Annotated in this window: 47 protein-coding genes and 1 pseudogene (1 of these 48 running past the window's edge); 26 read left to right on the top strand and 22 right to left on the bottom strand. The window is 41.0% G+C overall.

The window, feature by feature from the left end:
• Window positions 1–1,751, top strand: the 3' portion of a protein-coding gene (locus ACFI4Z_RS10040) for a zinc-dependent metalloprotease (protein ID WP_462670470.1). The gene continues 766 nt to the left of window position 1, outside the view; only the last 1,751 of its 2,517 coding nucleotides appear in the window; its start codon lies off the left edge, out of view; its stop codon occupies window positions 1,749–1,751.
• Between the two features lie 49 nt (window positions 1,752–1,800).
• Here the strand turns inward: ACFI4Z_RS10040 and ACFI4Z_RS10035 are convergent.
• Both ACFI4Z_RS10035 and ACFI4Z_RS10030 read right to left on the bottom strand, forming a co-directional pair.
• Window positions 1,801–2,135: pseudogene (locus ACFI4Z_RS10035) on the bottom strand (PhzF family phenazine biosynthesis protein); the annotation flags it as partial.
• A 253-nt stretch (window positions 2,136–2,388) separates the two neighbouring features.
• The gene (locus ACFI4Z_RS10030; RefSeq protein ID WP_462670469.1) at window positions 2,389–3,003 is read right to left on the bottom strand and encodes a SemiSWEET family transporter; all 615 of its coding nucleotides are present in this window, start codon (window positions 3,001–3,003) and stop codon (window positions 2,389–2,391) included.
• Between the two features lie 303 nt (window positions 3,004–3,306).
• On the opposite strand from ACFI4Z_RS10030, the gene ACFI4Z_RS10025 reads away from it, so the two are divergent.
• Window positions 3,307–4,464, top strand: a complete 1,158-nt coding sequence (locus ACFI4Z_RS10025) for a tetratricopeptide repeat protein (protein ID WP_462670468.1) — start codon at window positions 3,307–3,309, stop codon at window positions 4,462–4,464.
• Window positions 4,465–4,551: 87 nt separating this feature from the next.
• Here the strand turns inward: ACFI4Z_RS10025 and ACFI4Z_RS10020 are convergent, their stop codons facing one another.
• The 4 genes from ACFI4Z_RS10020 to ACFI4Z_RS10005 form a co-directional block, all read right to left on the bottom strand.
• Window positions 4,552–7,389 carry a TolB family protein gene (locus ACFI4Z_RS10020; RefSeq protein ID WP_462670467.1) on the bottom strand — a complete coding sequence of 946 codons (2,838 nt, stop codon included), beginning with the start codon at window positions 7,387–7,389 and terminating at the stop codon, window positions 4,552–4,554.
• A gap of 415 nt (window positions 7,390–7,804) precedes the next feature.
• Complete coding sequence (locus tag ACFI4Z_RS10015) at window positions 7,805–9,334, bottom strand: PH domain-containing protein (protein ID WP_462670466.1); 1,530 nt, start codon at window positions 9,332–9,334, stop codon at window positions 7,805–7,807.
• The gene (locus tag ACFI4Z_RS10010) at window positions 9,327–9,884 is read right to left on the bottom strand and encodes a PH domain-containing protein (protein ID WP_462670465.1); all 558 of its coding nucleotides are present in this window, start codon (window positions 9,882–9,884) and stop codon (window positions 9,327–9,329) included. The genes ACFI4Z_RS10015 and ACFI4Z_RS10010 overlap by 8 nt, the downstream gene beginning before the upstream one ends.
• A gap of 66 nt (window positions 9,885–9,950) precedes the next feature.
• Entirely contained in the window at window positions 9,951–10,802 is an 852-nt protein-coding gene (locus tag ACFI4Z_RS10005; protein ID WP_462670464.1) for a D-hexose-6-phosphate mutarotase, read from the bottom strand.
• Window positions 10,803–11,141: 339 nt separating this feature from the next.
• Between ACFI4Z_RS10005 and ACFI4Z_RS10000 the strand changes: the two genes are divergently transcribed.
• From ACFI4Z_RS10000 to ACFI4Z_RS09950, 11 genes are all read left to right on the top strand, one after another.
• Complete coding sequence (locus ACFI4Z_RS10000; RefSeq protein WP_462670463.1) at window positions 11,142–11,636, top strand: MarR family winged helix-turn-helix transcriptional regulator; 495 nt, start codon at window positions 11,142–11,144, stop codon at window positions 11,634–11,636.
• 121 nt (window positions 11,637–11,757) lie between these two features.
• A complete protein-coding gene (locus ACFI4Z_RS09995) occupies window positions 11,758–13,068 on the top strand; it encodes a porin (RefSeq protein ID WP_462670462.1) in 1,311 nt (436 codons plus the stop codon).
• Window positions 13,069–13,215: 147 nt separating this feature from the next.
• A complete protein-coding gene (locus ACFI4Z_RS09990) occupies window positions 13,216–13,686 on the top strand; it encodes an RNA polymerase sigma factor (protein WP_462670461.1) in 471 nt (156 codons plus the stop codon).
• A gap of 10 nt (window positions 13,687–13,696) precedes the next feature.
• Window positions 13,697–14,665 (top strand): FecR family protein, encoded by a 969-nt coding sequence (locus ACFI4Z_RS09985; RefSeq protein WP_462670460.1) that lies wholly within the window; start codon window positions 13,697–13,699, stop codon window positions 14,663–14,665.
• A gap of 74 nt (window positions 14,666–14,739) precedes the next feature.
• Window positions 14,740–17,457: a TonB-dependent receptor gene (locus tag ACFI4Z_RS09980; RefSeq protein ID WP_462670459.1), complete on the top strand. Its 2,718-nt coding sequence runs from the start codon at window positions 14,740–14,742 to the stop codon at window positions 17,455–17,457.
• A gap of 94 nt (window positions 17,458–17,551) precedes the next feature.
• Window positions 17,552–18,142 carry a biliverdin-producing heme oxygenase gene (locus ACFI4Z_RS09975; RefSeq protein WP_462670458.1) on the top strand — a complete coding sequence of 197 codons (591 nt, stop codon included), beginning with the start codon at window positions 17,552–17,554 and terminating at the stop codon, window positions 18,140–18,142.
• On the top strand, window positions 18,139–18,528 hold the full coding sequence (locus ACFI4Z_RS09970; protein ID WP_462670457.1) for a YbaN family protein: 390 nt from the start codon (window positions 18,139–18,141) through the stop codon (window positions 18,526–18,528). The genes ACFI4Z_RS09975 and ACFI4Z_RS09970 overlap by 4 nt, the downstream gene beginning before the upstream one ends.
• Before the next feature lie 82 nt (window positions 18,529–18,610).
• A complete protein-coding gene (locus ACFI4Z_RS09965; RefSeq protein WP_462670456.1) occupies window positions 18,611–19,243 on the top strand; it encodes a PepSY-associated TM helix domain-containing protein in 633 nt (210 codons plus the stop codon).
• The gene (locus ACFI4Z_RS09960; RefSeq protein WP_462670455.1) at window positions 19,243–19,746 is read left to right on the top strand and encodes a DUF2271 domain-containing protein; all 504 of its coding nucleotides are present in this window, start codon (window positions 19,243–19,245) and stop codon (window positions 19,744–19,746) included. The genes ACFI4Z_RS09965 and ACFI4Z_RS09960 overlap by 1 nt, the downstream gene beginning before the upstream one ends.
• Before the next feature lie 55 nt (window positions 19,747–19,801).
• Window positions 19,802–20,644 carry a DUF4198 domain-containing protein gene (locus ACFI4Z_RS09955; RefSeq protein WP_462670454.1) on the top strand — a complete coding sequence of 281 codons (843 nt, stop codon included), beginning with the start codon at window positions 19,802–19,804 and terminating at the stop codon, window positions 20,642–20,644.
• 190 nt (window positions 20,645–20,834) lie between these two features.
• Window positions 20,835–21,725 (top strand): DUF4097 family beta strand repeat-containing protein, encoded by an 891-nt coding sequence (locus tag ACFI4Z_RS09950; protein ID WP_462670453.1) that lies wholly within the window; start codon window positions 20,835–20,837, stop codon window positions 21,723–21,725.
• Between the two features lie 77 nt (window positions 21,726–21,802).
• Here the strand turns inward: ACFI4Z_RS09950 and ACFI4Z_RS09945 are convergent, their stop codons facing one another.
• From ACFI4Z_RS09945 to ACFI4Z_RS09935, 3 genes are read right to left on the bottom strand one after another with little or no spacing between them, the layout of a single operon-like run.
• Complete coding sequence (locus ACFI4Z_RS09945; RefSeq protein ID WP_462670452.1) at window positions 21,803–22,885, bottom strand: lipocalin-like domain-containing protein; 1,083 nt, start codon at window positions 22,883–22,885, stop codon at window positions 21,803–21,805.
• 7 nt (window positions 22,886–22,892) lie between these two features.
• Complete coding sequence (locus ACFI4Z_RS09940) at window positions 22,893–25,322, bottom strand: FtsX-like permease family protein (RefSeq protein WP_462670451.1); 2,430 nt, start codon at window positions 25,320–25,322, stop codon at window positions 22,893–22,895.
• Entirely contained in the window at window positions 25,315–25,971 is a 657-nt protein-coding gene (locus ACFI4Z_RS09935; protein WP_462670585.1) for an ABC transporter ATP-binding protein, read from the bottom strand. Before ACFI4Z_RS09935 ends, ACFI4Z_RS09940 begins: the two co-directional genes overlap by 8 nt.
• Window positions 25,972–26,522: 551 nt before the next feature.
• Between ACFI4Z_RS09935 and ACFI4Z_RS09930 the strand changes: the two genes are divergently transcribed.
• From ACFI4Z_RS09930 to ACFI4Z_RS09910, 5 genes are all read left to right on the top strand, one after another.
• Window positions 26,523–27,416, top strand: a complete 894-nt coding sequence (locus ACFI4Z_RS09930) for a LysR family transcriptional regulator (protein ID WP_462670450.1) — start codon at window positions 26,523–26,525, stop codon at window positions 27,414–27,416.
• 78 nt (window positions 27,417–27,494) lie between these two features.
• Window positions 27,495–27,938 (top strand): dihydroneopterin triphosphate diphosphatase, encoded by a 444-nt coding sequence (nudB, locus tag ACFI4Z_RS09925; protein WP_462670449.1) that lies wholly within the window; start codon window positions 27,495–27,497, stop codon window positions 27,936–27,938.
• 88 nt (window positions 27,939–28,026) lie between these two features.
• The gene (locus tag ACFI4Z_RS09920; protein WP_462670448.1) at window positions 28,027–28,443 is read left to right on the top strand and encodes a hypothetical protein; all 417 of its coding nucleotides are present in this window, start codon (window positions 28,027–28,029) and stop codon (window positions 28,441–28,443) included.
• 194 nt (window positions 28,444–28,637) lie between these two features.
• A complete protein-coding gene (locus ACFI4Z_RS09915; RefSeq protein WP_462670447.1) occupies window positions 28,638–29,948 on the top strand; it encodes a mechanosensitive ion channel family protein in 1,311 nt (436 codons plus the stop codon).
• 143 nt (window positions 29,949–30,091) lie between these two features.
• Window positions 30,092–30,337 carry a DUF3297 family protein gene (locus tag ACFI4Z_RS09910; protein WP_099295100.1) on the top strand — a complete coding sequence of 82 codons (246 nt, stop codon included), beginning with the start codon at window positions 30,092–30,094 and terminating at the stop codon, window positions 30,335–30,337.
• Window positions 30,338–30,416: 79 nt separating this feature from the next.
• Here ACFI4Z_RS09910 and ACFI4Z_RS09905 read toward each other — a convergent pair whose 3' ends face one another.
• Entirely contained in the window at window positions 30,417–30,818 is a 402-nt protein-coding gene (locus ACFI4Z_RS09905; protein WP_462670446.1) for a MerC domain-containing protein, read from the bottom strand.
• Window positions 30,819–30,829: 11 nt separating this feature from the next.
• Entirely contained in the window at window positions 30,830–31,306 is a 477-nt protein-coding gene (locus tag ACFI4Z_RS09900; RefSeq protein WP_462670445.1) for a Fur family transcriptional regulator, read from the bottom strand.
• 171 nt (window positions 31,307–31,477) lie between these two features.
• Between ACFI4Z_RS09900 and ACFI4Z_RS09895 the strand changes: the two genes are divergently transcribed.
• Entirely contained in the window at window positions 31,478–33,919 is a 2,442-nt protein-coding gene (locus tag ACFI4Z_RS09895) for a TonB-dependent receptor (protein ID WP_462670444.1), read from the top strand.
• Window positions 33,920–33,952: 33 nt separating this feature from the next.
• Window positions 33,953–35,350, top strand: a complete 1,398-nt coding sequence (locus tag ACFI4Z_RS09890; RefSeq protein WP_462670443.1) for a 5-methyltetrahydrofolate--homocysteine methyltransferase — start codon at window positions 33,953–33,955, stop codon at window positions 35,348–35,350.
• 105 nt (window positions 35,351–35,455) lie between these two features.
• Here ACFI4Z_RS09890 and ACFI4Z_RS09885 read toward each other — a convergent pair whose 3' ends face one another.
• The 4 genes from ACFI4Z_RS09885 to ACFI4Z_RS09870 form a co-directional block, all read right to left on the bottom strand.
• A complete protein-coding gene (locus tag ACFI4Z_RS09885; RefSeq protein ID WP_462670442.1) occupies window positions 35,456–36,754 on the bottom strand; it encodes a DEAD/DEAH box helicase in 1,299 nt (432 codons plus the stop codon).
• Between the two features lie 160 nt (window positions 36,755–36,914).
• Window positions 36,915–38,117 carry an alpha/beta hydrolase-fold protein gene (locus ACFI4Z_RS09880; RefSeq protein ID WP_462670441.1) on the bottom strand — a complete coding sequence of 401 codons (1,203 nt, stop codon included), beginning with the start codon at window positions 38,115–38,117 and terminating at the stop codon, window positions 36,915–36,917.
• Window positions 38,118–38,229: 112 nt separating this feature from the next.
• Window positions 38,230–40,050, bottom strand: a complete 1,821-nt coding sequence (glmS, locus tag ACFI4Z_RS09875; RefSeq protein WP_058561001.1) for a glutamine--fructose-6-phosphate transaminase (isomerizing) — start codon at window positions 40,048–40,050, stop codon at window positions 38,230–38,232.
• 112 nt (window positions 40,051–40,162) lie between these two features.
• Complete coding sequence (locus tag ACFI4Z_RS09870) at window positions 40,163–40,921, bottom strand: DeoR/GlpR family DNA-binding transcription regulator (RefSeq protein WP_462670440.1); 759 nt, start codon at window positions 40,919–40,921, stop codon at window positions 40,163–40,165.
• A 156-nt stretch (window positions 40,922–41,077) separates the two neighbouring features.
• Here ACFI4Z_RS09870 and ACFI4Z_RS09865 point away from each other — a divergent pair, with 156 nt between their 5' ends.
• Together ACFI4Z_RS09865 and ACFI4Z_RS09860 are read left to right on the top strand one after the other, a co-directional pair.
• A complete protein-coding gene (locus tag ACFI4Z_RS09865; protein ID WP_462670439.1) occupies window positions 41,078–41,980 on the top strand; it encodes a pepsin/retropepsin-like aspartic protease family protein in 903 nt (300 codons plus the stop codon).
• A complete protein-coding gene (locus tag ACFI4Z_RS09860; protein ID WP_462670438.1) occupies window positions 41,980–42,510 on the top strand; it encodes a sugar O-acetyltransferase in 531 nt (176 codons plus the stop codon). The genes ACFI4Z_RS09865 and ACFI4Z_RS09860 overlap by 1 nt, the downstream gene beginning before the upstream one ends.
• A gap of 92 nt (window positions 42,511–42,602) precedes the next feature.
• Here ACFI4Z_RS09860 and ACFI4Z_RS09855 read toward each other — a convergent pair whose 3' ends face one another.
• Genes ACFI4Z_RS09855 through ACFI4Z_RS09845 form a run of 3 tightly spaced genes read right to left on the bottom strand, consistent with a single transcriptional unit; the run spans window position 42,603 to window position 46,970 of the window.
• Window positions 42,603–44,999, bottom strand: a complete 2,397-nt coding sequence (locus tag ACFI4Z_RS09855) for an ABC transporter permease (RefSeq protein ID WP_462670437.1) — start codon at window positions 44,997–44,999, stop codon at window positions 42,603–42,605.
• A 1-nt stretch (window position 45,000) separates the two neighbouring features.
• The gene (locus ACFI4Z_RS09850; RefSeq protein WP_290211210.1) at window positions 45,001–45,705 is read right to left on the bottom strand and encodes an ABC transporter ATP-binding protein; all 705 of its coding nucleotides are present in this window, start codon (window positions 45,703–45,705) and stop codon (window positions 45,001–45,003) included.
• 11 nt (window positions 45,706–45,716) lie between these two features.
• The gene (locus ACFI4Z_RS09845) at window positions 45,717–46,970 is read right to left on the bottom strand and encodes an efflux RND transporter periplasmic adaptor subunit (protein WP_462670436.1); all 1,254 of its coding nucleotides are present in this window, start codon (window positions 46,968–46,970) and stop codon (window positions 45,717–45,719) included.
• Between the two features lie 224 nt (window positions 46,971–47,194).
• Between ACFI4Z_RS09845 and ACFI4Z_RS09840 the strand changes: the two genes are divergently transcribed.
• Both ACFI4Z_RS09840 and ACFI4Z_RS09835 read left to right on the top strand, forming a co-directional pair.
• On the top strand, window positions 47,195–48,613 hold the full coding sequence (locus ACFI4Z_RS09840; protein ID WP_462670435.1) for a sigma-54-dependent transcriptional regulator: 1,419 nt from the start codon (window positions 47,195–47,197) through the stop codon (window positions 48,611–48,613).
• A 2-nt stretch (window positions 48,614–48,615) separates the two neighbouring features.
• Window positions 48,616–49,932, top strand: a complete 1,317-nt coding sequence (locus ACFI4Z_RS09835; protein ID WP_462670434.1) for a sensor histidine kinase — start codon at window positions 48,616–48,618, stop codon at window positions 49,930–49,932.
• Window positions 49,933–49,974: 42 nt separating this feature from the next.
• Here the strand turns inward: ACFI4Z_RS09835 and ACFI4Z_RS09830 are convergent, their stop codons facing one another.
• Complete coding sequence (locus ACFI4Z_RS09830; protein ID WP_462670433.1) at window positions 49,975–51,255, bottom strand: acyltransferase family protein; 1,281 nt, start codon at window positions 51,253–51,255, stop codon at window positions 49,975–49,977.
• Window positions 51,256–51,437: 182 nt separating this feature from the next.
• Between ACFI4Z_RS09830 and ACFI4Z_RS09825 the strand changes: the two genes are divergently transcribed.
• The gene (locus tag ACFI4Z_RS09825; RefSeq protein WP_462670584.1) at window positions 51,438–52,301 is read left to right on the top strand and encodes a LytR/AlgR family response regulator transcription factor; all 864 of its coding nucleotides are present in this window, start codon (window positions 51,438–51,440) and stop codon (window positions 52,299–52,301) included.
• Window positions 52,302–52,367: 66 nt separating this feature from the next.
• A complete protein-coding gene (locus ACFI4Z_RS09820; protein ID WP_462670432.1) occupies window positions 52,368–53,645 on the top strand; it encodes a LysM peptidoglycan-binding domain-containing protein in 1,278 nt (425 codons plus the stop codon).
• Between the two features lie 44 nt (window positions 53,646–53,689).
• Here ACFI4Z_RS09820 and creD read toward each other — a convergent pair whose 3' ends face one another.
• From creD to ACFI4Z_RS09805, 3 genes are all read right to left on the bottom strand, one after another.
• Complete coding sequence (gene creD, locus ACFI4Z_RS09815; protein ID WP_462670431.1) at window positions 53,690–54,994, bottom strand: cell envelope integrity protein CreD; 1,305 nt, start codon at window positions 54,992–54,994, stop codon at window positions 53,690–53,692.
• A gap of 77 nt (window positions 54,995–55,071) precedes the next feature.
• Window positions 55,072–56,553: a two-component system sensor histidine kinase CreC gene (gene creC, locus ACFI4Z_RS09810; protein ID WP_462670430.1), complete on the bottom strand. Its 1,482-nt coding sequence runs from the start codon at window positions 56,551–56,553 to the stop codon at window positions 55,072–55,074.
• Window positions 56,540–57,220, bottom strand: coding sequence for a response regulator (locus ACFI4Z_RS09805; RefSeq protein ID WP_462670429.1), 681 nt, complete (start codon window positions 57,218–57,220; stop codon window positions 56,540–56,542). Before ACFI4Z_RS09805 ends, creC begins: the two co-directional genes overlap by 14 nt.
• Between the last annotated feature and the right edge of the window lie 451 nt (window positions 57,221–57,671).

Below are 57,671 nucleotides of genomic sequence, written 5' to 3'. Positions count from 1 at the left end.
GTTATTTCACCAATCAATTTGATCAAATGACTTCACCAGACTGGGCACCTTACAAAGATGTCATTAAACGTTGGGACTTGCAAAAGAAAGATCCAAGCGCAGCATTATCAGAGCCTGTAAAACCTATTACGTGGTGGATCGAAAACACCACACCGCTCGAGTGGCGCGATACAATAAAAGAAGCCACATTGGCTTGGAACAGCTCATTTGAAAAAGCGGGCTTTAAAAATGCCATCGAAGTAAAAGTTCAGCCTGATGATGCAGACTGGGATGCCGGTGACATTAATTACAACGTATTACGTTGGACTTCTTCACCTCGCCCTCCATTTGGCGGTTACGGCCCGGCACTTGCCAACCCATTAACCGGTGAAATACTCGGTTCAGATATCATGCTTGAGTTTGTATTCATGAAGAACCGTTGGATTTATGACACACTCTTTACGCAAGGCACCATGAGCCATAGCAATCACCCAGTTAGCACTGGCGAATTAAATTGCTCGTTAGGACATGAAATTCAACAAAACATGATGTTGGCCAATAGCCTTTCAACGGGTGCTAGCATAGAAGACAAAGAAATTCTGCGCCAAGGTTTAACACAGCTTGTGCTTCATGAAGTAGGCCACACCTTAGGCCTAAACCACAATATGAAATCATCTATTTTGTGGGATGAAAAAGAAGTGCATGACAAATCAAAAACGCAAGGTATTGTCACAGGCTCTGTCATGGATTATGCCCCAGCTAATATTGCCCCCATTGGCATGCAGCAAGGTGATATTTTCCAAACTAAACCAGGTCCATATGATGATTGGGCCATTGAATTTGGTTACAGCCCAGCACTTGCTGATGAAGCGGCAGAGCAGCAACGCCTAGAGCAGATTCTTGCACGTTCAACTGAGCACGCACTTACTTTTGGTAATGATGCTGATGACATGCGTGCACCAGGTCGTCACATTGACCCGCGCGTAATGATTGGTGATATGTCATCAAACCCAGCGGCTTACGGCGCAGACAGAATGGCGCTGATCAACAAACTGTTCTCTGAATTAAAAGACACAGCGCGCGTTGAAGGTGAATCTCACCAACAGCTGCTTATTTCTGCAAACAGCCTATTTGGTCAATACCGAGCGCAAGCTAACGTAATTTCACGCCAAATCGGTGGTGTGTATGTCGAGCGTGCCGTCGTTGGTGGTAATGACGATGTAAAACCATTTACCCCTGTACCACTTGAACGCCAACAACAAGCGATGCAAATTTTAGCGAAAAATGTATTTGCACCAGATGTGCTAAGTAGCATGAAACCGCTTTATAACTATATGCAGCAGCAACGTCGTGGTTTTAATCATTACGGTAAAAATGAAGATCCAAAACCACATAAAATGATTTTAGGAATGCAAAAGTCTGTACTTGCACAACTTTTACATCCAGCTGTAATGCAGCGTATTTCAGACACCGCACTGTACGGTAATGAATATAGCTTAAATCAGTTTATGGGCGATTTAACTGCAAGTATTTTTGTTGACAGTAAAGAAGCAAACTCAATTAGCCATAACTTACAAATTCAATATGTTAATCAGCTAATTGCAATTGCGGGTCTGGGTAAAGCGAGTAAGCACGACAACTTAGCAAAAACCGCAGCACTTTATCAGCTGACACAAATTGCAGATAGCAGCACGCCATGGGGTGCCGATACAGCAACTAAAGCACATAAGCAGTATATCGACCGTTTAATTAGCAAAGCGCTCGAGGCATAAGCAGTAATCTAGCCATATTAAGCCGTACTTCAAGTACGGCTTTTTTGTTTCAGTACAAACTGTGTGAGTAAACGAAACGAATAAACCTATAAATAGTGCCTTGCATATAACGCACTGCGTGGCCTGTTAAAGTCACCATATCATCACCTACATTAAATTGACGGCTTGAACCTTGATAAGCACTTAGCGTATTTTTTCCAAGTTGCTGCGCCCAGTAGGGTGCAAGACCGTGTGAATTGAACCCGTAACAAAATCCTCATCACCACCACTGACAGGCCAAAAATACCGCGAGACAAAGTCGTATTGTCTACTTGGTGCTGTGGCTACCACATCTAATGGGTATAAAGCTTTGAAAAATCCAGAGTCTGTTATAAGATTTAATACATTCTACTCGCTATCATAGAAGTAAAATCAATTATTTTTCAACGCCATAATTGGTTGTATAGACAAGATAAAAAGTGAGTCTATGACATATTATGCTTGGCGGCAGGTAAACGCTGTCCCAGACACGTTATTTTCTACGCATATATTTAATGAATAGTTAATTGCATTTAAAGCTCACTGTATGGAGATCTATTTAGGGTAAACCTCCATACACGAGCTAATTGAACATCAAAGCTATTTCACTTTTGGTGGGCTAAGCTGCAACTGGCCGCATTTTGTAATATTGAATACAGCCAAGTTGAGCAGCATTTGTCAGCAGTATCATAACAAACGTTAAGATGTGTGAAGTACTGGGAGTCGCCATTGCAAGCTCGGCAAATAAGCCACATAGGCCCGCTATAAACTGCAAGCTAAAGTAACGAGCACTTAAGTTGCTAATATCACCACTGCGTATCGTTTTATAGGTTTGGGGCATCACACGCACTGAGCTCATGATCAAGCCAACAAACGTCAGCCACGTAAGTACTTGAGCTGCCTCTAACTGAGGGTTTAACATTAATAAAAAAGGAAGTAGTGAAAAGCCTAGCATTGCTGCTAACTGGATTCGCTGTTCACGCTTGGCATTGTAGCGCGCAAAGTAATACAAAATAAGACCACTTAACCCCCCCGTTACGACAAAAGGTAATACCATGTAAAAACGTTCAAAATACACGTTATAGGTAATAAAGTACGTACTTTGCGCTACGCCAAACGTCATCATCAATAATGACAATCCCGATACACTTCGGTTTTTACGGATTTTATTTAATAGCGGTAAAAAACTAAACACTAAAATAAATGATGATAAAATAGGCAAATAATGCGCCAAAGCAAACCTCACTGGTTAAAAATTAGTTAATAAGTTACCGGCCTTTAAATTAAACGAAAACAAAGTGTAAACCACTGATTTTGATTAATTTATATAAGGCGCGGCATTGTATATAACTTATTTTCGCACGCAACTATTGATGAAAAAAAAGACAAGCTTTGTTGGCAAGTTTACATTACAGTATGAATAGTTTTTACACGCGTTTAGCATCAAATTGAGTGAGAAAGAAATGAGTAACTCAGGCTAACTTTCTTTCTTGAATCAAAGTGCGCCTCAGCGTAGCTTAAAATAAGCGGAGGGATTATGAAGTTTTCTTTTATATTTTTTATAGGCTTATTAGCTGGGTGCGCCTCAACAACCACACCCAAAGCCCCTCCAACTCAGGAGGCCCCTTCATTAACACAGCTGATTAATCATTCGCTATTCACACTGGAAGCCGTGCCTTCCGAGCAGCAACTTTTTCAACTCCCACAGCAAGAACAGCAAAAGTTTATGGCTTACGTAAACGCGAACCGCGTGCTAGGCGAATCTGACGAACTCATTTTATATAATTACATTGAAAGCAGTTTAGACGGATTTACCTACCATGGCGATACGTTAACGGCATCACAAACGCTCGAGAAAGCCCATGGCAACTGTATAAGTCTAGCCATTGTGACTCAAGCATATGCCAACGTTATCGGCCTTGAAACGGCATTCCAAGAAATGACCAGTGAGCCTGTTTATGCCAAAGAAGGTAATTTAGTGTTTATCGCAAACCATTTCAGAACAAAGCTGTATAAACCGCTTGAAAAGCAAGAAGGTCAAATTATTTTTATCCGCCCGGGTGTCATCGTTGATTACTTTCCATCAAGAGGGAGCTTTTACTTCGGTAGTGCAGACATAAACGATCTCATTGCAAAATATTACAGCAATCTTGCAGCAGAAGCCTTATTGCAAGAGAACTACAATTTAGCTTACAGCCTATTAACCAAAGCCAATTTGTTCACGCCTGATGATCCTGAGTTGTTTAATTTAGCCGCGATTCTTCACAAGCGTGTGGATGACCAAGCAACAACGCACCGTATTTACCAAAGTGCATTTGACCATCAACTAGAAAGTTTGAACTTATTAAGCAATTACAAAGCACTGGCTGAAGATATTGGTAATGAGATGCTGGTTGAACAGATTAACCGAAAATTAGATCAAACGGAAAAAGATCCTTATCAGCTAATTGTGTTAGGTGAAACAGAGGCATTAAGCGGGCAATATCTGCCTGCTAAAAAATACATCAACGAAGCCATAGATAAAGCCCCTTACTTATCAGAGCCCTATGTCGCATTAGCAAAAGTCCGTTATCAACAAGGTCATTTAGGTGCAACAAAAAGGCTGTTGGAGCAGGCTATGAAGCTTGAGCGAGATGAGACGCAACGCAGTGTATATGCTGCAAAGCTGGCGTCAGTTTTTACTAAAACAAAATGAGCCTAATCCACACAGCTTCAGCAAAGAATATCGGCGGTTTGAAGTCATAGTTACAATGCCTTGAAGTACATCAAGGCACTTGCGTGATTAAAGAGAATAATAAAAGCCTAACCATCCTCTTAGCTCATCCTCGAAGCTATCACCTTCGACTTTTGCTAAGCCAAAATCAACATGAAGGTCGTTGATACCAGCACTTGCTAAACCAAAGCCAATTGAGTCTTGCCATTTAATGCCATAGCTTTGCGCAAAAACTTCACTGTCAATTTGATGCTGCTGATAATAAAGCCACGGCATCCCTTGGGCGAAACTTGCCCCACCGCCGTAGCTCAGGTAACGCTCTGCCGTTGTTGCATGAAAAGGAAGTTCTTTCGCAAACACATAATCTGCATGAGTATTGTTAGCAATTAATGACGAACTATACCCACCAAGCGTCAAACTGGCATTATCACGATGCCGTTGTTGGTAGTTCACATATAAAGGGATGTCATACACTTTACCAAACACATTGGCTGCAAAATCATAACCTTGCCAATCATCTTCATCATTATCTCCCTCATACCATTGAGCAAGAATATTTTGACCAATCGAAAATGATTGACGGTCATGATTCCAGCGCTGTGAAACACTCGCTCTTAACCACTGCTGATTACGTTTACTGCCTAAACTTGTATCTATATCAGTGTAGTTATATGCAATTGAGGGGGTTATTTTTAGTTGGCCGATACTAATTAAGTATTTCGCATCAACATAGCCACCTTGTTTGGCATATTCAGAGCTATTTGTTGCACGTGCTTGCTTTGTGCCATCCATATCAAACATAAAAAACTTGGCGTTATATTCAAGCTGGTTCAATCCGTACTTTACTTCAGCAAATCCCCCTGAAAGCGCCTCATTATCAAGGCTCGCACTGTAGCCTATTTGCCAATCAAGTTGTTTGAGTAAGTCACTGCCTTTTAGGCTTACATTAAGTAATGATGATGAAGCCGAGTTATATTGCGCTCCCAAAGCTGCCGTTGCATTTTGTTGCCACGGATCATAATCAAGCGATTTACCAACTTCTGCAGTGTATACCTGTGCTGCCGGTAGTTGGTGCTTCTCAACTATAAATTGCGGCGCAAGTGTGTTTGTTGCAAGCTCGGTTATAACTTCGCCTTTGTAGGTAGGTGCAAGTTGTTTAAAATCTAACCCTTCATGTGTAATGGATAGATACAAAATAGCGCCATCGCTCATAACCTGAGGATAAGCGACCGCTTCTTGCCCTTGAGTCATTTGGACTAATGTATTTTCAGCTATATCAAAGCGATAAATATCCAGTGCACCGCTTAATCCTGCCACAAAGTATAACGATTCCCCATTAACCCCCCAGCTTGGCTGAGATAAGTATTGGTAACCTTTTGGCATAGGTACTCGATGGCTGATTCCAGCGTCAAAATCTTGTATATACAACTGCCAATTGTGGTTATAGGTTGTTTTTAAGTAAGCTAATTTAGCTTTATTAGGGCTAAGTACTGGGTAATCAAATACATCCTCTAAGCTTTTATCGAATAAAGGCGTAGCTGTGGCCGTTTGAATATCGTATTTCACCAGTTCAGAGTAACCTGAGCGAGAACGCTCAGCGTACAAAGTCTGGCCATTGTCAGCAATGCTAAAGCGACGTAGCCCTGCAAGATCAGTCAGTTGCTTCACTTCACCAGTATTTATATGCCAACTAAAGATATCCGCTACTCGGGTATTCTTTACATCATCATTATGCGTGTACGCACCAAAATATATTTCCTCATCGTTTAGCCACTGAGGGTTTTGAATGCCCGCAAGGTTAATTTGGTTCAATACTTTTTGTTGTTTTCGTTTAAATACCGCAGGTGCTGAATCGGCAATATCGAGCGGATCATCGTTCAAAATTTCCTGCTGAGCTTGTGCAAATTCCTCTGCTGCTTGCGTATTTTGCTCCGTACTGTAAATGACGAGTTGCGTTTTACCATCTTTATCCCTTTCAACAACCGCAACTTTCTGTTTGTTTGGCGATAAAGCAGGGTTACTAGCGTGAAACGCTAAATCGAGCCACGGTGTGCTCTTTGGTTTAATTTCTGTTTGCTCTTTAGCCATGGCTTTATAGGTGTATTCAGCAATAAACCGACGGTAAAGCGACTTAGCAGAATCATTGAATACACCGCTAAATGCCTCATCAAAATCGCGCTTTTTAACCCCTTGCATACGAGTCCACACAGCATCTAATGTATCTTCTGAATGACGCTCTTCTAACCAACGTAAAAAGCGAGCTCCTAACAAGTAAGCCATAGAACCTGCCATATAGCCACCCTCAACATCACTCAACTGGTCATAACTAGGTAATGAACCTTGCTGAGCAAACTCGGTCAAAATCGCTTCACTATAATTATCATATAGCCGGCCACGCCCTGTCATTTTAGACTCTAATAACGTTGCATACCCTTCAGCGGCCCAACGCGGCATAGACTCATAGGTTAAATCGTATATATCCCACACCTCTCTGATGGCTTGGCGCCAGTCACTGCGTGTAGGTTGTGCTAAATGTACCAAGTGAACATATTCATGCAATATGAGTAATTGCTGCCAACCAGCAGTATTTGACACTACAGTGTCAGATTGAGGAGGCGTTGTAAAAAGTGCCATCATAGGATTAGTTGAGGGAGGAATCGCAAACCCATTTGCGCTGTTTAGTGGGTCAAAAACGATAACATCGACTATTTCGTCAAGCGCACGATTTTGCTGCGCTAACACCTTAGCTCGCACTATTTCCAACTCATTTGCAGCGGAACGAGCCCAATCATGAGACTCTTGCGTGTAATGAACATTAAAATGTTCTGTGTGGATAGTTTGCCAGTTTGCTTGCGCATAGAGATTAGTTGCAAGTAGTAAAAATATGGTGGCGAGTACTTTTGTCATCACGATCCCTGATATTTTATTTTCAGATATTATGCGCGTAATCGACAAAAAAAGTGAGTGTTTAAATGTAAAAAAACGTGTTATTCAATCTCTAAAGGTTGCACTAAGCTAACGATCAAACTGACTATAAAAACTGAAACTACAAAGACTAACAATGCCCTCAAGAGCCCAATCCCACCACTATACATAGCCAACGTAATTAAACATCCGACTGTTAACACGCCACAACGAGCGCATAAAAGTGATGCTTTTTTACAGCAGCGAATATGGAGCATTAATACCAATACACAGCAAAGCGCTAATAAACACAATGTTAAAACCATCATATTCCTGATTCTTTAAGAGCTAATATTAATAAGTATAATATGAGTGCGAAAAGAGTCAATGCAATTGATAATTACTTGCATTTATAAATTTACATCCAGCTCCGTTTCTCTGATTCAGCCTGAAACATCGTAAAGTCGATTATACCATTAGCGATGTCCTTTTTAAGATAAGGTAATGAAACCGTGCCTGACGCTAGTTGTATAGACAAGCTTTTCAAACCACTCTTACGCATAAAGTAAGTGCTGATGCTATTAGCACTTTGCGCTTTATATAATTCAAATACGCGATATTGCACACCCAGCATGCCGCTCCTGAAAATACCGTAGTAACGCCCTTCATGCTGATAAAAATAATACCCATACCGTTTATATGACAAAAATACGAACACGCTTAAAACAACAAAGATAAGCGAACAAAATAAGGGATTGATAGCTTCAGTAACATAGCTAAAAGCAGCCAATAACACACTTGGAGTCAGCGCGTAAAAGCAAAGATTTTTAAGCAGCAAAGCTCTCTCAACACCTTTAAAGTTAAGTGCTTTAAAGTCAACGTTATCCCGGTTTAACCAAGGGTAAATCCACAACAATGTTTGATTCACTTGCGCTACATTTAATACAGGCATGACTAAACTCTGCTTACTCTTAGCGCCTGCAGCAAGCCCACTTGTTGCCTGAAAACACTGTATTGTGTAACGATTTAATAAACGCGCAATTAGATTTTGCTTAATAACGATTGACTGTACCTTGTCTAGGCTTACTGATAACTGATGGCGTTCTAATAAACCTGCAATACGCTTAAATTTACCTTCTTTAAAATAGAGCTCATAGTTATAAAATCGAATCAGCGACATAATCACTGACAACAAAACAGCAACCAGTATCACTAAAAACAAAATAGAAAATATAGCTAAAGCGGCTGCATTAACCAATGTACCCACTTCTTGTTCGTAAAATACCTCTAGCCGTTTAATCACAGCATCTTCTAAATAATCAAATATAACATTCATAAATGGCGCTAACGCAGCCAATGCTAAAATGGCCATATTCGACATTAAACCAAATTTAGCAACTTCTTTATTGCTCAACGTTAAGCTGAGCAAAGGGTCGTTGTGTACATGCCGTGAAGAGGGGGTCGTTGGCTCTTTATCTTCAGCCTCTTTGTAAGTAAGCACCTGCTCACGCATACTTTCAGCATAATGGTTAGTCACACCTGGGAGGACAACTTCTTGCGAGACACTGCCCGCAGCATCAAAAATACAATTCACTAAACTTAAAGGCTTAAAGTAAAAAGGTTCGGCTATATTGACGTTTTGTACTCTTAGAAAGTTAAGGGTCAAGCGTTCTTTTTTAAACACCCCTTTATTAAGCAAAATATCGTGTTCATCTGTGATGCAAAATCGAAAGTTAATATAGTAAGCAATCGAGTAGACGAGTAATGCAACCACAGCAACAGCCGCTGCAATTTGCCCCCAAAACAGTTTGTTTTGAACTTGAGTAACGAACACCACAGCGATCGGCAATAAGTTAAAAATGCCGTCTTTGACAAAGCGATAAGCAAAATGCAGTACAAAGTACACTAGCGCCCAAGGCGATACTCTTTGCCAATGTTGTTTATTCATTTATGGACTCATCAGTATTCGCGATGTCTGTTGATTCAGTCTGTGTCAGCGTTGGTTGCGTATAATCTTGTATAAACTGACGAATATCCTTGCAGTCACTATGACTTAATCCACTAATATTTAAATCTGCACTCATTCCTCCAGCACTGTATAACCGCACGCTAGCTAAACCAAACTTTCTTTCTAAAGGGCCTCTGTGTATTTCCGTATGTTGAATACGAGAAAGCGGTAAAATAGTCACTTGTTGCCAAATAACGCCTTTCTTATAAGCAATATCGTGATTGCGAACAGCCACACCTCTTAGTCGAACACTCAACACATTGTAGGCTAATGAAATAATTAAAATGCTAGGGAGGGCAACTAATAATGGTGTTTGTGCAAGGCTTGCAAACGCTTCATTAAAGTAACACACAGCCGCCAGCACACACATTAGCGGAACATAAAACAATAACCAACTCACTTGTACATAGCGTAATGCATTATCAGCAAGCGGTTTAAATATTATGTCTTGATGTGTTGGCAGGGCATCCAATTGGTGATTTTCAAACACTCAGTATCATCCTTTAAAAGCCAACGAGAATATAACGCGTTGGCTTGATTTTGCTAGCTAAAGTGATCAAACCCAGCTAATGGTCGTGCCTAATGTGTGGCTTTGTCCTGGTGCTACCGTTGCGCAATCTTCCATCACATTGGCGGCTTCTAAGCACACCATAGTGAGGTACTCATCGTCAGCAAAATTAGATAGGCGCTTTGATTTTTCAATCCATGGGTTCCATAAAACACACGATGTTGAGTTTTCTCGGCCAACCTCAATAATTCCATCTGGTGTTATTATGCGTTGAACAGCGGCAGCTTGGGTATAAACCATATCCGTTTCACGGGCAAACCCCACCAACTCATTCTGATCAAATGGACCTTCTGCAAACTCAATGTATTTCGACCCTTGAAGCCCATCAACTTGAGTATCTTTAATTGCTGGTGTCGGAAAGTACGTGTGTAGAGCTTGAGTAAAGGTAATTATTTGATCACTTAAGTTTGTTGTGGTTAAACGTACTTCAAGCTTACTCGTTAATATAAACTCAACTTTTAAAGTCGACTTATGCGGCCAATAAACGTCATCAATTTGGTTCATGGGCAATGTTAAGCTAACTCGTATTTGGTCATTTTGTTCAGACACTTCATCTGCGCGCCAAAGACTCGTGCGTGCCACACCATGAATAGGCCAATCAGGGTTCGGATTTACCCCAAACCATGGCCAACAAATTGGAATCCCCCCTCGTACACTTTTACCTTCTTGGTAATCTTCTTCACTGGATACCCATATAAGCGGTTTCTTACCTGCAGGTGTGAACTGGGTTAACTGCGCACCTTGTAGGAATATTTTAGCAGTGCAAAAGTCGCTTGCTACATTAATGTACTCTAAGCCTGAGTCTGATTGCTCAATACTTACAGATGGAGATAACTTCATAATACGTCCCATAATAATGAAAAGCCTGCCATACCTTACCCAATACACGACTCATTAGTAAATATTTATTAGGTGTATTTACTGTAAAGTTATAATTTTTCACCCTGTCACTGACGATAAGCAAATTCAGCGTAAGTAACATTTAATCAATAATAGATAAATTGAAGTTATTTTAATTTCAGCTCAAACTAAAAAATCAAACCAAATACGCTTTATGTAAAGAGATTTATACATCGTGAAAACCCATTTCCATTTGAACTCGATTTATTTGATGTGTAATATTTATTAGTTGCGATAATAACACCCTCGCAATGACTCCCAATTTTATGAGATAAAATAATGCAAAAATATGACGAGTTATTAGTTGCTTTACGCCGTGTAATCCGTGCTATAGACCTTCACTCTAAGCAATTAAATAAAACATCAGGCTTAACAGGCCCTCAGTTATTGATCATGCAGGAAGTGGCACAAAGTGATGGGATAACAGCCAGTCGTATTGCTCAAAATGTTAACTTAAGCCCAGCTACTGTTACTAACATCCTTGATCGCCTTGAAAACCGCAATCTCGTCAATCGTGTTCGAAGTCAATTAGATAAACGCCGTGTTAGCTTATACCTGACCGAGGGTGGCCAAGCGCTCTTAGCGAAAGCGCCACAACCGCTTCAAGAACATTTTATCGAAAAGTTTACAGCATTAGATGAATGGGAACAGAGCCAACTTTTATCGTCTATGCAACGCATAGCCGCAATGATGGATGCCGATAAAATAGATGCCTCACCACTGCTTGAGGTCGGCGCGTTAACAAAACAGCCAGAGCCAAAAATAGCGGAATAACTCATCGTTAGCGACGTTACTGTTACGTGTCATCGCAGAAGTGTTATTTTTCACTTGGCTTGGGTTATGCGGTTATTTCATCTATTCTAAGCATTATCTGAACTCACACTAGCGATGACTTATGTTTAATCCTTCAAAGCTAGCCCTCGCAATCATGCTTGGCAGCACTTCAACTTTTTCCTATGCGTCAGATATTGATGAGATGCAATCACAGTTAAAACAATTACAAAAACAGATGCAGCTGCTCCAGCAAAAACTAGATGCCGCAGAGCAAAAAGCCACTTTGCAACAGCAAGCGATTGATCAACAAGTTGCCAAACAACACGCCATTGAAACACAGGTTATTACTGACTCAAAACCGGAAAAAAAACCATCAGGTATCAAAATTGGCGGGGCTGTAAGAACTAACTATAGCCACACTTCATACGATGAAGATAGTAAAGACAGAGGAGGTGATTATGATTTTGATATTTTTAGGCTTAACTTCTCTGGCGACGTTGGTGATGTGAAACTAAACGCAGAAATTCGTTTTTTTGATTACATGACCGCTGTAAAGTATGCGTATGCTGCTTACGACTTTGCCGATGACTGGCAAGTCCAAGCCGGTATCACTAAAGTACCATTCGGCAACTGGCCATATAATTCTCATAACTATTTCTTCGGTACTACATATTACATTGGCCTTGAAGATGACCACGATATGGGTGTGCTCTTCAAGCGTAAAATCGCCGACAACTGGCAGCTTGACCTTGGATTTTTCAAAAATGATGAGCAAGGCGGAGTTGATGGCTATGTTGATAACCGCAGCGATCGCTACTCATATGATGTTGTTGGCTTTAGAACTGTTGATGAAGGCGTTTACGCAGAACCTGCCAGTGCGATAGGCGAATACAATACTTTTTCAGGGCGCTATGCTTATCACCTTGAACACGAAGGTGGTACTACAGAGTTAGGTTTCTCAGCCTTAGCTGGTGGTTTACATGACGGTGTTGATCGTGCTGGTGATTACAATGCATGGGCAATGCACTTAAATAGCACTGTAGGTCAGTGGAACTTTCAGTTACAACACGGTGAATACAATTACGACGTTGATAACGCCAACCGCATGGCCGTTGGCGCATATTCGTTCTATGACAGTATTGCTGCAGAAGCAACCATGACCAATGCAAACATTGCTTACAGTGTACCTGTGGAGTGGGGCCCTGTAACAGGCCTACAATTTTATAATGACTATGGCATCATTTACGATAAATCAGATAATACAGAAGATACTTGGATGAACGTAACCGGCTTTTCAATTGCAGCTGGAGGCCTGTTCACCTATGTAGATTACGTATTTGCGAAAAACCAACCATTTGTCGGCGGCTCAATTGCCGGTGATAGCAGCGAAACAGAACGCCGCTTTAACATAAATGTTGGTTATTACTTCTAAGTCCTCCTCAGCCCGGTAGTCATACTGGGCTGACCTTAAATCAAACAGTTGCTTTTACAATACACAAACACAAATAAAAACCATTGTCATTTATACAAATTAAGGTTAGTATCCGCCCCCTTTTTAGAAACCTTAAATTGGTGTGCCTTGGAACGCTATTACACTGAAGTATTAAGTTATATTTCTCGCTCGGTTGGATGCAAAGATAAAGCGCAAAACATCGTTCAAGAAGCATACACACGCTTATTAAGCTACCGGAAACGCAACCCTGAGCATGACACATCCCAGCAGCGGGCTTTATTTTTCAAAACAGCTAAACACATCGTTATTGATAACTATCGCCGTAATTACGCCGTGACTGACCCTGTTGAGCAAGATTTAATCGCACCTAGCGATTATGAACCCGAAGCAAAGCTGGCCAGCCAACAGCAACTTAATTTGCTTTATAGGTGTATCGAGCAATTACCTCAGAAAACTAAACAAGCCTTCGTACTCTACAAATTTAGAAACCTAAATCAAAAACAAATCGCTGAACAAATGGGTATTTCTGTCAGCATGGTTGAAAAGCATCTAGCGACCGCGATGCTAGCTTGCCGTAGTGAATTAAAAAAACAATAAGAGAAACGAAATGGACTGTCAAAATTTAATCATTCAACAGCAAGCGGGCCGTTGGCTAGCATTACAAAAGCAAGGGTTAACGCACGAACAAGCACTCGCCCTACAGCATTGGCTTGAGAAAGACCGCAAACATTTACTCGCTTACCAAGAAAGTCAGCAAGTAGAACAGTTATTGTCGCAACTCTCTAAACAAGACATTCAATGCCTTGAGCAAACCACCACTATACCAAATCAATCAACTAGAAATTTGGGCAAAAGCCCTTGGGCGATGGCTGCATGCTTTGCGCTACTGTGTGTTTGCATGTTTGGTTATCTAAACTGGTCAACCTCGTTAAACCCAGCTTCCTTTCAAGCTAACTATCAAACAAAACGCGGGGAAATGACTGATGTCGTTTTACCTGACAACAGTACAGTCACTTTGGGTGCAAAGGCGGCTTTATCTATTAAGTTCAATAACGAGCAAAGAGTGAATAAATTAATAAAGGGTCGCGTACTGTTTGATGTTGTAAGCGATAAGGCTCGCCCTTTCGTGATCAATACAGGAAACAGCACAATTACCGTTTTAGGCACTCGCTTTTTTGTAGATAAGAAATCTCAGAGTACTCGCGTTATGGTCGACTATGGCCATGTGCAAGTTCAAAGTGATCATGAGCGTATTGAGTTAACCAAAGGTGAAATGGCAACAATCAATGCCCAAGGAATCAAGGTAAGCAAGTTTGACCCCAAGCTGAACCTTATTGGCGCATTTAAACAAGGCCGGTTAGTCTTTGATAATACGCCACTTAGAGAGGTGTTTGAAACCTTTGCTAGACACCATGAGTTGAACTACACCTTGACCTCTAATTCACATAAAGACTTAGTTATTTCGGGTACTTTTTCTGCTTCAGAACTAGAAAACTTCGTAAGCTTACTGCCTCACGCACTCCCTGTTGAAGTTAAAAACATCAATAACCAGTTGGTTATTAGTAAAATTAAATAAAAAACTTTATTTTTATTGAGGGATTCTCATTCTCATTCGTTTTAATAATAGGTAATTTATTTGGACGTATAAAAATGAGAACTCGCTCTGTACTAAACACACCACTCACCCCACTCGCATTTGTGCTTGGCCTTAGCTTAAGCTTGCCGACTGCAGCTCAAAATCAGGTTGCTGTATACGAATTTAGCCTCACACAACAACCGATGAGTCATACTTTAACTCACGTTGCCAAAGCAGCAAGTATGAACTTAATCGCAGATGCAAAACTTTTAAATGGTCTGCAAGCCCCTGCTCTTCAAGGGGAGATTAGTTTAAATGAGGCTCTAGAGCGCGCACTTAAAAATAGTAATTTAACCGCACGTATTATCGACAACAACATCATCATTCAAGTCGCTGTAAACGCATCTGACAAAAATCAAAAGAAGCACACCAGCGCTATTCTAGATGAAGCAAACAGTACACAAGAGGACATGGAAGTAATTTTAGTAAAAGGGGATAAGTTAAATATGCATCGCGAGCAAATTGCACGCACCAAAGGCTTATCAAACTCAGATATTTTCTCTAGCTTTATTGGCGTTGAAGCGAACAACTTACGCAATGAAGCTGGCGCACTCGATATCGGTATTCGTGGCGTACAAGGCGAAGGCCGTGTACCAATCTTTATTGATGGCAGCTTACAATCTACGCATACCAATCGCGGCTATATGGGCACTTCTGATAGAAGCTATATTGATTCTAACCTGATCAGTAAAGTAAACATCGAAAAAGGTGCATCCGTTAAAGCCTCACCATTTGCTTCAGGGGCGATTGGCGGCATCGTTAATATTCGCACTTTAGATACCCAGGATATTCTTAAAAGCGCAGAACACTTAGGTGCTTTAGTTAAAGTAAGCACCCATAACAATAATAAAACACCAAAAGTACCTGAAGGGTTTGGCTTACAAAATTATTATGAAGTCAGTAACCATAATGACACGCTCGACTTCGACGGTGGCAGCTTTACGCTGGCAACCGCTTACGAAAAAGATAAACTAAAGGCCGTATTGGCGTATAGCAAAAAGAAAGTGGGAAACTATTTTGCTGGTAAACATGGCTTCGAGAAGTTTGTAGAAGAAAAAGAATACATTCGTTGGGTGCCCTCAGAAGTCGAAGAAGGTACATATGATCAAGTCAACGATGTTCACCTTATTCCACCTCCTGTGAACCAAAATGGAGAAGTGGTAAATACCAGCTTTGAGAGTGATTCTTATCTTGCTAAGCTGAATTACGAGTTTACAGACGAACAATCACTCGAAGTTAATACTCGTTTTCACAAACAAGTAGCGGGCGAGATGCTTGCATCTTATTGGTACAAGCAACGTGCTGGCGACACAAAGTTTTGGAAAGTGACGGACGAGCATGGCAAAGTGCAATGGATGTCTGAAGAAATTCCTGAAGGCGTTGAAACAATGCCTCAATGGCAGCCGGGCTCTGGACTGGTAAATAGTGCCAGTGCACTTTATCGCTTTGAGCCGAGTAACAATGCATTGATCGATCTGAGTGTAAACGTATGGCGTACCAGTGCCCGTTTGCAACAGTACAATGCCCTTGGCAGTAATCTAGGTGATAATGCCGGACAATATTTTCATCGTGTGAATAATAAGCGCCATGGTGTGAGCGTGTTAAACGCGTCGGCTTTTGCAGTTGCAAACAAACCAATCACATTGACTTATGGTTTATCTTGGCAGACCGAAACACTTTCTCCGCATAAAGATTGGCAAGATAACTTTAAGCGTGACGGGCTCCCTGCTGAATTCCAGTTCAAGGCAACCTCTCGCCATGGTGAGCAAACTAAGCGTGCCATTTTTGCCAACGCACACATTGATCTTTCCGCGATTGAGCTTGCATTTAACATCAACCACCACGATTCAGTGAATCAGGACTTTCAGGTCGAAAATACCCTTAAATATGATGGTAAAACTGACTTTACTGTGCAAGCGAAATATTACCTATTCGATACCACGCAAATTAAAGCAAAATACAGTAACGCCTACAGAATGCCAAACCTTTATGAAACCAGTGTATCTGGCGAGGTTTTTTCTTACTCAAGTGATTACCCTATCACCCCTGAAAATACAAAATCTTATGATATTGGCATTGAGAGTGAATTCACCAATTTAATGCGCAATGGCGATAGGTTGATTTTATCAGCAGAGTACTTCTTCACCAATATCGAGAATATGATAGCAACGGGTTCTTTGCCCAAACCAGGCAAACCTGCATGGGATCTGGGTTACACTTTCACAAACTACGATAAATTCGAACTCCCTGGTACTGAGTTAGGCATTTATTATCAAAGCGACTTATTTTATAGCAAGCTGTCATACACTAAATATTCAAACGTAAAGATGTGCTCAAGCTCAATTGCACAGGCTGAAAAGGTAGATACATGTAATTCGACTGGCTTTTCAGGAAGTTTAACACCGCTTCGTGTTCCAGCAGAGAAAAGCTATATCGCAATTGTGGGTACATCATTCTTTAATGGTGATATTGACACCGGCTTCACCTATAAAAAGCACACTGAAAAACATCATCCTGGTGGCTTTTTATCTGGTACAGGTATTACCACGCTTGAGTATATTCCTGCTGGTTATCAATTAGATTTTTACCTTGATTACATCTTGACTGACGACATTAAAGCGAATCTAAGCATCACTAATTTAACTGATCAGTATAAGGTCTCGACGGGCTCAGTTGTTGCCATGCCTGAACCTGGACAGACGATTTCGATTGGCTTAGAACTTACACTTTAAGTTGAAACTATTTCCTAAAAACCTAACTTAAACCATAAATCGGCACTGAGTGATTATGAGTTACTCAATGCTGTAATTATTATTTGGAGCATTCATGACGACCGTCACCCCTGCAGCTTCTCGTGCGCAAAATTTAAAACTTGCCACTGCTGATGTACACAATAACATTGATAAAAGCATTATGGTTAAAGACCCATTTGCAAGCACACAGAACTATATTCAGTTTTTAACACTGCAATATTACTTCTTAAATGATGTGTCTGCGCTCTATGAGCACAGCGAATTAAATATGGTCATTGAAAATTTAGCAGCGCGCCGGCGTTTAAATATGCTTGAGCAAGACTTTCAAGATCTTGAATACCCCGTGCCTGCATCAGCGTTCACTTCATTAATTAGCAACGAGACTGACTTAGCAACAGCGCTGGGCTGGCTCTATGTAGTAGAAGGTTCAAAAGTGGGCGCTGCAATGCTAGGCAAACAAGCGCAAGCTAGACTACAGTTAACAAAAGAGTATGGCGCTCGTTACTTATCTGGCCCAGGTGCAGGTCGTGGCAGTGACTGGCGTCATCTAGTACAATTAATTGATAGTATTGAGCTAAATGACACACAAGAGCGCGCACTGATCAATGGTGCTCGCCAAGCGTTTACTCGATTTCAACTTTTTCAGGCGCATGTCTATTCATGAATTTAAAGGTCGCTTTAGTCGCATATAAGAATATGGGATACCAACTATTAGGCTTAGCGTTAGTTGGTTTGGGGATTATTGGCATTTTGTTACCTGTCATGCCAACCACTATTTTCTTTATTTTAGCATTGGCATGTTTTACGCGCTCATCGCCAAAGCTTGCGACTTGGTTACTTGAACACCCTCGTTATGGCGCTACTTTGCGCCATTGGCACAGCCATAAGGTTGTGCCACTAAAAGCTAAATGGTTTGCTGGCTTAGGCATGCTTACTGGCTTTATTTTATTAGTTTTAAGCACTCCACCTAGTTGGATAATCGCTCTTGTTGCAGCGATTGAACTAGCCGTTATGACCTACTTATTAACACGCCCTTCTCGCATACCATAAATGTAAACTTCGTAAATTTAGTTGTTATGATTAATGCAAATCATTATCATACACACATCTAGTTAGCTTTACTTTGTTGTATATGCCATTTTTGAATAAACGTGCGATGTACAGTATTAGCCGTATGCTGCACATTTACCTTTCTACCGCCCTGTTATTTTTACTCATTTTGTTTTGTATCAGTGGCATTGTATTAAATCATGTTGATTGGCTCAAAGGCGATAAAACGGATGGTCAACAAACCATCGCATTACCCAACGCTTTGATAACTAAAGCCAAACATAATATTGATGCACTCCCCACTCTTTACCCTGAAATAGAAGCCTATTTAGCCGCAGAGTATGGCTTAAAACAGGTTAAAAGTATCGATTGGGAAAAAGAGGATGCACTCGTCATGCTCGACTACCCACTGCCTGCCGGCTTTGCTTTTGCAGAAATCGATTTTATGAGTGGTGAGCTCAGTCTTGAATATCAAACCGGTGGTTTATTGAGCCTAATGGGTGACTTACACAAAGGCCGTCACACGGGTAAAGCATGGAGCTGGGTTATTGATATTTCTGCCGCGTTAATGATCCTATTTGCTATCACCGGCATGATTATTTTATTTCAAAATAGAAAAAAACGCTTAGTCGGAATATGGCTAACAGTGCTTGGGGTCGCAACGCCTACCGTTATTTATTTATGCTGGGTTCCACAACTAAAAGGAGTGTCTTAATGTTAAAAATTAATACGTTATACAGTGCAATAATACTATTTACAGCTGCTTTATTTCAATCAAATAGCAGCGCAGCAGAGCTCGAAATAGAATTCACCTTACCTGATCTCGATGTACAACCTTACCACCGCCCATACGTAGCAGTGTGGCTTGAAACTCCCAAGCGTAAACATGTAACCACTGTTGCACTATGGGTGGAGAAAGCTGAATGGTTTAAAGACTTACGCCAATGGTGGCGTAAAGCAGGTAAAAGCGATGCTAATTTTGACGGTGTAACAGGCGCAACAAAACGCCCAGGCAGCTACACAATTAACTGGAATGGCAAAGACCTCGAAGGAAATCCAGTCACCGCAGGTAAATACCTACTTAATTTAGAAGTAGTGCGTGAAGAAGGTGGCAGAGATTATAAACGAATGGAACTGGATTTAAGCGAAGATGGAAAAATGACCATTGCAGGCAAAAAAGAATTCTCTGAGAGCTTCATCACGATCAAAGCCAAATAACAGTAGTAACTAGCAAGTAAAAAATGCTTATACATTATTTAAATAAGGAAAGATCATGAAAACCAATTTACTTAAAAGCGCTCTTGTTGGCGCGCTAACATTAACCGCCCTTGCCTCTAGCTATGCAAGTGCCCATGCACAGTGGTTAGTGCCTTCGCATACTTCGTTATCGGGTGATAAAGCGCATTATGTAATGATCGATGCCAGCATCTCTAACGAAATTTTTTCTGCTGATAAAGCGTATCGCCCAAAACAAAATGGGGCAGAGTATGACGATAACCTGATCATGGCTCTTGACCCTAGTGGTGGGCTAGTAAGTGATAGAATTCGCGCTTACTACTTACAACGTAAAAACTCAGCAGCAGTAAAATTAGCTGATGAAGGCACTTATCATATCGCTATGAAACGTGAGCCGCGCATAATGACTTTTTACAAAGATGCGCAAGGCGAGCGTGGCCGCGTATTTGGCCCTAAAAATAGCAAAGAAATCCCAGTAGGCGCAAAAGATATCAGAACCATGAAGTCATTCTCAACTGTTGATACTTTTGTCAGCCGTAACGGCACATCTAAACCTGCCCTCCTAGGTAGCGGCTTAGAGATCAGTGGCCCAACTCATCCAAATGATTTATTTGTTGGTGAAGAAGCACGCTTTCAATTACTAAAAGATGGTAAACCAGCTGCAAATGTTGAGCTTGCTATTTTAAAAGGTGACACCCGCTACCGTAACGAACGTAACGAAGTAAAAGTAACGACTGATAAGCAGGGCTTCTTTACAAATACTTGGCAGCACCCTGGCTTATACCTTATTGAAGCAAGTGTCAGCGAAGACTCAACAGAAAAAGGTATCGACACTGTTCGCTACGCTTTGTTTACTACTTTAGACGTTGCACCTGAGTAATCGACTTTTATAAAGTGGTTAACAATGTTGGCCACTTTCACTACTTTTTAGTATTGCTCGCTAAATGCATATGGGGCTATTTAAACTAATATAGATTAGTTACTTATAAAACAGCATGTTAAATGTTGGCTTTGTTTTTGCTTTTAGAAACCCAAGCAGTTAATCTAAATAAAAAACGAGCATACTAACAATGATGAATAAATCACTCTCTTTACTCACTAAAGCACTTCCTATTGCAACAAGCCTTCTTTTGATGAGCGGCTGTGTTGTTCATATTTCTACGGCAAGTGCCAATATAGAACAACAGCAACAACGCACTTTATCAACTGCTCAATTACAACAACTCGATATTGAAGCAGAAGCTGGTTCACTCAAAGTAATAGGTTCAAACACCGCCACTGAAATTACTGTTGATGCAACCATCTACACCGCAAAAGCGGATGACCCTTATACCTTAATACTTGAGCAAGATGGCAATAAGGCAGTCTTGATTGCTAAAAGTCACAAAGCTTCGGGTATGATAGTTTACCAAGGTAATTCACCGAGTATCGATTTAATAGTCACAGTACCAAACTCATTTAACCTTGATATTGATGATGGATCTGGTGATATAAATATTAATGGTGTATTAGGCAATATGGACATTGATGACGGCTCAGGCAGTATTAATATAGAACAAGGCCATGACCTCGAAATAGATGATGGTTCAGGCGATATCTACTTACAAAACATCACTGGAAATATCGAGATTAGTGATGGTTCTGGCAGTATTACCGCAAAAAATGTTGCTGGCATGATGAACATTGAAGACGGCTCCGGCGATTTACACTTAACTGATATTACTGGTAGCGTAGAGATTGATGATAACTCTGGCAGCATCAATGCAGAACGTTTAGGTAATTATTTAACGATTGAAGACGGTTCTGGTGATATTTACGCAGAACACATTAATGGCTTAGTTACTATTGAAGATGGCTCAGGCAGCATTCGTGTTAATCATGCTAAAGGCCTGACCATTATCGATGATGGCTCTGGCGATTTGAGTATCGACAATATTAACGGCCCGGTAAAGCTTAATTAAATAATCGTTTAACGAGCCTGAATGATGGCAAACAAGCCAGCCTTCAGCAGTACTTTCTACGCAGGATTGGTAGGCTGTTAATAGCCCACCAATTCTGCATACCCTTTCCCTTCAAATCCACCGTGGGTTTTAATACGCCCTTCCCAATACGGGATACTTAATTGATTACGTGAATCAGGATTACGTGCATCAATTATAATAGATTCAAACCCTTTTATGTTGAGCGCCCACTTAGTTGGGTAGGTCTTCGTTGCAAGCTCGTGTGTTTTTAATACTTGTAGACTCACCTCTTGATTGGCAATGGCACGTACCTGCCCAGTACGGGTAATATGTGATGCACTGCAATAATCATACTCTTGCTGACTATTACGAATACAAAACGCCATCAAGCCACCTAAAGCGGGATCATCAGCCTGAATGCTAAACCAGTCCCAACCATTTTGGGTTGGATCGATTAGCGCCGAAGACCACTCTCTGTCTAACCAAGCATCTCCAGTTACTTTAAAAGTTTTACCCGCAAATGTGATGTCGCCTTTGGCTTGTAAAAACGGGTAGCTGTAGTAATAAGACGCATGCCCTTGGTGGGTTTTTTGGCTATAACCTTGCTCGCCATGCTTTACAAGCGGGCTATCAGCCAGCACCAGATTAGCGCTGTAATTTTCCTGCTGCGCCTTTAAGCTAAGCGGTAAAAATGTTGCCTCTTTACTTGCTAGCTGCCAATCATCTAGGCGAGCCTCAAATGGCTGCGCTGTTATCTTTACTTGTCCCGAGCGGCCATATTTCTCGAACGCCTGATGTTGGTTATCGGTTTGTATTGCAAAGTGAGCGAAATATAGTTGCCCATTCCACCAAGGTGATGGTTCTGTTTGTGAGCTTTGCTCATCGACAGAGAGTCTAAATAAAGTCCATTGCACACCAAAGGTGTCGCCATTATCTGCCTTTAAATTAGCAGTAACGTACCACCATTCAATTCCTTGTTGATGATGCGCCCCATGATCGCGTGGAAAGCTCAGCCCTTGGTGTTTATTTACAGGTTCACCAAATTGCTGTGCAAATCCGCTATGCATTTGTTTATTTTTACTTAATTGCTCTACTTCTGGCTGGCACGCGCTTAATACGCCAATAAAAATAAAGGTAACGGCTGCTTTTAGTCTATTCATGTAAGTCCTATAGCTTGGCAACATTATCGGCAACGGCGCTTCGCGTTAATTTTATTAGCGGTAACGCACTCACAAATAAGGCTAAAATAAATATAAGCACAGTAAAACCACCTAATTGCAGCCAGTTAACTGCCATGGCCATGGTCCAACCAAAGGCAATTGGCATTACGTAAGTTAATAATACCCACCCAAGGCTAAGCCCCAGTGGTATAGCTAATAACAATGTGGTTAAAATAATAAGTGCGGCTTGCAATATTTTTGCACCCAATAATTGCTGTTGGGTGACACCCAGCGTTTGCAATACCGCCATGGGCTGTAATTGCCCGCGCCCTAAAGTTAAAAAGCTTACCCACATGCCAAATAATGCAATCAGCATAATAAATATATTAAGCGCCTGAGTAACATAAAAAGTTTTACCAAATAGCTGTTTTGCAAAGCGCTTAAACTGCTGATTAGCAATGACTTGTTGGCTATCTAATTGGTGCTGTTTTTGAATATATTCGGCTATGGCGTCAACGTCACTATTGGGCTTTAACCAAAGCGATAAACCATACTCGGTGTAGTTTAAGCCACTATCCAATAATGCTGTTGTAGTGACTACCACATTTAACCCTTGCTCGCCGTAATCAAAATAGGCAGCGCGTACTTGGCACGTTAGTGTATTAATATGCTGTTTTAGGGTTATTACATCACCGACTGTAAGCGAATACTGCAGCAAGGCGGGTTCGTTCACTAAACAACCTACAACCCCGTTTTTGTTTTTTTCAAATACTGTAGATGTAGGTGCTTTATTGTTTAACAAAGTAAGGTGTTGGTTGTAGCTGGCCGTTGCACCAAATGCCATAACATCAACAGCTATCGTATTTTTAGGTGTTTTAAGCTCACTGTTAGCTGACCAATATACGCCTACCTTTTCAACTTCTGGGAGTTCAGTCAGTTTGGTTCCTAAGGCTTGAATGTTTTGATCGGGCCTTACGTACAAATCAGCGCTTAGGCGCTTTTCAAGGTGTGTATCTAAGGTGTCGCTAAAACTGCCAACCATAATTTGCATGCCTACAGCGGCACCCATCGCCATTAAAATAGCGAGTACTGAGCTCAATAATGCAGGTAATTGCACTATGCTGTCGGCTTTTAACCAGTGAACAATGGGGTTTTGTGTGGGCCATGGCAGCTTAAATACGGCTTTAACTACCGGTGGCGTAACCACAAAAAAGAGCAGTAGCACACAAACACACAGCAATAAGGCACTTATTTTAGTATTTGCCGTTAATGCTAAGTAGCTAGCTGCAAAAATAGCTAACGCAAACATTAGCCATTTAATACGCGCAAAAAAAGTACTTAATCGAGCCGATTGGCTGGCCAAAAACCCCAACAAAACAACAACATTAAGTGTAAAGCCGCTAGCAATCATGCTGCTATCAAGATTTACTACAAAGCTTCTATCTAGCTGGTAAAGCCCTCGAAGAGTCGCCGATACATCCATAACTAAGGTGTTTGCCAGTGCCGCGCCTAATAACGCACCTAATAACGCAGCAAAAAAACTAAGTACCGTTAATTCAATAACCAGCGCTTTAATTAACGCCGACCGTTGACAACCCAGCACCCACAGTTGCTGCTGCAAGTGAGCACGCGCATTGTACGCCAGCTTAATTGCATTAAAACTTAAAAATGCACCCACCACATAACCCAACAATGCCAGCGCTTGTAAATTAAAGAAAAACGCCTCCGATAGCGCGTCAAAAGCTTGCTCTTGCGCAGCTTCAAGGCGTGCTTGCTCGCCTAACAATACGTTTAACTGGGCTGCTTGTTTGTTATTTAAGCCACTTACTTCAAAGTAACTGATCACCCCATTTGCGCGCAGTAATTTGTCGGCAAGGCTAATATCCGCCAGCATGGTCATGCCTAAACCTTGTAATTCGCTTACCGCTAAAGTAACAGTGGCATCGCCCATGTTTATATTAATACGGCTGTTTTTTAAATTTAGCCGCTGCATTAATTTAGGATCGATATAAACAGTATTTAGTAACTGTTCAAACCCAGAGTAACTATTGTTGGTTGTTGATGCTGAGCCACTGGTATTTTGTGTAAGCCACTGTAATAAATTGACGCCTCTAAGCACGAGTTTTTGCTGCTCATTGGTTTCAATTACGCCTTCTAAAACGGGTTGAACCTGCGTAAAGCCAGCCGCTCTAATGCGCGACCACAAACTATTGGGCAACCTGTTTTCACCTAGCACAGGGCGTACAAAATGCGTCACTGGGTTTGCAATTAGTGCTGTGGTTTGTTGATAGCGCTTACCGGCCTCTAAATTTAATCCCTGTATTGCAGTAAGTAGCGCCGCGCCTAAACTAAAACCAATGAAAAACAGTAATAATAGCCCTACATGACGGCGATAAAACTGAATATACGTTATTAATATAAGTTTAAGCTCAGCCATTAATTTGGCCATCTTTTAAAAACAATTGCGTAGTAAATTGGTCGGCCAATCGCTGACTATGAGTGACCATAATAAGTATTATTTGCTGCTCTTCGCACAGGCTTTTTAATAGCGTAACGATATCGAGTGAGCGAGCGGCATCAAGGTTACCCGTAGGTTCATCAGCCAATAATAGCTTAGGCTTATTTAATAGCGCACGACCTATGCCCACCCGTTGCTGCTCCCCACCAGAGAGTTGCTCAGGCATTGCTGTAAGCTTGCCTTCTAACCCCAGTTTTTTAGCCATCGTATTTACTTCATCGTCGCTAGGCGATAACCCATTAAGCCTTGCTTGAAAGCACATGTTGTCTTTTACATTTAATGGGCTGAGTAATTGGTAATGCTGAAAAATAATACCTATTTTACGCCGATAAAGCGCAAGCTCATTGGCACTTAATTCACTAATTTTTTGCTCATTAACCGTAATAGTTCCAGCATCTGGAGACAATAAACCGGCTAATAAATTTAATAATGTTGTTTTACCCGAGCCACTATCACCTAGTAAGGCAATATGCGCCGCAGGCAAAATAGTTAACGATAAGTCATTAATTATTTGTCGTTTCAAGCCACCATCCTGGCGAGTAAAAAACACTTTATTTAGCGAAATCATAAAGAAAAGATTATTCCTGTAATAAAAATATGGCTCGATATATAAACGATACCATAACAGTAATGCGTTCACATACACGCTTATTTTTACACCCACCACCAGCAAAGTGGCTTTACTGTGACCATTAAAATGCCACTTAGGGCCTGTTAACCTATAAGAATACATATTTGCTCTACCTAGGAGCAATTAAATATCGGCGCGTGTTTATAATTAATATTATCAAATAGTTATAAGGTGCACCCACGCGACACAGGCTCTATTTTGTTTAAAAACCGAACGCACTGTTGCAAAATCAACCACAAAAGATAAACCAACGCTAATACTCATTGTATTTTGTAAGCGCCTAAGCCATGCTAAAACCTTAAGATCCTTAGGATATGTGCATGTCAGAAATGACGTTAACTTATTGTTGATATATAAATCGGCCCTTAAGTATTGAATAGTCGGGATAAAACAAATAGAAGGCTTAACGCACATACGCAAACAAAATATGCCCGCACGTTCGATGCTAAATGCATGTGTTCATAATGAGGGTAAGGGTAACAACCAAAATGCTTAGAATTACATTAGAACAATGGCGTATGTTCCGCGCTGTTGTTGAGTTTGGAGGATTTAACCAAGCCTCACAGCAGATCCATAAAAGCCAGTCCAGTATTCATAATGCGGTGAGTAAAATTGAAACCTCTCTCAATGTAAAATTATTGATGATTGAAGGCCGTAAAACAGTGCTCACCGAAGCGGGCGAAATGATGCTACGACGGGCTAATTATTTACTAGACGAGGCCGCAAAAATAGAAGCGGTTGGTCATACATTAAGTGAAGGAGTTGAAAGTAAACTCAGTATCGCTGTTGATGAAATATTTCCTCAGGCATTACTTTATAAAGTGCTCAATGCAACATCAGAGCAATACCCTTTATTACGAATTGAGTTACATGAATCAATACTTACTGGTGCTAATGAGTTACTTGAAAATACCCATGCTGATATTGCCATCTCTGGCTTTACCGATGCCGCAGGTTTTAGTGAGGAGCTGTGTTCAATAGAATTTGTGGCTGTTGCTCACCCTGATCATGCCCTTCACGGTATTAGCCGCGCACTCACACTTGAAGACCTTAAATCATATCGACAAATTGTGGTACGTGATTCTGCACTACATAATAAAAAAGATGGCGGCTGGCTAGGCGCAGATCAACGCTGGACGGTAAGCCATATGCGCACCTCTGTTGAGATGATATGTAATGGTTTTGGCTTTGCATGGTTGCCAAAAAGCGCTATCAGTGAGCAGCTTAAACATAATCTGGTGAAGCCGCTAAACCTTGCCCACAATACGACACGAAACGCGAAGCTGCACTTACTCTTTAAAGACGGCGATCGGTTAGGGCCGGCAGCGCGTACTTTTATAGGTTTGTTGCGTTATGAGCTCATGAAGACTGACCAGCATTAACAAGTATAAAGCATGTCGAGCTGCTAAAACTTAGCCACATAAAATAATTTAAACTAACGAATAATATAGGTATTTCCCTTGTCTGAAACTATCACGCTACGCCAGCCTTTTTCTGTATTAGTTGTTATTTATAAACAAAATAAAGATTGTTTACTGATTCAACGAGCTGATGATGCAAGTTTTTGGCAATCCGTCACAGGCGGTATAGAACAAGGTGAAACACCTGAAATTACGGCACATAGAGAGTTACTTGAAGAAACAGGAATAAATGCAACAGCATTAGGCTTGAGCATTCGTAACCATAAAAAAACTAACCACTATACCATCCGTGAAAGCTGGCGTCATCGCTACTATGCTAATGCACTAATTAATACTGAGCATGTGTTTAGCGTATGCGTCCCTGATGAGATTAGTATTCAACTTGACCCTAATGAACATACTGATTATGTGTGGTTATCACAGCAGCAGGCGGCTGAAAAAGCATGGTCACCCAGCAACCGAGACGAAATACTGGCGTTATAAAGCACAGCTAGCTGTGCTGTACTTACTAAAGAGTTTAGTCCCTAAGCCGATAACAATATATATAGATATCACCCCTGCTAGCTAAAGTATGAATACTGATACAAGCAAATCAATCCAAAGCGTTAATACTGAGTACTCAAGCAGCAAAAAAGCTGACACAGCAACTCATTATCGCCTTTCAAAGGACGAACAAAACAAGCTCGCTGGGCGCGAAGATAAGCATATCCCCAAAGCAGATGAGCACGATGTACCTGATCATATCAAAAGAATGATTGAGCAATTAGAAAAGCTAAAAGAGCAGCTTGAACTCGCTAAAGAACGACTCGCTGAGCTAAAGCAACATAAAGATAGCCAAAGTGATGCAATGCAACAGCAAATTGAAATACAAAGTGAAATGGTTATGGAGCTTGAAAAACAGGTTATTATGCTAATGCAAGACATTGGCGATGCCATGAAAGAAGCCGGTGTTAGCGACCCTGGGGTATTGTTGAGTATTCTTGCCTAACCCTCACTACTTATAAGCGAATTGACTCATAAAAAACCTTAACGCTCATCAACTATCTATGCTGCTAACTGCGGCAAATTAATCTTAATTAAAAGCCCTCATTTTTCGAATTACTTACAACTGATAATAATACTGTAAATTTTAAAACTTATACGCCATAGTAAAGCATCTATTTAATCTAAAAAGTGTGTAATATGGATAGTGAGCTTTTTTCCAAACAACTTGATTCTGTTTGGTTATCAATCCAATCAATGCTAATCCAACCAGCAACTTACCTGCAATTACTAGTAATTATCGCCAGCTACGCCGCAGCTTACTGGATTTATTCAAAAACAGTAAAAAAGCGTGTTGATAAGCACAGCAAAGCCGCCTCAGATCATCCCATTAATATCATGCTGTTTCGCCTTAGTAATGTTGTTTACCCATTGGTGGCGATAATTTTATTGCGCGTTTTCACCTCCATTGGCATCACTGCTGAATTACAAGTGTGGCTCATAAATACTGCGCTAAATATTGCGGTATTAGTGTTTGCCTATTCAGTTATTAAAGAGTTTGTCAGTAATACCTTTATGTCTGCACTATTTAAAGTGGTGGGCTTACCTATCTTGTTGTTACATTTATTAGGGTATTTACCAACATTTATTAAAACTCTTGAAGCAGTTTCAATTAACTTAGGCAATATTCAAATAAGTCTGTATGGGCTGTCACGAGTACTCTTTTTTGGTGCCATTTTATTTTGGCTAGGACGCGCATCGAGCAATGTTGGCAAAGTTATTATTCGTAATCAGCAAACTCTGGATATTAGTACTCGCGAAGTATTCACTAAGCTTTTTGAAGTAGGCTTGTTTTGTATTATCGCTCTATTGTTATTGAATATTATGGGAGTGAACCTTACAGCATTGGCTGTGTTCGGAGGCGCTTTAGGCGTTGGTTTGGGGCTAGGTTTACAAACTATTGCTTCAAATTTCATATCAGGCATTATTATCTTACTCGATAAATCACTCACCATTGGTGATTTTGTTGAGTTAGAAAACGGTAAAAGCGGCTTTGTAAGAGAGTTTAAAATGCGCCACGCCATTTTAGAGACTTACGACGGCAAAGATATTTTAGTACCTAACGAAACTTTTATTTCATCACTGCTCACCAACTGGACCCATAAAGATCCTAAGCAGCGCTATCGTGTTGATTTTAGTGTGGCATATGCTACTGATGTAAGGGCCATGGTCGAAATAATTAAACAAGCTGTCGCCGAGCACCCACAAGTTATAAGTGGCCCTGAAATACCCTTTGAAGAGCGCCCAGACTGTGAAATAGATAGCTTTGGCGATAACGGCATTAATATGTTTGTTGAGTTTTGGATGCAAGGTATAGATGACGGTAAAAATCGCGTAGGTGGCGACTTACTGCTAATCATTTTAGAAACACTCAAAGCAAACGATATTGCAATACCATTCCCACAACGAGAAGTAACCATACTCAACGAAAACTTTGTTGGTAAAACTTAAATTTTAAGCGGTGTTATTATAATCATAAGTTAAGCTCGCTTTATCGTTTAGCCGTAAATTTATTCGGCGCAGATCAAATTTGATTGAGCTCACCGCTTTGATTGCCTACAATGGCGCACAATCTATTCAATGCAGACACGATTATGACAGATACCAATAAACCAGAATTACCTGATCAACTTTCGATCAACCCGCGCAGCAAATTTTATGTAGAAGAAGTATTTGAACATGAGATTGGTGTAAACCTTAACGGCAAAGAACGTTTTGACGTTGAAGAATACTGCATCAGTGAAGGTTGGATCAAAGTAGCGGCACCTAAAGCGCTAGACCGCCGCGGCCAGCCTTTACTTATGAAAGTAAAAGGCACTGTTGAAGTATTTTACAAGTAAGCTAATCGTTTGCCGTAAAAGAAAAAGCCGACTATTGGAGACTTTCAATTAAGTCGGTTTTTTTGTGCAGAAGAAACAGTTAATTAAGGCAATCTACATCATTTTTTTCTAAACACTGGCGGTAATTAAACCAATGCGCAACAGCAATAAAAGCCGCACCCAAGAGGGTAAATCCGGTTTCGCCCAATTCCGCAAGTAGCACCTCATCCACTGTCACGGCGAATACCATTAAAATAACGCCTATCAAGCCTGAAACCATATAACGAAAGCGCTTATGCTTTTTACAACCCAAACTCAGTGCAAGCACACTGGTAGGAATAACGGCCGCTAAAATCCACCTATGAAACAGTTCGTTATCTAGCTGTAGTGCTGCAAGGCTAGGTAACAGTGTGAGTAAAATAGGGGTTGCAAAACAGTGCACGGTGCACACCATCGAAAGCCCAATCGCAAGCTTATCCATTACACTTTGTGTTGATTTCATTCTCGTTTCCTCTAATTGGTTTTAAGCGGCGTAAGTTTACATTGACAACATAGTCCCGAAATTTCTAACTGTGACCCGCTTGGTGTAAATCCGGTTACCTCGATTTGCTTAAATAAAGCCTTTACTTTGTCGTTAGCATCATCCATTTCAACGACTTTGTTACATGACCTGCAAATTAAAAACATCGAGAGCTGATGCTGACAACCAGCATTAAGGTGACTGCATGCCATAAACTTATTTTCTGATTTTAATCGATGTACTAAACCTACAGACTCTAAAACATCTAAAATCCGGTATACCGACATAGCCAAAATAGGTACACCCATCACCTTATTAAACTGATCAGTCAGCTCATAAGCAGATAATGGCGTTTTTGCATGTAGTAAAATTTCTAATACTTGTTGACGTTTTTCTGTCAGTTTTTTGCCAGAAGCTTCACACTTTGTATTGGCAAACCGAATTGTTTTTTTTAGTTGCTGTTTATTCACACTATCCACACTATCCACACTAACCGCTGTGGTTTGGGTTTAATCGCTGTCATTCCTTGCTCCTTATAGCTCCACCTAAAGTGTTTCAAATAACATTCTTTAACTTTCACTTGATACATTATAACATTTCAAGCACAATTGATACGGTATAACATACGACAAGGGAATCAAATGAAACGAAGATCTCAATTAGCTGTTTTGATAGCGGCTTTATTACCTGCAAGTGTGCTTGCAAATTCTATTAAAGGCACAGTACTCAACAGCCAAGGTAAAGTTGTTGCTAACGCAACTGTAGAAGTTGAAGGATCAGATTTAACAGTATCTACGGATGAAAACGGTAAGTTTGTAATTACTGAACTAAAAAGCGGTTTAAAAGAGCTTCATATTTCCGCTCCTGGTTATGCTCACCTTCATCGCGACATCTCTTTTGCCAATAATGAAAATCAATCAGTTACTTTTAATTTACAACGTTCACCAATCGAAGTAATTGATATTGAAGCCACTCCTATTCACATGTCAGCAATGGAATCCGCTTCTCCTGTCAGCGTGTTATCTGGCGAACAATTAAGACGCCAACAAGCTGCAACTCTTGGCGATAGCCTTGAAAAACTCCCGGGGGTTAATACCAACTTCCATGCAAAAGTAGCTAGTACGCCAATTATTCGTGGCTTAAGTGGTCCCCGTGTTCTTGTGACTCAAAACGGCCTAGATGTAAGTGATGTATCAAGAGTGGGCCCTGATCACTCAGTCGCATCAGAAGCGTCAACCGCTCAACAAATCGAAGTACTACGTGGACCAGCAACATTGTTTTATGGCAGCGGCGCAATTGGCGGTGTTGTAAATGTAGTTGATAACCGTGTGCCAACAGATAGCACTACTCGCGGTGAGTGGAATGTAGAGCACAACTCTGTTGATAACCAAAAAGTAGCCTCGTTTAATGCCACTACTGGCACTGATTCTTTTGCATTTTATGCCGATGCCTTTTGGCGTGAAGCTGACGACTATGAAATACCTGTGGCAGCTGAATTAGATCACGATGACCATGACCATGACCATGACCATGACCATGAAGAACATAATGGCAATTACACCGTTGCCAACAGCAATGAAGAATCAGACGGTTTCACCGTGGGTGCTAGCTATTTAATGGACCAAGGTTTTATTGGCATCGCTGTTGAGCAATTTAATCGTCAATACGGCATTCCAGGCCACACCCATGGCGGCGAAGAAGAGCATAGCGCTGAGGAAAGCGTATATGCTGATTTAGAGCAAACTAAAGTACAGCTGTTGAGCGAGTATAACCTCGATAATAAATGGCTTAATAAAGTTAACCTGCGCGCAGGCCACACTAGCTATGAACACGCTGAGATAGAACACGGCGCTGTTGGCACCACGTTTAAAAATGAGACCAATGAGTTGCGCGTAGATTTAATGCATAACCCATTTGCTGAGTGGAATGGTGGTTTAAGCTTTCATTACAAACACAGTGATGTAGAGGCGCAAGGATCAGAGGCATTCACACCACCTTCAGACACACAAAGCTTTGCAGTTGCATTGATGGAAGAAAAACACTTTGGTGATTTTTTAGTGCAATTAGGTGGTCGTGTAGAACGTGTAACAATTGATGCAGACAATGTGCTATTACCAAATATCGATGCTCACGCACATGATGATGAAGGTGGACATGACAGCCATGATCACGGTCATGAACACGCTCACGAAGAAAGCGCCGATATCATTCGTGTATTCAACGCAGAACACGAGTTCACTCCTGTTAGTTTATCTGCTGGCGTAGTGTGGGACTTTACTCCTAGTTACAACTTAGGGCTTTCGGTATCACGCTCAGAGCGTGCTCCTTCGGCTTCAGAGTTGTTATCATTCGGAGCTCACATTGGTACTGGCACTTATGAAGTGGGTGCGCTATTTGATATGCATGAAGATGGTCATCTTGGTTTATCTGAGCAAGTTATTGACCTAGAAACAGCCAATAATATTGATTTAACTTTCCGTAAAACGCAAGGTGATATCGGCTTCATTTTTAACGCATTCTACAACCAAGTAGATAACTATTATTACCAAATAGACACAGGTCTATACGCTGAAAGTGGCCATGACCATGGTGATCAACACGACCACGGTGATGAGCATGACCATTCATCTGAATTACCGGTTTATTTGTTCAAAGCCGATGACGTGATTTTACATGGCTTTGAAGCACAAGTTGCATGGCAATTAACTGATGAGTTTAAAGTAAATGTATTCTCAGATTACGTTCGCGCCCGCCTTAAAGATGGTGGCGATTTACCACGTACCCCACCACTACGTTTTGGTACTGAGTTTAGCTATCAAACAAACAAACTGAGTGCGCACCTTCACGTAACTCGCTATCAAGAGCAAGACCGCACCGCGCCAGAAGAAACAGCTACAGATGGTTACACCATGCTTGATGCCAGCGTTTCGTATGACTTATCAGTGTTAAATCAAGATGTTTCACTGTATCTACGTGGCACTAATTTAACAGACACCGAAGCGCGCGTTCATAGCTCATTTTTAAAGAATATAGCGCCACGTCCAGGTCGTAGCTTTGCACTCGGTATTCGCGGTTATTTTTAAGCGCTAAAAAAATTATAAATAAAGGAAACTAACATGACTAAATTATTCAAATTAAAACTTATTGCACTGGCGATAAGCAGTACATTAATCACCGCTTGCGGCGATGCAGAAACAAATATTGTTGAGAAAGATCCAATAGAAGTGCCTGATGACCATGATCATGGCGATGGTGACGATCATGACCATGGTGATGAATATACTATTGATTCATTAGGTCGTCTTGCGGTACTTGCTGGTGATAGCAACGAGGCGAGCTTTTTCGACTTAGACGACAATGAACTGCTTGAAACATTTACTCTGAACAATGATACAAATACGCTATCGTCATCACCTGATTTTCGTTATGCAGTGATCGCTTCTCGCGCACAGGACTACCTAGGCTTTATCGACGGTGGTTTATGGCGTGAAGATCACGGCGAACATTTACACGATTACAAGCAAAACCCAGCAGCTATCAGTTATGAGCTAACTAGTGGTAGCCGTCCAACACACCTTGTTAAACACGATGGTAAGTTAGCCATATTTTACGATGGTAATGCAGACTCAGGCACAACTGCATCTGTTGAAGTATTAACAGATAACGATATCACAAGCGCAAATGATACCCTTCCTGGTATTAGCTACGACATTAATATGCACGGCGTCGCTGAGCCGCGTGGTGAACACTTATTATCAACCATTCGTCGCGATGATACCGATAGTACATCAAACGCTAAAATTCTGCCTGATCAAGTGGGTGTTTACCATTTTCATGATGGTGAATATGAGCTTGAACAAACTTTAGAGCTTACTTGCCCTGATTTACACGGTGCAGCACAAAACCACGACTATATAGCATTTGGTTGTAGCGACGGCGTACTATTAGCTCACCAACATGATGACGAGTACGAAGCTGAAAAAGTAGTAAACATTGATGCAGTAGGTGACCTACGCATTGGTACTTTATATGGTCATGAAAACAGCGAAACCTTTATTGGTGTTGCCTCTGGTCACGGCGGCGGCCCTGCTGTGATTGTGAGTATAAATCCTGCGGAAGCTGAAATGGAAGAACTAGAATGGCAGTTAGCCGATGGCGCAAGTGCTGTGTCGTACTCTTTCTCAGCGAATGGCGAACACTTTTTAGTTTTAGACAGCCTAGGCTTTTTAAACGTGCTTGAGGCACATGAACACGACGGCGAAATGCACTGGGAGCTAGCCGGTCAAGTTGATATCACTGAAGAAGACGTCGCAACTATGCCTGAAGGCATGAAGTTTACTATGACAGTGGCGCAAAATGGTCATTTCGCTTATGTAGCCGACCCTATTGCTCAGCACGTTGTGCAAGTACACCTAGAAGATTTAGAAATTGAAGGTGAGGTTGAACTTACATTCCCACCAGCTGCAATCACTTGGTTAGGTATTGCAGAAGAAGATCACGACCACGAACATTAAACTCGTAGCGTGTTGTTGTAAAATTTTGGGCTAGAGCCATAAAACGCAAAACCCGTAATTAGTTAAGCTAATTACGGGTTTTTTAATCGTGTTTAGGCAACTAAATTATTTCCGGCGCCAGCCGCTCCACACGTCATCTTCTTGGTTGGCTTTTTTCTTCTTTTTCTTACCTGTGCCTTCAGGTTTTGCCATTGGTTTTTCTTTTTTAAGGGCATCAGCTGCATCAAGGTTAGCTTGGTTTACGGCAAAGCCTGCTACCTCTTCGCGCTCTAAGCGAAGTTTGTTTTTCTTTTCGATAATTCTAAAGTGATGAAAGTCTTCATAATCAATTAACGATAACGCTAAACCGACTTCCCCGGCACGGCCACTTCGACCAATACGGTGCATGTAATCGGCTGGGCTGCGTGGTAAATTAAAGTTAATTACTACTGGCAGTTTGGCAATGTCTAAACCACGGGCGGCAATATCCGTGGCTATTAGCACGTCTATTTCGCCATTTTTAAACTTTTCAATTACGCGAGTACGCTCACTTTGGCCTTTATCACCGTGGAACACTTGTGCATTCACACCACGCTTTTCAAGCTTGCCCGCTAAATGTTCACAGTCTTTTTTCGCGTTAACAAAAATAAGCGCCTGACGCCATTTGTGAGTTTTAATTAAATGCGCTAAAACCGTGGTTTTCTCGCCTTTATTAACCGTAAAGACACGCTGCACTAAGGTGCTTTCGTCTTTGCTTTGTACTTGTATCTCAACTGGGTTAGTTAACAGCTCTTGCGTTAATTGTGTAACTTGCTCTGGGAAGGTCGCTGAAAACAACATAGTTTGTTTTTTAGCTGGCATTAGCGCTAATAGCTCAGCAAGCTCTTCAGTAAAGCCAAGGCTTAACATGCGGTCAGCTTCATCAAGCACTAAGGTTGAAACTTTATCCAGCTTAATGGCATTACTTGAGATTAAATCAAGCAAACGCCCTGGCGTTGCAACAATAATATCGGCGCCGCCGCGCAGAGCTTGCATCTGGGTATTAACCGACACACCACCAAATACCGCCACAGTTTTAATTGCACCATTAAAGTTAGCTGAGTACGATTTAACGCTATCAGCCACCTGCGTTGCCAGCTCACGAGTTGGCACTAAAATAAGCGCTGAAACAAAGTTACCTTTGCTCGGCGTTTTATTAACGTTTTGCGCTAAAAACAGTGCTTGTAGCATAGGCAACGCAAACGTGGCCGTTTTACCTGAACCGGTATTAGCCCCTGCAATTAAGTCACTTCCCGCCAAGATACTTGGAATTGCTTTTGCCTGAATCGGTGTAGGTTGCGTGTATTCAAGATCAGACAAACGAGCAATTAGCTCTGGAATAAGGCCAAGTTCGTTGAAATTACTAGGGTTTGCGGCTGAGGTCATAAAAAGTGCGGGCTCATTGCTAAAAATAGCCTGTAATTTTAGCGTATTTATTGCCCGTTAAGTAGAGATTAGTGATTTAAATGTGGTTTTAGAAAAAGAGAAAAGCTGTTGCCCTCTTTTCTCTTTAAATATATAACAATCGAGTTGGATTAAAAAGTGGCTATGTTTCGTCTTTGTCTAAAGCTATTTGTAGTCTAGCTTTTGTTTCTTTTAAGTAATTTATATAAGGGTATGAGTCATCTGCGATAACTAAAGCAGATTCCATCTGCTCAAGCGCTTGACGAGTATCACCTTGCATTTCATAACCATAAGATAAAGCTGAAAGCGCATCGACTGATTGCGGGTGATTTTCTATATTGTACTTAAACACCTCAATAGCACGGGCAAATTGCTTGCTATCCGTTAGGTTGTAACCCAGTAATCTAACAGCACGATCGGGTGGAGATATCTGTTCGCCCCATTGTTGAGATAAGCGTTGATAATAAGCATCAATAGAGGCTATATCGTCAGTTAACGCACTTGTGGGCATATGCTTAGGTAAAAATAAGTTGTAGTAGGCATTAAATGCTCCAGCAGCAGAAGTAAGGTTATGTGAGGTGCCATCAAATGCATCACTAAAGAAGCGCAACCCTCGCACTTTATGCGATTGCAGTGATTGCAGTGATTGCTGAAGTTCATCATACCTTTCACGCATTATGCCGGCTTCTTCGCCAATATTGATATAAACGTAGTTATTCAGATCTTTCGTTTTAACTATAAACGATTTTGTGCTTTTTACCATTGCGCCATAATTCCACCAAACCGCAGGGCTATAAGCAATATGCGCTTGGAACAACTCAGGTTTGGCCTGCAACGTATATAACGAAAATACACCACCCGCAGAGGCGCCAGAAATTACTTTATAGTCATGCGTACGATAATTTTTATTAACGAGAGGAATAAGCTCTTGTTCAAAGAACGCTAAAAATTTTGCTGCGCCGCCCCCTTCACCGACAGGACCCTGCGGCTCTTTGTTTACAGTAGGATAAAAATCTCTGAGCCGATCAGTGTTTTCAATAGCGACAATAATAACCTCAGGCGCACGATTATCATTTTGTAAACGCTCAATAACAGCACTAGCAAGCGGTATGTTACCTGCCCCATCTAAGCGATATATAACAGGGTATATCTTATTTGGCTCAGCTTGATAGCTTTTAGGCAATTGAACGACAACGGTGCGCCCTTCGTTTAAAACAGCCGATTTAATAGTGTGCGTGTGCTGGGAGTAATATGTACTTTGGTGTTTCGTATCCGATTGTGCAAAGGCACTGTGTGAACTAAAAATACAAAAACTAACAAAACACAAAGCGGTGAGTAAGCGCATAACCAATCCTTTAGATAATAATGACTTGCTTAAGCTAACAGAGTTTCAGGCACAAAAAAAGGTGCATAATGCACCTTTTAAATTTTAGCTAACAAATTTTAACCTGTTGATTTTACTCAACAGTAACAGATTTTGCTAGGTTACGTGGTTGGTCAACGTCAGTGCCTTTAATTACAGCTACGTAGTACGATAGTAACTGTAGCGGGATTGTATATACCACTGGTGCAATCACGTCATCTACATGATTTACGTTGATCACGCGCATGGTGTCGTCAGATGCAAAAGCTGAATCTTTATCAGCGAATACATAAATGATGCCGCCGCGAGCACGTACTTCTTCTACGTTTGATTTAAGCTTTTCAAGCAACTCATTGTTTGGTGCAACTACAATAATTGGCATGTCAGCATCAATTAGCGCAAGTGGGCCGTGTTTAAGTTCACCAGCGGCATAGGCTTCAGCGTGGATATATGAAATCTCTTTAAGCTTAAGCGCACCTTCCATCGCGATTGGGTATTGCGAACCGCGGCCTAAAAACAGTGAGTGGTGCTTATCGGCAAACTCTTCTGCAAGGTCTGCAATGCCATCAGCAAGCAATAATGCTTCTTCTAATTTGTTTGGAAGCGCTTTAATTGCGTTAACAATAACACTTTGATCTAAGCCTTTTTCCTGCGCAATAGACGCAGTAAGCATTAACAAACCTACTAATTGTGTGGTAAATGCTTTAGTTGACGCAACGCCAATTTCAGCACCTGCTTTGGTCATAAAGGCAAGGTCTGACTCACGCACTAATGACGAGCCAGGTACGTTACAAATAGTCATTGAGGCCATGTAACCTTGCTCTTTCGCTAAACGAAGTGCAGCTAACGTATCGGCTGTTTCACCCGATTGTGAAATCGTCACTAGTAGGCTGTTTTCATGCACGAATGATTGACGATAACGGAACTCAGACGCAATCTCAACATTACAGCTCACACCCGCGAATTGCTCAAGCCAATAGCGTGCAACCATGCCTGAGTGGTAAGACGTACCACAGGCAATAATTTGTACGTGTTTTACATCTTTAAAAATTTGCTGTGCGCTGTCGCCAAAGGCATCAATGGCAACACGGTCATCATTTAAACGGCCGTCTAATGTATTACGTACAGCAAGCGGCTGTTCGTAGATTTCTTTTAACATGTAATGACGGTATTCACCTTTACCTGAGGCATCTTGGGTGATGTTTGATTCAATCACTTCGCGCTCAACGGCATTACCGGCTGCATCAAATATTTCAACACTGTCGCGCGTAATACGTGCCACATCACCTTCTTCAAGGTAAATAAAGCTGCGTGTTACTGGCAATAATGCTAACTGATCAGAGGCAATAAAGTTTTCGCCAAGGCCCAAACCAATTACTAGCGGGCTGCCTGAACGTGCAACAATGATTTCATTATCGTTTGCTTTGTCAAAGACCACAGTACCAAAGGCACCTTCAAACTGCTTAACAGCGGCTTGAACAGCGGCAAGTAATGTTGTGTGCTGTTGGCGAAGTTGATGAATTAAATGCACCATCACTTCAGTATCTGTATCAGACAAAAACTCATAGCCGTCGCCTTTAAGCGCTTCACGTAGGCTGGCGTGGTTTTCAATAATACCGTTGTGCACCAAAGCAATTTCACTGTTTGAAATGTGCGGGTGCGCATTGGCTTCAGTTACGCCACCATGGGTTGCCCAGCGTGTGTGTGCAATACCCGTTGTGCCTTTAACACCGGCAGTTTCAAGGGCGCTGTCAAGGTTAGCAACTTTACCCACCGCTTTAACGGTGTTCAACGTGTTGCCATCTAAAAGTGCAACACCCGCTGAGTCGTAACCACGGTATTCAAGGCGCTTTAAACCTTCAACTAAAATTTTATTTACTGGGCGTTCTGCAACTGCCCCAACGATTCCACACATAATATTCTCCATTTGCACGTGCCAAAATTTAATTTTAGGCCGTATGTGTTGTCATAATGATTAAAAGGTAAAAGCAAATGTTGTCGGTTTGCTTTTAACTAAATTGAAATTGCTATTCAACCTCGGCACAGATTAACTGTACACCGCATGCTTCAAGTGCCTTACGTGTATCAAGCGCAAGGCCGCTGTCGGTGATAAGTGTTGTCACATTTTGCCAAGGTAGTTCTAAATTTGGTATTCGACGACCAATCTTTTCAGACTCAACCAGCACGATTACCTCACGAGCGGCTTCAGCCATTACCTGGCTTAACCCGACTAACTCATTAAAGGTGGTAGTCCCTCTTTCAACATCAATGCCATCTGCGCCAATAAATAGCTGATCAAAGTCATAAGAGCGTAAAACGCTCTCTGCTACTTGGCCTTGGAACGACTCTGAATGCGGGTCCCACGTCCCGCCGGTCATCAATAATGTTGGTTCATTTTCTAATGAAAGCAATCGGTTAGCTACGTTTATAGCGTTAGTCATCACCACTAACCCGCGTTTTTTAGCCAGCTCAGGGATCATCGCAGCCGTTGTGCGACCACTGTCTATAATGATGCGGTTGTGATCGTTGATAAGGCTAGCTGCTGCTTGTGCGATTGCCATTTTGCGAAGCGAATCGCTATTTGCAACGATTTCTTGTGGTAATGCAATCGCCCCCCCGTAACGGCGAAGTAATAAGCCGCTTTTTTCAAGCGCGGTTAAATCTTTACGAATAGTTACTTCAGACGTTTGAAATTGCTCAGCCAATGCCTCTACAGCAACTTCTCCTAGCTCATTTACCTGGCTAAGTATTGTATGGCGACGTTGCTGAGTGTTTCGTTTGGTCATTAAATACCTGTTCTTAAGTTTCGTTTCGAAAGAATCGAGATTTTAAACGAAACAAATGCATTTGTATATGAACAATTTTTAATCTTGCACGTTATTTTATTTTCCTGCACAATGATTACTTTACAACTATAAAAAACAATAAGTTAAAGGAATAATATGAAACGAATACTTGCCCTATGTTTGGGCATTGTCAGTTCATCTGTATTAGCAGGTGTCACACCTTGGCTAGATTTCACGTTGGAAAATGGCCATATAAAAGTGCCCACTACCGTATCAGGTATCCCTAGTAAAGCTGTTTTAGATACCGGCGCCCAGCTGAATGGTATTAATCCTCGCTTTATTAGTAAGAACGAGCTCAACCTTAATAAAGGGGGCAAAACTCGGGTGCGTGGAGTGTACGGTATTGAAGATAAAACCACTTATAATAACGTGCCTATTAATTTATTTGGTATGGAGACCACCATTAATGATGCGGTAGAAATAAACCTAGGTCATCATGAAAATTCGCTGCTCTTTGGTGCTGGTTTTTTCCGACAATTTATAATGCAACTTGATTACCCAAATCAGAAAATGCGCTTGGTCACTCATGATGCTTTGGACTTGGGTAAAATAAAAAATATTAAGATGGAAAAACAAAAAGGCTCAGGGATGCCCATTGTTGAAGTTGAGCTGAGCGAAGGTAAATCAATATGGTTGATCCTCGATACCGGCAACAACGGCGGAATAATCGTCAACCGTAACGTAGCTCGTAGAATGGGCTGGATTGAAAATATTGAGCGTGAATCTCAAGTTAGCAGAGGCGCGACCACCAGCGCTATAACTGAAAACTTTCGTATTCCTTGGTTAAAGTTTGGCCCTTTTGAAATGGAAAATGTACACGTTAGTATTCCCGACGAAGGTGAAACAGCAAACCTTAATAGTCAGTTTGAAGCAACAAATACACGTATTAAAGGTAGAAATGTACAAGGCCTTATTGGGTACGATGTATTAAAACATTTTTTAATTACCATTGATTACAGACGCGGCAACGCCCATATTGGTTTACCTGAAGAGTCATAATGGGCATACAATTCAACAACTTAGATAAAAGTACCCGCGAGTCACGAAAAGCAACTCATGAAATATGCCGCTTATTTAATAAAAGCCCTAGTAAGGGAAACCTAAAGCGCATAACAGGACTGTTTGCTAACTCCGGCTCGGGCGTCATTATTGAAGCTGGCTTTCATTGTGATTATGGTAGTCAAATAAAAATTGGTGATCGTACTTTTATAAACATTAACTGCACTGTGTTGGATGCGCCAATAAATGAGGGGGCGATAAGCATTGGCGACGATTGTTTAATCGGCCCAAACGTTCAGCTTTTGGCTGTATCCCATGCAGTTAACCCCACAGAGCGGCTCAATAAAGAAAACTTTGCTGCGCCGATTACTATCGGCAATAACGTGTGGATTGGCGCGGGAGTTATCGTTTTAGCGGGTGTTACCATTGGTGATAACGCTGTCGTGGGCGCAGGATCGATTGTAACCAAAGATGTTGCTAAAAACACCGTGGTTGCTGGTAATCCCGCATTAAAAATTAAAGGTATTTAAAGAGTTATATCGTAGGTCGTCATTTATGGCGACTATAATATCAAAGGCCTCTTGATACACAAAAGGCCATGGTTGAAAGATTGCTCTACTTTTTACTCATCGCGTAAAACAAGCGATGGCCTTGTACTGGCAGCTTTAAAAGCAAGACTTGCAACGGTCAGCCAAGTAATCGCAGCAACACTTAGTGCGGCAATTAAATAAACCCACAACGCTTGATCAACACGCTCATTAAAGTTGGCAAGCCAGTCACCCACCAGCCAATAAGTCAGCGGGTATGCTATGGCGACACTCCCTAACACTAAAATCAAAAACTCTTTTGCCAGTAGGTTCATAATGCTTATGCGTGATGCGCCAAGTACTTTGCGTACAGCGACTTCTTTTTGACGACGTAATGCGGAGAACGACGCTAATCCAAAGATTCCAACACATGTTAGTACTATTGCTAACCCTGAGAATATTTGCACCAGTTTAAAAATGCTTTCTTCGACTTCAAAGTTTTGCTGATAGTCTGCATCCATCAATTTAATTTCTGGCTCATTTTTTAAATCAAATGCTTTTATTAAGTTGTTGATCTCGTTGTATACATCACTAATTTTATCTAGCTTACTATTTATAACTAAATCAACTGTCGTTTGTGCACTCCAACCACACGAGAATGAAATAGGTACCCAAGCTTCAGTGGCAGATCCCACCTTAACATCAGCAACAACACCCACAATAGTCGCGGTAATATTGTCGTATTCGCTGGTAACTAGCATACCAATTACGTCTTCTGGGTTTTGGTAGCCCGCTCTTTTAATCATTTTCTCAGTGACAATTAATGCCATTGCTTGTAAGTCTGAATCACCAACGTTATGCAACCAATCCGTTTGATATTCAGTTGAAAAGTCGCGCCCAGCTAGTAACGTTAAACCCAACGTTTCAACAACTGAGAAACCACTACCTACTGTAGGCATCAAGCCTTCTTCGGTGTGCCCGTTAGGCCATGTAAAGCGATACTCTTCACCAAAACTATCTGTAATATCAGAATCAACTGTCGTCACTTGATTAACACCTGATAATTGACGGATTTTATCGACTACTATGTGCTCTTTATCCATCATGGTGTCACTATCTAATGAATGCACAACAATACGACCATCAGGTTGATAACCCGAATTTATAGATTTTAAAAGCGTAAGCTGATTTAAACACAGCAAAGTTCCTGCTATCAAAGAAACAGCTATTGCGGCCTGAAAAGTTAATAACCCCTTACGAATGATAATTGCACTACGCCCATTTTTAAGTTCGCCACTTAAAATGGTATTTAAAGGCGCATTAGCAACTAAGTAAGCAGGATAAAATCCTGATATCAGGGTTAGCCCCAATATAACCGCTATCATTACAGTTATTGATTCAGCATCAAACTGTAAGCTAAATGGCCTATGTGATAATTCATTAAATACTGGAATAAATAGCTCGACCATACACAATGCAATTAGCATTGATAGACTGATCAACAGTAGTGCCTCAACAAAAAATTGTATAACTAGTTGTAGCTTAGTCGCGCCAAGGGTTTTTCTGATGGCTATTTCTTTAGTACGATGCAATAGCTGGGCAACTGATAGGTTTGTGAAATTGGCAGCTGCAATTAATAGTAATAATAAGCTCAAACCAATGCTTATATTAACCAAAGTTTCTGAGCCACCAGGTTTAAAGTCAAATGATGATTTAGCAAAAAAATAAATATCAGGCATGGCAACCAGTCGATACTTTAATTGGCTATTTTTTAATGAGTACTGAGAAATCATAGTGCTCGCGAATAACTCTTCCAGCGCTTTAATATCTGCAAACTCGTTAGTTTTGATATAAATATAGCCTGATGCATCACCAAACTCAGTTAGGTCTAACGGCATTAATGTATCAAAAAGGAAATGACTGTTATCAGGTAAATCTTCAAATATTGCGGCAACAGTTATATTCTTCTCACCTTCGCTGAACACCTTACCTACAGCATTAGATTGTCCGAATAAACGCGTTGCTTCACTGACACTCAAAGCAACTTTATTAGGTGTAGAAAGCGCTGTCTGTAAATTACCAAATCGAGTTTTTATTGCTAAGAATTGTTCTATGTTTGATGTTGCAGCATAAAAGTTTCGTAAATTAAATTTATTACTCTTCACCTGTATTTGATCAGTCGCCATTTCATAATCTATCACGTCAGACAGAATAAAGATGTCCTCTATATCTTTATGTGATTTTAGCTTCTGTGCTATCTCACTGCTTGTTAAAGGGATTACTTCATAACCAATAGCACTTAAGTCTAAATGTAAGCGGTAGACGCTCTCATAATTTGGATGATTTTTATCAAACGATAGCTCATATCGAGCAAACAGTGCCACTAAAATAGCAGCAGCTAAGCCAACACTTAGTCCTAAAATATTTAATATAAAATGCTGTTTTTGTTGTTTAAATGTTCTTAACGCAGTGACTAGATAATTAATAAACATGTTAAGCAACCTCACCTGCGGCTTGCTGCGCAACATTTGCTTTATCAAGCATTACTTGGCCATCAAGTAGGCGTACTAAACGTTCTGCATACGCGCCCTCTTTTTCTGAGTGAGTCACCATAATAACCGTAGTGCCTTCGCGGTTTAATTCGCGCAGCATCGCCATCACTTCATCACCATTTTTAGAGTCTAAATTACCAGTTGGTTCATCGGCTAAAATAAGTTTTGGGTTAATCACTAATGCACGAGCAACGGCAACACGCTGCTGTTGACCACCCGAAAGTTGTTGTGGTAAATGCTCACCACGGTGATCAATACCCACGCGTTTTAAAATGGCTTCAACACGCTCTTTACGCTCACCTTTTGATATTTTTTGATACTGTAATGGCAGCTCTACGTTTTCAAATACTGTTAGCTCGTCAATCAAGTTAAAGCTTTGAAATACAAAACCGATTGAAGCTTTACGTAACTCTGCTAGTTGCTTTTCGCTGTAGCCTGCGATGTCAGTTCCGGCAAAGTCAAAGCTGCCTGTGGTCGGTGAATCAAGCATCCCCAAAATAGATAGCAACGTTGACTTACCACAGCCAGACGGGCCCATAATCGCTAAAAAGTCACCTTCGTTTACGGTTAAGTTGATATTGCTCAGCGCTGTTGTTTCTACATCTTGAGTACGAAATACACGGCTTAAATTAGTTAATTTGATCATGGTTATTTTCCTTAAAATTGTAGTTGCTGTGCTTTATCAAAGTTGCTGTAGCTTGAGGTAATCACCTGATCCCCTGCATTGAGCCCTTCAAGCACTTCAAAATAGTGTTGATTCTTTTTGCCTAGGCGGATATCACGGCGCAGTGCTGTATCACCACCTTGTTCAATAACATAAACCCAGTTACCACCCGAGTTAGTAAAAAAGGCCCCGCGTTTAAGCAGTAAGGCATCGGTTTTGTCATCCCCTAGCATTAACTCAATATCAATACTTTGGCCGCGTTTTATACTTTTGGTATTACTGGGTAAATCAACTTCAATTTGAAATTGCGACTGCTGTACGCGGCTATCAATTTTGCTCACTTTGGCGTTCACTGTGCCGCTTTCAAGTTCAATCATCACAGTCATGTCACGCTGTACTTGGTTTAAATAAAATTCATCCATGCGTACCACTAATTTATATTCATTAGGGATATCTATTTGGCCTAATCGTGCGCCACTGTTTTTAGATTCGCCAATTTCCACATTAAGCTCGCTTAAGTAGCCAGAAACTGGTGCTTTGATTAATAAGTTATCGAGGTTTCGACGCGCAAACTGTAGGTTTTTTTCCAGCATTTTAGCGCTATCGGCAAGTTGAGCTACTTGTACCTCACGAATTGAATTTTCTTGCTTTTGGCGCTCAAGAGTGAGCTCTTTACGGGCTTGGTAATAATTTAAATCTTCTTCAAGCTCAGCTAGTTGGTCTTGCGCCAATACACCACTTTTAACCAAGGGCTTAGTTTGTTTTAAACGACGGGTTAGGTGGGTAATTTTTAGCTCTATTTCTAATAAGTCACGGCGTAAGTTTAATCGGCTGGTTTCCATGGTCATTTGCGTATTGCGTAAAAAATTAAGCTGTTCAGTAACTTGTGCTTCTCTGCTCATTACATCAAGTTGTAGATTAGTATTGCTTAACCGCACTAGCGGTTGGCCTTTTTTAACATATTCGCCTTGCTCTACTAAACGCTCTTCTACTTGACCACCAGCAATAGTATCAAGATAAATACTGGTTTTTGGCACGACTTGACCGCGCAAGCTCAATGCATCTTTAAAGGCACCTTGTTTAACCGTGCTAACCGTAAGGCTGCTACGATCAATATTCTGGCTACGACCTGTATCACTGCTTTGCGTAAAACCTAACGCAGCAGCCGCAACACCTAAAACCAGCGCTGCAAAGGTGAGTTTTTTTAAATACTTTTGCGTAAATGAGCGTTCTATTTTTTTGTCCATGTCGGCTATCTTGATACAAGTTTAATAACTAATTATCGATAGTTATTACAATCACTATGCCAACTTAATTTAATATTCAAATTCAACAACTTAACATTTAACTTGGCTATTTCTATATTGATATTGTCCGCTAATAGAACACTTTATTATTTTATAAACGTCCATTTATGGACACTTTCCCTTTTTTGTTTTAGGCTAAATAAAACCCTATAAAAATAATAAGTATGAAAGACTCAGGCTCACTTTTAATTGTTGATGACAACCCCGATATTCTTATTGCCGCACGTTTATTACTAAAACAGCATTATCAAAGCGTTAAAACCACTGACAACCCATTTGATATTACAGGCATCATTGACGAGCAACGCAAGCTCGAGCAACCCATTGACGTAATATTGCTTGATATGAACTTTACCCAAGACTCAATAAGCGGCAAAGAAGGCTTTTATTGGCTAAAAAAGATTATCGAGCAAGACGCTAATATCGTTGTTTTGTTAATGACTGCCTACGGCGACATTCAACTAGCCGTAGATGCAATTAAAGCGGGCGCCTCTGATTTTATTGCCAAGCCCTGGCAAAACCAGCAATTACTTGGCGCAGTCGCCGCCGCATTTTCACACGCCAAAGACAAACAACAAGTCGGTAAATTAACGCAGCAAAAGCACGGGCTAAACCAAGCCTTAAATACTCCCAGCTTTGAGTTTTTAGGTCAAAGCAATGCGATGCAGCAGGTATTTAGTACCATAGAAAAAGCCGCACAAACTGACGCCAACATACTGATCACCGGTGAAAGCGGCACAGGCAAAGAGCTCACCGCGCATGCGATTCATCAAGCAAGTATGCGCCACAATCAAACCTTTATGAGTTTAGACATGGGCGCAGTGGCGCAAAATTTATTTGAAAGTGAGCTTTTCGGCCATAAAAAAGGCGCGTTTACTGATGCAAAAGCCGATCGCATTGGTAAATTTGAACTTGCTCAAGGCGGCAGTTTATTTTTAGATGAGCTGGGTAATTTACCCCTAGAGCATCAAGCTAAATTACTGGCTGCACTACAAAATAGGCAAATAACACCGGTTGGAGGCAGTAAAGCGGTTGATATTGATATCCGCCTAATTTGTGCCACTAACGACAACCTTGATCAAGCTGTGAGCGAAGGTCGTTTTCGCCAAGATTTGTTATACCGTATAAACACCGTTGAAATTCGCTTACCTGCATTACGTGAACGAAGTGATGATATTCCGCTGTTAGCACATTATTACCTGAATCATTTTTGCCAAAAATATAAACGTAGCTTAACCATTACTGAGGCTGACATGGTGTTACTTTGCCAGTATTCATGGCCAGGCAATGTGCGAGAGCTTGCTCACGCAATAGAGCGAGCCGTTATTTTAACTGAAGGTGATACACTCGATATAACCTCCGTTGTGGGGAATAGTGAAGTATCTAGCACTCATTCTATAGGTCAAAGTACTGAAACTCTAAATACTCTGCCGCAGTTCGATACTTTTAATTTAGAGATGCTCGAACAACGCACAGTTCGCGCAGCACTTAAGCACCATCAAGGGAATGTCAGTCATGCAGCCAAAGCGCTTGGTTTAACCCGCGGCGCTATGTACCGCCGGCTTGAAAAGTATGGGTTATAATTATGCGGGCTAATTTATTGCTTTCATTTAATATTATCGCACTTATAAGTACAAGTTCATTGCTTAGCTATGTAGTGCAAAAGCATGGTTTTTCAGCGACTACATTGCTAATAATGCTAGTCGCAGCGGCATTAATAGCGCATATTTTTACGCTGTTTAAGCGCCAACAAAAACAAGCTGAAATGGTGATCCGCGCTTTAGCCAATGGCGACAGTACCTTAGGACTTGGTAAACAACACCCAATGCTTAAGCAATTTGAGCAAGTAAAAACGCAAATGCAAACAGCACGTTTTAATGCCGAGCAACAAGCGCAATTTTTACAAGCTTTGCTTATTCATGTTGATTTAGCCGTATTGGTATGTGATGACAATGGTAAGGTGATTGAATCAAACCCAGCCGTTAGTAAGTTACTAGGTAAAAGCTTTCAACATTTACATGAGTTAGGCGCTGTTGGAGAGTTAGTTTTAAACGCCGAACATAATATTCGCAGCACCGCCTACTGGCAAAATGGCGAGCAGCACGACACCCTATCAATTCAACTAAGTATCGCTGAAATACAAGGTAAAGTTCGCCGCGTAGTGAGCTTACAGTCAATTCACGACCAGTTACAACTCAAAGAACAACAAGCGTATAAACGCTTAACTAAAGTGCTCACTCACGAAATTGCTAACTCTATTACGCCACTTTCATCGCTAGCTGATACTTGTAGCAATTTACTGCCACAAGAGCTATGTTTTGATGAGCTTGAAGATAAACAAGACTTACAACTTGCGCTACACACGTTAGCATCAAGAACCGCTCATTTAGGGGATTTTATTGCTCGTTTTCGCCAAATTAGCAGCTTACCTAAACCCAATTTAGCGCCTGAAAATTTAGCCGACATGCTAGCGCGTATTGTCGCCTTACATCAGCAACACGCACGCGAACAAGACACCCATATTGAACTGTCGATTAAAAATCAGCAGTTAGTAATGCTTGATAGCAGCCAAATAGAGCAGGTATTAGTAAACTTAATAAAAAATGCACTTGAAGCACTAAAGAGTAGCCAAAAATACAGCACTGAGAATGCAGTTCAACCAACGATCGAAATCAGCTTAGCGCAAAACACTAGCCAACAACTTTATATAGAAATTAGCGACAATGGCCCAGGCATTAGCGAACATGTGGTAGATATGATCTTCGTACCATTCTTTACCACCAAGCAACAAGGCTCCGGCATCGGTTTAAGTCTATCAAGGCAAATCATGCTCAACCACGGCGGCGATTTAATTTATCTACCAAAACCACAAGGCGCATGCTTTAGGTGTGTGTTTGGGTGAACGAAGTCGTTTACGCCGGTAATTAACTAGCAATACAGGTAATTAAATCAACCTAAAGATCAGCGGGCTTACCAATATAAGCCCGCAGCAAAAGCCCGCTTTAATTTGCCATGCTTTATATTTACCTGTGATTTTAATACCTAAAAATGGACTTAACAGAGTTATACGACGCGCAGTAATAAATACCAGCCAACAAATAATGAAAGTGAGGCTGAGTATAAGTAATGGCTCCAAAAACCCACCTAATTGCCACTCAGATAAATAAAACGCAAGACCAATAATCACACTTTGATGTAATAGATAAAACGGAAATACGGCTGAGTTTAATAAAGCCAGTTTAGGGTGATTGTGATTCAAAAAGCGTTGTGCTAGTGCCAGCATTAATAACACTCCCATTAATCGTTGCGCAGTATACAGCATATCCATGCTGGTAATTTGCCATTGGCTAGTAGCTGGGTTTTGCCAAATCATCTGATAACCCACTACCACAAGCAAATAACCAATAATAAATGCACCGAGTAACACTCGATAATGGCGAAGTAACTGGCTGTAAAATGCAGGCTGCCACGCAAGCAAGTAACCGTATAGTAAAAACAGCGCGCCCATGGGGTATCTAAATGTATCGCTTGGCCAGCTCAACTTTAAAATACACAGCGGCAGAAACAAGGTGATGAAAATCATCAGTAAGGATCGATTGCATAACCGCGTGATTGTTTCTTTCGTAGTAGAGTGATGAAGCAACGGCAGCACTAACACCAGCAATAAAGTAAATTGCCATAACGAGCGTAAATACCACAGGTGGTTTACATCAACGTGTGGCCAAATACCTGCTTGATAGTGCTCATATAAAGGGTTGGTTAAATCAAAAAACTGGCAATAAAACTGCCAAAAGCTCATAGATAAACCAACCTCTTGGCTCATTTGCGCATAAAGCTGAATCGGCACAATAAACCAAATGCCAAACAGTAAAGGCAGTAATATTTTTACACTTCGCGTAGTTAAAAACATGCCTAGGTTAAAACGCGCAACAATAAAGCGCAGCGCCACACCTGAAATAAACCAAATTAGCCCCATCCGCCATGGCGACAGTAAGAGCATGGCATTTTCTACATTGCTTGATAGATACAGGCTTTTAAAATGAAATCCCCAATTTTGGCTGTATAGCATACCTGTGTGATAAAAAATTAATAAGCCAAAGGCAAGTACTCTTAGCCAATCTAAATCATAACGGCGCAGTGGTAATTCTTCGGCTTGTTTAAACGCATTTAGCCATGGTTTGAATAGTGTGCGTGTTGTGTTTTTAATGACTATTTTAAGGTTCATATTAGATTTAACTGGCGACTAATTAATAACAACTATGAACATCACACTTTGTTAAGCAATCAGAAAAGGCTGACAAAACAACCAGTAGGGATAAACGGTGGATATTAGGGATGATAAATTTGGTGATCTACCACTCTCTTGCTAGTCTAATTACGGTCTTTTAAAGAGTAACAATAATAATGATCACTTTATCGCACTTTCAGCGCCACCAAACTTGGTACGCTGCTTTATTTTTATTTAGTTATATTTTTATAAACAACACTATAAATGCCAGCTCAAACATTATGGAAGCCCAGCGCGATGGCACACTACCTTTTATGCTTTGGGAGCCGTTTGTATGGGAATATTCCAGCGCTATTGGCACCTTATTGTTGTTTCCCGCTTTAGTTTGGCTATTAAAAACCCAGCCTTTTAATTGGCAAAAAATCCCCCGCTCATTACTCATTTATTTACTCGCGAGCGTTATTTTTTCGTTGTTACATGTAGGGATCATGGTCGCTATTCGCAAATTCATTTACATCGCACAAGGTATGCAATATGACTTTGGGCTAATGTGGTTTGAGCTACTTTATGAATACCGTAAAGACTTATGGGGATTTTTATTTTTAATTGTCGTTATTAAAACCTATCAATATATTGTAAGCCAATTAACTGGTGAGGCCGCCCCTATTTCACAAGGCGAAGACACACCTCAAAACGCTAATTTAGATCGACTACTTGTTAAAAAACTAGGTAAAGAGTTTATTATACAAGTAGCACATATAGACTGGCTTGAATCCAGTGGCAATTATGTGAATTTACACATAGGCGAGCGAATTTACCCATTACGTGCCACTATGACTCAATTGAGTGAACAGCTTGAGCAACAAGGGTTCTGCCGCATTCATCGCTCATATGCTATTCGCTTAAATACGGTTGAATCAATAACACCTTTGCCCAGCGGCGATAGTGAAGTAAGGCTAATAACAGGGAAAGTGCTTACACTCTCTCGTCGTTATAAAGAATCATTTAAAAAGTATTTAAATTCAACTACAAGTCATTTTTAGCTCACCCTGTGTTAAGCTAAACGGCTTTAATTTAGCTGCATTTGTATTTTCGGAGTAGTTTAGTACGTGTTTGTAAATCGATTTATCCGCATTCTACCGCTGGTTATTATTTTATCTGGCTGTGAAACCACACTCAACGCACCATCCCCTGAGCCTAAAAAAACTACAACTCTGCCAACTCCCGTTGTAAAAAATGAGCCCAAAGAGGTTGTTGAGCATATTCCACCAATCAGTGCACAAGCACTAGACGATGTATGGGGTCGGATTAAGGCACAGCTGTCATTTGCTGATTCCAGCCATCCGGCGGTGCAAAAACGCATTGCATGGTATTTAACTCATCCAAATTATATGGACGAAATTAGCCGCCGTGCTGAGCCTTACCTTTACCATATTGTAAACGAAGTCGAAAAACGCGGGTTACCCATTGAACTGGCATTAATGCCGCTGATTGAAAGTGACTTTGATGCCAGTGCGTACTCGCATAAACATGCCTCTGGCTTATGGCAACTAACACCTGCTATTGCTAAGTATTTTAAAGTGCAAATATCACCTTGGTATGACGGACGCCAAGACGTAATAGACAGTACCCGAGCTGCACTGGATTTTATGGAGTATTTACACAAGCGCTTTGATGGCGATTGGTATCATGTAATTGCGGCTTATAACGTAGGTGAAGGCCGTGTAAAAAGAGCCATCAGAAATAACAAAAAACAAGGTAAGCCTACCGACTTTTTTAGTTTAAAACTGCCTAAACAAACCAGCCAATATGTACCAAAGCTCCTCGCAGCAGCGCAACTTTTAAAAAGCAATAAAATGGTCTTTCCACCAATCAGTAATCAACAGGCTATAGTAGCCTTACCCGTCTCTGGCGCAGTTATTTTAGATAACCAAGAAGAATGGCGGTCATTAGAGGGGTTAAACTATGGCGTTATCCGCTTTCCTGCAATCATTGATGCACCTCACATTGTTGTGCCAGCGAGTAAACAAGCCGAATTTAAGAGTATGTTGGCTAATCAAAAAGAAAACGATTATAGCCAATGGCAGCATTACATAATTCAACCAGGGGATAGTTTAAGCGTGATTGCAAAACGTTATGCAATCAGTGTTAAACAGCTAAAAGCGTTTAATAATCTAAAGAGTGACCATATCCGTGCTGGTAAGAAATTAATACTGCCGATGCTGGCAGACCAAGAGGTAGAGCACTTAGTGAAGTCAGGCGAAAGCTTATGGAAAATAGCCAAACGCTATAACGTCAGCATTACCAAGCTAAAACAATGGAATAACCTGTCGCGAGATCGCTTACAAATAGGTGAGAAGCTAACGGTATTTTTATCAAATAGCTAACAAAAGGGGGCTGAAACAACTGTCAGCCCCTCCCTTTTAAGGTATTAGCTTGTCTCTTCGTCCTGTGACTGGCCGCCGTACCAATTAACTTTACGCGTTAATAACATAATTAAACTGAGTACGACGAACACCAACACACTCCCCATTAGCAATGCGTAATCCTCTGCACTGAGTAACCCGTATAAAAGACTATAAAGAAATAATACCCCACATAAGAATAACCCGCCGTGTTTGCTATTTTTAAGCATACCCGCCACATAAACACTGAGTAAGGCGGCTGATGCAAGCGCAGATAATAAATACGCAATATTAAACCCTACGTGCTCACTCAGTGAAATTAGCAGTAAATAAAATACCGCCAAAGCGAGCCCTACAAAACCATATTGAACAGGGTGTATTGGTTCATCACGCAGCACTTCGAGCAGAAAGAAACTCGCAAAAATAAGCACAATAACCAAAATAGCATAATTACTCGCGCGATAGTTTTTAAGGTAGTGATTAACACTATCGACTAAATTTACCCCCATACTGCGCTGCTTGAACAAGGTGCAGTCATTGCGAAATAAACACTGATTAAAAAGCTCTTGCAGGTTAGTTGCAAAGTAATTAGTTTGCCAATTAGCAGAAAAGCCTTGTGCCGAAATTGTTGAGTCTAGTGGCAGGTAGTCCCCTACAAAACTTGGGTGTGGCCAATCGGCCTGCATGGTCAATGAGCTATTTTTGCCAACCGGTGCAAATGCGAGTTGACGCATACCTTGTAGGTTTAAATCAATTCGATACGGTAATACCTCAATTTTGCGCAGGGTGTCATAATCAAGCTCTATACGAATACCTTCTGGTAACTGGTTTAGCTGGGTACCGGGTAGTAGTTCATACTCGCGTTCGTTCACACTTATTTGTGACCCTTGCCCTATCCCTCGAATATCAGCAATCGCCAAAATGAGGTTTAGCCGTTTTATTTTTTTATCTGCCAAAACCGCTAATGAACTTATTTTAAATTGCCCTTCAAATTGGTTTTGTGAGCGATATAACAAGGCTTTATAAATACCACGGTACTTTTCAAATGTTGATAGGTTACTACTGACATTAAATGACTCTGGTAAAAGTGTAATATTCATTAATTGTTCGCTCGTTTTGCCATCAACCGTGACAGTTTCTAGGTACTGAGCGTGAATAAACGGGCCAATGACTTGCTGCTCATCACTGCTGCTCTTTGCTATCTCAGCCTGTACTTGTTGCTGTAGCTCTGCTCGCTCATCGATGAGGTTTTGGATCATAAAAATAGGGATCAATAACAACACGATGAGCCCTATGATTATGATGAGTTTGGTTTCTATTCTTTGTTTCATTGCTATGCGCTCCATGTATTACATATACACAGGGTAACGGAGCTATATGGAGTTACTGAGGTTTTTAAATGGAGCTTTTATGGAGTAGGCATTTTTATATGAACGCGAACGCCATTGTCAGTATTTTCTATGCTGAGTTGGCCTTTATGTAACTTCACAACTTGCTCAACAAAGTTCAAGCCTAACCCAGTGCTTTTTTTACCATTGGCTCTAGGTAGAGAATAAAATCGCTCTGTGATGCGTTCAAGCGCATAATCAGGAATGCAAGGCCCCGTATTATCGATATAAATATCAACAGCTGTCGGTTTGTGCGTTACTTGAATGTGGATTTCACCACCCTCATTAATAAAATCTAATGCATTATCGATAATATTGTATAGCGCTTGCTGAATCAAAAAGGCGTCACCTACACATTGACTATGGGCGTCACAATCGAGTGTTACTTCTACCTTTTGCGTCGCAATTCTGGCAATAAATGATCCTTTAATCGCTACAAATATAGGGCGTATTAAAACCTTCTTGCGTTGCTCGAGCTCAGGGAGTTGTTCTAATTTAGTCAGTGCGAGTAACTTATCGATGAGTTGCTGCATTCGCACTGTTTCAGATTCAATATTAGTCGCAAATAGCTGTTGTTTGTCTGTGCTTAATGGGGATTGTAAAATTTCACTGGCCCCTTTGATTGCTGATAAAGGACTTTTTAATTCATGCGTAAGCGTTTGTACATAGTGCTCAACATAGCCTTTACCATCCAATTGGTTGCGCATTTTTTCAAGCGCATCGCTCAACAAACTGTATTCATAAAAAACCCTAAACCTTGGCTTAGATGCTTTTTCTCCCCGCCCCATTTTATCGGCATATTTGGCCAGTTTATACAAAGCCCCATTAATACGCCACGCAATCAATGCACCTACCATTAATGCCAACACACTCATCACAACTAACCAACTTAATACGCGATATTTAGACATATTTATAAAAGGTTGTACTGAACGATTAGGCTTAGCGACAGTGACTGAGCCAATAATATTACCATTATCGATTATGGGCGCTGCCACATGCATTACTGTTGAAAGAGGATCGTCTTTATCAGTGGCGGTTGAACGAGCACCATATTCTCCCCGTAATGTGAGATAAACATCATTCCACTGTGAGTAATCTTTACCTATATCTTGCTGCCATGAATCAACCACCACGATTCCCGCAGCATCGGTAATATAAATACGATGATTCGTCGCTGGTTTGTCTATTCCCCAGATTTTTGCATTCGGCTCCCTGCTGCCATAAGAATTAACCACAGTAGCAAAACGGCTCTGTGACAGTGTGCCATTGGCTAAATCGTCTCGCGCCATGACAGCCAGTAAATTGGCCATATCAACCAAGGTTTCCTCAGTAACCTGACGAACCGTAGGCTTGATCTCACGCATAACCGTTGAACTAACAAAGTAAGTGGTTAACATAACAAGTATAAAATAGAGTAAAAACAACCTAAGCCCGAGCGGAATTTTAGGCCAACGCTTAAGACGAGCTAATGAGCGTGTTGAGCGTTTAAATAGGTTCATAAAAGTAACCAAATCCACGTTTAGTATGGATCATTGGCTCATCACACACTACCCGTAATTTGTTTCTGATGGCCTTGATGTGGCTATCAACATTGCGACTGTAAACACTGTCTTGGCAGAGTTGTGCTGATGATAGCAACTGCTCTCGAGAAAATACCTGCTTAGGTGATAACACGAGCTTGTCGAGCAATTTAAACTCAAGAGCGGTTAAATTTAACGGAGCATTATTAAAGTAGTAATCAAAGTTATCACTGTAGAGTCCTGATAGCTCTGTAGGTGAATTAACCAATGTTTCTCGAACAACATAAGGTTTTAAACGCAGCTTAACGCGAGCTAGCATTTCTCGTGGACTAAATGGCTTTGTCACATAGTCATCGGCACCGATCTCTAATCCAACAACACGATCAATTTCATCATTACGTGCTGTTAAAAAAATAATAGGTAAAGAGGAAAATTCACGGATCTGCTTACATAATTCAAAGCCATTTGCATCAGGTAAGCCAACATCTAAAATCAACAAATCTACATTTGATGTTTTAATAAAATTAAGCCCAGCTCCAGCGGTATCAAACCAGTCGACGCAAAAACCATCCTTCTCCAGCGTATGGATCAACGTATCTGCTATTGCTTTTTCGTCTTCAATGATCACAACCCGTGCAGTTGTCATACAACTAATTCCTTTACTACAACCCACTATACACATTCATAGTTACAGTAAGTATCAATGCAGTCAATATCCTTTATAAGAATGCTCTTTGTGCATAATGGCGTGGTTAGGTATTTTGTATAAACCGAGATAGAGAGATTAAACAGCGTTCAACTCCCTAGCTATTTCACTTTCCTGCAGACGTAACAAAGCCCGCCTCTTTCGAGTCGGGCTTTCTTGTATTTGGAGCTATGGTGCGCTACGCAGTAGGATGCGCTACTTTCACATAACAAATGCTACACCGTCGTTAGCCTTCACGCTGTTTCGTTTCACTACTGAGTGCAACATGGGGTCGTGGTCTGATGTATTTACTTTATCCCAGACAACAAAAAACCCGCTACATTGCTGTAACGGGCTTCTCTTAATTGGAGCCATGGTGCGCTACGCAGTAGGATGACCTACGTATTTTTAT

It is taken from the genome of Pseudoalteromonas sp. RWi3 (assembly GCF_054960735.1).
This window is presented reverse-complemented; position numbering and strand designations above follow the sequence as displayed.

What these genes read in the sequence shown, in the direction of transcription:
- ACFI4Z_RS10025 (WP_462670468.1), top strand. Translation starts at nt 3,307, where the DNA reads ATGAAGTTTTCTTTTATATTTTTTATAGGCTTATTAGCTGGGTGCGCC.
- ACFI4Z_RS10020 (WP_462670467.1), bottom strand. Translation starts at nt 7,389, where the DNA reads ATGACAAAAGTACTCGCCACCATATTTTTACTACTTGCAACTAATCTC.
- ACFI4Z_RS10015 (WP_462670466.1), bottom strand. Translation starts at nt 9,334, where the DNA reads ATGAATAAACAACATTGGCAAAGAGTATCGCCTTGGGCGCTAGTGTAC.
- ACFI4Z_RS10005 (WP_462670464.1), bottom strand. Translation starts at nt 10,802, where the DNA reads ATGAAGTTATCTCCATCTGTAAGTATTGAGCAATCAGACTCAGGCTTA.
- ACFI4Z_RS10000 (WP_462670463.1), top strand. Translation starts at nt 11,142, where the DNA reads ATGCAAAAATATGACGAGTTATTAGTTGCTTTACGCCGTGTAATCCGT.
- ACFI4Z_RS09995 (WP_462670462.1), top strand. Translation starts at nt 11,758, where the DNA reads ATGTTTAATCCTTCAAAGCTAGCCCTCGCAATCATGCTTGGCAGCACT.
- ACFI4Z_RS09985 (WP_462670460.1), top strand. Translation starts at nt 13,697, where the DNA reads ATGGACTGTCAAAATTTAATCATTCAACAGCAAGCGGGCCGTTGGCTA.
- ACFI4Z_RS09980 (WP_462670459.1), top strand. Translation starts at nt 14,740, where the DNA reads ATGAGAACTCGCTCTGTACTAAACACACCACTCACCCCACTCGCATTT.
- ACFI4Z_RS09975 (WP_462670458.1), top strand. Translation starts at nt 17,552, where the DNA reads ATGACGACCGTCACCCCTGCAGCTTCTCGTGCGCAAAATTTAAAACTT.
- ACFI4Z_RS09970 (WP_462670457.1), top strand. Translation starts at nt 18,139, where the DNA reads ATGAATTTAAAGGTCGCTTTAGTCGCATATAAGAATATGGGATACCAA.
- ACFI4Z_RS09965 (WP_462670456.1), top strand. Translation starts at nt 18,611, where the DNA reads ATGCCATTTTTGAATAAACGTGCGATGTACAGTATTAGCCGTATGCTG.
- ACFI4Z_RS09960 (WP_462670455.1), top strand. Translation starts at nt 19,243, where the DNA reads ATGTTAAAAATTAATACGTTATACAGTGCAATAATACTATTTACAGCT.
- ACFI4Z_RS09955 (WP_462670454.1), top strand. Translation starts at nt 19,802, where the DNA reads ATGAAAACCAATTTACTTAAAAGCGCTCTTGTTGGCGCGCTAACATTA.
- ACFI4Z_RS09950 (WP_462670453.1), top strand. Translation starts at nt 20,835, where the DNA reads ATGATGAATAAATCACTCTCTTTACTCACTAAAGCACTTCCTATTGCA.
- ACFI4Z_RS09945 (WP_462670452.1), bottom strand. Translation starts at nt 22,885, where the DNA reads ATGAATAGACTAAAAGCAGCCGTTACCTTTATTTTTATTGGCGTATTA.
- ACFI4Z_RS09940 (WP_462670451.1), bottom strand. Translation starts at nt 25,322, where the DNA reads ATGGCTGAGCTTAAACTTATATTAATAACGTATATTCAGTTTTATCGC.
- ACFI4Z_RS09935 (WP_462670585.1), bottom strand. Translation starts at nt 25,971, where the DNA reads ATGATTTCGCTAAATAAAGTGTTTTTTACTCGCCAGGATGGTGGCTTG.
- ACFI4Z_RS09930 (WP_462670450.1), top strand. Translation starts at nt 26,523, where the DNA reads ATGCTTAGAATTACATTAGAACAATGGCGTATGTTCCGCGCTGTTGTT.
- ACFI4Z_RS09920 (WP_462670448.1), top strand. Translation starts at nt 28,027, where the DNA reads ATGAATACTGATACAAGCAAATCAATCCAAAGCGTTAATACTGAGTAC.
- ACFI4Z_RS09915 (WP_462670447.1), top strand. Translation starts at nt 28,638, where the DNA reads ATGGATAGTGAGCTTTTTTCCAAACAACTTGATTCTGTTTGGTTATCA.
- ACFI4Z_RS09910 (WP_099295100.1), top strand. Translation starts at nt 30,092, where the DNA reads ATGACAGATACCAATAAACCAGAATTACCTGATCAACTTTCGATCAAC.
- ACFI4Z_RS09905 (WP_462670446.1), bottom strand. Translation starts at nt 30,818, where the DNA reads ATGAAATCAACACAAAGTGTAATGGATAAGCTTGCGATTGGGCTTTCG.
- ACFI4Z_RS09895 (WP_462670444.1), top strand. Translation starts at nt 31,478, where the DNA reads ATGAAACGAAGATCTCAATTAGCTGTTTTGATAGCGGCTTTATTACCT.
- ACFI4Z_RS09890 (WP_462670443.1), top strand. Translation starts at nt 33,953, where the DNA reads ATGACTAAATTATTCAAATTAAAACTTATTGCACTGGCGATAAGCAGT.
- ACFI4Z_RS09885 (WP_462670442.1), bottom strand. Translation starts at nt 36,754, where the DNA reads ATGACCTCAGCCGCAAACCCTAGTAATTTCAACGAACTTGGCCTTATT.
- ACFI4Z_RS09880 (WP_462670441.1), bottom strand. Translation starts at nt 38,117, where the DNA reads ATGCGCTTACTCACCGCTTTGTGTTTTGTTAGTTTTTGTATTTTTAGT.
- glmS (WP_058561001.1), bottom strand. Translation starts at nt 40,050, where the DNA reads ATGTGTGGAATCGTTGGGGCAGTTGCAGAACGCCCAGTAAATAAAATT.
- ACFI4Z_RS09870 (WP_462670440.1), bottom strand. Translation starts at nt 40,921, where the DNA reads ATGACCAAACGAAACACTCAGCAACGTCGCCATACAATACTTAGCCAG.
- ACFI4Z_RS09865 (WP_462670439.1), top strand. Translation starts at nt 41,078, where the DNA reads ATGAAACGAATACTTGCCCTATGTTTGGGCATTGTCAGTTCATCTGTA.
- ACFI4Z_RS09860 (WP_462670438.1), top strand. Translation starts at nt 41,980, where the DNA reads ATGGGCATACAATTCAACAACTTAGATAAAAGTACCCGCGAGTCACGA.
- ACFI4Z_RS09855 (WP_462670437.1), bottom strand. Translation starts at nt 44,999, where the DNA reads ATGTTTATTAATTATCTAGTCACTGCGTTAAGAACATTTAAACAACAA.
- ACFI4Z_RS09850 (WP_290211210.1), bottom strand. Translation starts at nt 45,705, where the DNA reads ATGATCAAATTAACTAATTTAAGCCGTGTATTTCGTACTCAAGATGTA.
- ACFI4Z_RS09845 (WP_462670436.1), bottom strand. Translation starts at nt 46,970, where the DNA reads ATGGACAAAAAAATAGAACGCTCATTTACGCAAAAGTATTTAAAAAAA.
- ACFI4Z_RS09840 (WP_462670435.1), top strand. Translation starts at nt 47,195, where the DNA reads ATGAAAGACTCAGGCTCACTTTTAATTGTTGATGACAACCCCGATATT.
- ACFI4Z_RS09835 (WP_462670434.1), top strand. Translation starts at nt 48,616, where the DNA reads ATGCGGGCTAATTTATTGCTTTCATTTAATATTATCGCACTTATAAGT.
- ACFI4Z_RS09830 (WP_462670433.1), bottom strand. Translation starts at nt 51,255, where the DNA reads ATGAACCTTAAAATAGTCATTAAAAACACAACACGCACACTATTCAAA.
- creD (WP_462670431.1), bottom strand. Translation starts at nt 54,994, where the DNA reads ATGAAACAAAGAATAGAAACCAAACTCATCATAATCATAGGGCTCATC.
- creC (WP_462670430.1), bottom strand. Translation starts at nt 56,553, where the DNA reads ATGAACCTATTTAAACGCTCAACACGCTCATTAGCTCGTCTTAAGCGT.
- ACFI4Z_RS09805 (WP_462670429.1), bottom strand. Translation starts at nt 57,220, where the DNA reads ATGACAACTGCACGGGTTGTGATCATTGAAGACGAAAAAGCAATAGCA.